Annotated in this window: 58 protein-coding genes; 3 read left to right on the forward strand and 55 right to left on the reverse strand. The window is 59.7% G+C overall.

From position 1 onward, the window contains the following. The first annotated feature begins 221 nt into the window (after positions 1-221). Positions 222-1,508 carry a serine--tRNA ligase gene (gene serS, locus GXN74_RS06025; RefSeq protein ID WP_162370023.1) on the forward strand — a complete coding sequence of 429 codons (1,287 nt, stop codon included), beginning with the start codon at positions 222-224 and terminating at the stop codon, positions 1,506-1,508. Positions 1,509-1,773: 265 nt separating this feature from the next. Here serS and GXN74_RS06030 read toward each other — a convergent pair whose 3' ends face one another. From GXN74_RS06030 to GXN74_RS06040, 3 genes are read right to left on the reverse strand one after another with little or no spacing between them, the layout of a single operon-like run. Then, positions 1,774-3,261: a glycoside hydrolase family 32 protein gene (locus GXN74_RS06030; RefSeq protein WP_162370024.1), complete on the reverse strand. Its 1,488-nt coding sequence runs from the start codon at positions 3,259-3,261 to the stop codon at positions 1,774-1,776. A gap of 37 nt (positions 3,262-3,298) precedes the next feature. Next, positions 3,299-4,138, reverse strand: a complete 840-nt coding sequence (locus GXN74_RS06035) for a carbohydrate ABC transporter permease (RefSeq protein WP_162370025.1) — start codon at positions 4,136-4,138, stop codon at positions 3,299-3,301. A gap of 4 nt (positions 4,139-4,142) precedes the next feature. Next, positions 4,143-4,484, reverse strand: coding sequence for a carbohydrate ABC transporter permease (locus tag GXN74_RS06040; RefSeq protein ID WP_343032800.1), 342 nt, complete (start codon positions 4,482-4,484; stop codon positions 4,143-4,145). Between the two features lie 11 nt (positions 4,485-4,495). Between GXN74_RS06040 and GXN74_RS06045 the strand changes: the two genes are divergently transcribed. Further along, positions 4,496-4,894 (forward strand): substrate-binding domain-containing protein, encoded by a 399-nt coding sequence (locus tag GXN74_RS06045; RefSeq protein ID WP_162370027.1) that lies wholly within the window; start codon positions 4,496-4,498, stop codon positions 4,892-4,894. 164 nt (positions 4,895-5,058) lie between these two features. On the opposite strand, the gene GXN74_RS06050 is transcribed toward GXN74_RS06045, so the two are convergent. The 52 genes from GXN74_RS06050 to GXN74_RS06305 form a co-directional block, all read right to left on the reverse strand. Then, positions 5,059-6,096: an LPXTG cell wall anchor domain-containing protein gene (locus GXN74_RS06050; RefSeq protein ID WP_162370028.1), complete on the reverse strand. Its 1,038-nt coding sequence runs from the start codon at positions 6,094-6,096 to the stop codon at positions 5,059-5,061. 442 nt (positions 6,097-6,538) lie between these two features. After that, entirely contained in the window at positions 6,539-7,765 is a 1,227-nt protein-coding gene (locus tag GXN74_RS06055; protein WP_162370029.1) for a hypothetical protein, read from the reverse strand. After that, a complete protein-coding gene (locus tag GXN74_RS06060) occupies positions 7,759-8,751 on the reverse strand; it encodes an ATP-binding protein (RefSeq protein WP_162370030.1) in 993 nt (330 codons plus the stop codon). Before GXN74_RS06060 ends, GXN74_RS06055 begins: the two co-directional genes overlap by 7 nt. After that, positions 8,748-9,470: a LytR/AlgR family response regulator transcription factor gene (locus GXN74_RS06065; RefSeq protein ID WP_162370031.1), complete on the reverse strand. Its 723-nt coding sequence runs from the start codon at positions 9,468-9,470 to the stop codon at positions 8,748-8,750. The genes GXN74_RS06060 and GXN74_RS06065 overlap by 4 nt, the downstream gene beginning before the upstream one ends. After that, the gene (locus tag GXN74_RS06070) at positions 9,467-10,156 is read right to left on the reverse strand and encodes an MBL fold metallo-hydrolase (RefSeq protein ID WP_162370032.1); all 690 of its coding nucleotides are present in this window, start codon (positions 10,154-10,156) and stop codon (positions 9,467-9,469) included. The genes GXN74_RS06065 and GXN74_RS06070 overlap by 4 nt, the downstream gene beginning before the upstream one ends. 19 nt (positions 10,157-10,175) lie before the next feature. Next, positions 10,176-11,540: a DNA repair protein RadA gene (gene radA, locus GXN74_RS06075; protein ID WP_162370033.1), complete on the reverse strand. Its 1,365-nt coding sequence runs from the start codon at positions 11,538-11,540 to the stop codon at positions 10,176-10,178. Between the two features lie 76 nt (positions 11,541-11,616). After that, positions 11,617-12,030 carry an endosialidase gene (locus GXN74_RS06080; RefSeq protein WP_162370034.1) on the reverse strand — a complete coding sequence of 138 codons (414 nt, stop codon included), beginning with the start codon at positions 12,028-12,030 and terminating at the stop codon, positions 11,617-11,619. Positions 12,031-12,109: 79 nt separating this feature from the next. Beyond that, the gene (locus GXN74_RS06085; RefSeq protein ID WP_162370035.1) at positions 12,110-14,554 is read right to left on the reverse strand and encodes an ATP-dependent Clp protease ATP-binding subunit; all 2,445 of its coding nucleotides are present in this window, start codon (positions 14,552-14,554) and stop codon (positions 12,110-12,112) included. 4 nt (positions 14,555-14,558) lie between these two features. Further along, positions 14,559-15,599 carry a protein arginine kinase gene (locus GXN74_RS06090; protein WP_162370036.1) on the reverse strand — a complete coding sequence of 347 codons (1,041 nt, stop codon included), beginning with the start codon at positions 15,597-15,599 and terminating at the stop codon, positions 14,559-14,561. Next, positions 15,596-16,105: a UvrB/UvrC motif-containing protein gene (locus tag GXN74_RS06095; RefSeq protein WP_162370037.1), complete on the reverse strand. Its 510-nt coding sequence runs from the start codon at positions 16,103-16,105 to the stop codon at positions 15,596-15,598. The genes GXN74_RS06090 and GXN74_RS06095 overlap by 4 nt, the downstream gene beginning before the upstream one ends. 15 nt (positions 16,106-16,120) lie before the next feature. Beyond that, positions 16,121-16,435: a hypothetical protein gene (locus GXN74_RS06100; RefSeq protein ID WP_162370038.1), complete on the reverse strand. Its 315-nt coding sequence runs from the start codon at positions 16,433-16,435 to the stop codon at positions 16,121-16,123. Between the two features lie 173 nt (positions 16,436-16,608). Then, on the reverse strand, positions 16,609-17,310 hold the full coding sequence (locus tag GXN74_RS06105) for a nuclease-related domain-containing protein (protein WP_162370039.1): 702 nt from the start codon (positions 17,308-17,310) through the stop codon (positions 16,609-16,611). A gap of 41 nt (positions 17,311-17,351) precedes the next feature. Continuing rightward, the gene (locus GXN74_RS06110; RefSeq protein ID WP_162370040.1) at positions 17,352-17,858 is read right to left on the reverse strand and encodes a zinc ribbon domain-containing protein; all 507 of its coding nucleotides are present in this window, start codon (positions 17,856-17,858) and stop codon (positions 17,352-17,354) included. Between the two features lie 71 nt (positions 17,859-17,929). Then, positions 17,930-19,189, reverse strand: a complete 1,260-nt coding sequence (gene purD / locus GXN74_RS06115; RefSeq protein WP_162370091.1) for a phosphoribosylamine--glycine ligase — start codon at positions 19,187-19,189, stop codon at positions 17,930-17,932. Positions 19,190-19,202: 13 nt separating this feature from the next. Then, the gene (gene purN, locus GXN74_RS06120; protein WP_162370041.1) at positions 19,203-19,796 is read right to left on the reverse strand and encodes a phosphoribosylglycinamide formyltransferase; all 594 of its coding nucleotides are present in this window, start codon (positions 19,794-19,796) and stop codon (positions 19,203-19,205) included. Further along, entirely contained in the window at positions 19,790-20,818 is a 1,029-nt protein-coding gene (gene purM / locus GXN74_RS06125; protein WP_212505724.1) for a phosphoribosylformylglycinamidine cyclo-ligase, read from the reverse strand. Before purM ends, purN begins: the two co-directional genes overlap by 7 nt. After that, a complete protein-coding gene (gene purF / locus GXN74_RS06130; RefSeq protein ID WP_162370042.1) occupies positions 20,809-22,218 on the reverse strand; it encodes an amidophosphoribosyltransferase in 1,410 nt (469 codons plus the stop codon). The genes purM and purF overlap by 10 nt, the downstream gene beginning before the upstream one ends. 9 nt (positions 22,219-22,227) lie before the next feature. Further along, positions 22,228-22,938 (reverse strand): phosphoribosylaminoimidazolesuccinocarboxamide synthase, encoded by a 711-nt coding sequence (gene purC, locus GXN74_RS06135; protein ID WP_162370043.1) that lies wholly within the window; start codon positions 22,936-22,938, stop codon positions 22,228-22,230. Positions 22,939-22,940: 2 nt separating this feature from the next. Next, on the reverse strand, positions 22,941-23,465 hold the full coding sequence (purE, locus tag GXN74_RS06140; protein WP_162370044.1) for a 5-(carboxyamino)imidazole ribonucleotide mutase: 525 nt from the start codon (positions 23,463-23,465) through the stop codon (positions 22,941-22,943). Between the two features lie 18 nt (positions 23,466-23,483). Then, positions 23,484-24,641 carry a 5-(carboxyamino)imidazole ribonucleotide synthase gene (locus GXN74_RS06145; RefSeq protein ID WP_212505725.1) on the reverse strand — a complete coding sequence of 386 codons (1,158 nt, stop codon included), beginning with the start codon at positions 24,639-24,641 and terminating at the stop codon, positions 23,484-23,486. Between the two features lie 127 nt (positions 24,642-24,768). Then, a complete protein-coding gene (locus GXN74_RS06150; RefSeq protein ID WP_162370046.1) occupies positions 24,769-25,473 on the reverse strand; it encodes an LrgB family protein in 705 nt (234 codons plus the stop codon). Beyond that, on the reverse strand, positions 25,470-25,844 hold the full coding sequence (locus GXN74_RS06155) for a CidA/LrgA family protein (RefSeq protein ID WP_162370047.1): 375 nt from the start codon (positions 25,842-25,844) through the stop codon (positions 25,470-25,472). Before GXN74_RS06155 ends, GXN74_RS06150 begins: the two co-directional genes overlap by 4 nt. Positions 25,845-25,933: 89 nt before the next feature. Continuing rightward, positions 25,934-26,641, reverse strand: coding sequence for a DeoR/GlpR family DNA-binding transcription regulator (locus GXN74_RS06160; protein WP_343032797.1), 708 nt, complete (start codon positions 26,639-26,641; stop codon positions 25,934-25,936). Between the two features lie 75 nt (positions 26,642-26,716). Continuing rightward, positions 26,717-27,628 carry a ribokinase gene (locus GXN74_RS06165; RefSeq protein WP_162370049.1) on the reverse strand — a complete coding sequence of 304 codons (912 nt, stop codon included), beginning with the start codon at positions 27,626-27,628 and terminating at the stop codon, positions 26,717-26,719. Positions 27,629-27,636: 8 nt separating this feature from the next. Next, positions 27,637-28,608, reverse strand: a complete 972-nt coding sequence (locus tag GXN74_RS06170; RefSeq protein ID WP_162370050.1) for an ABC transporter permease — start codon at positions 28,606-28,608, stop codon at positions 27,637-27,639. Position 28,609: 1 nt separating this feature from the next. Beyond that, a complete protein-coding gene (locus tag GXN74_RS06175; RefSeq protein WP_343032799.1) occupies positions 28,610-30,136 on the reverse strand; it encodes a sugar ABC transporter ATP-binding protein in 1,527 nt (508 codons plus the stop codon). A gap of 38 nt (positions 30,137-30,174) precedes the next feature. Continuing rightward, entirely contained in the window at positions 30,175-31,287 is a 1,113-nt protein-coding gene (locus tag GXN74_RS06180) for a sugar ABC transporter substrate-binding protein (RefSeq protein WP_162370051.1), read from the reverse strand. 74 nt (positions 31,288-31,361) lie between these two features. Beyond that, the gene (locus GXN74_RS06185; protein ID WP_162370052.1) at positions 31,362-32,336 is read right to left on the reverse strand and encodes a sugar phosphate isomerase/epimerase family protein; all 975 of its coding nucleotides are present in this window, start codon (positions 32,334-32,336) and stop codon (positions 31,362-31,364) included. A 341-nt stretch (positions 32,337-32,677) separates the two neighbouring features. Next, a complete protein-coding gene (locus GXN74_RS06190) occupies positions 32,678-33,370 on the reverse strand; it encodes a response regulator (RefSeq protein WP_162370053.1) in 693 nt (230 codons plus the stop codon). After that, the gene (locus GXN74_RS06195) at positions 33,351-34,394 is read right to left on the reverse strand and encodes a sensor histidine kinase (RefSeq protein WP_162370054.1); all 1,044 of its coding nucleotides are present in this window, start codon (positions 34,392-34,394) and stop codon (positions 33,351-33,353) included. Before GXN74_RS06195 ends, GXN74_RS06190 begins: the two co-directional genes overlap by 20 nt. Before the next feature lie 59 nt (positions 34,395-34,453). Continuing rightward, entirely contained in the window at positions 34,454-34,807 is a 354-nt protein-coding gene (locus GXN74_RS06200) for a DUF192 domain-containing protein (RefSeq protein WP_162370055.1), read from the reverse strand. Between the two features lie 13 nt (positions 34,808-34,820). Next, positions 34,821-35,498, reverse strand: a complete 678-nt coding sequence (locus GXN74_RS06205; protein WP_162370056.1) for a type II secretion system F family protein — start codon at positions 35,496-35,498, stop codon at positions 34,821-34,823. Positions 35,499-35,511: 13 nt separating this feature from the next. Next, complete coding sequence (locus GXN74_RS06210; RefSeq protein WP_162370057.1) at positions 35,512-36,471, reverse strand: type II secretion system F family protein; 960 nt, start codon at positions 36,469-36,471, stop codon at positions 35,512-35,514. Positions 36,472-36,492: 21 nt separating this feature from the next. Continuing rightward, positions 36,493-37,851, reverse strand: a complete 1,359-nt coding sequence (locus GXN74_RS06215) for a TadA family conjugal transfer-associated ATPase (RefSeq protein ID WP_162370058.1) — start codon at positions 37,849-37,851, stop codon at positions 36,493-36,495. A gap of 22 nt (positions 37,852-37,873) precedes the next feature. Further along, on the reverse strand, positions 37,874-39,028 hold the full coding sequence (locus GXN74_RS06220) for a CpaE/TadZ family protein (protein ID WP_162370059.1): 1,155 nt from the start codon (positions 39,026-39,028) through the stop codon (positions 37,874-37,876). Then, on the reverse strand, positions 39,015-40,031 hold the full coding sequence (gene cpaB, locus GXN74_RS06225; RefSeq protein ID WP_162370060.1) for a Flp pilus assembly protein CpaB: 1,017 nt from the start codon (positions 40,029-40,031) through the stop codon (positions 39,015-39,017). Before cpaB ends, GXN74_RS06220 begins: the two co-directional genes overlap by 14 nt. 22 nt (positions 40,032-40,053) lie before the next feature. After that, entirely contained in the window at positions 40,054-40,998 is a 945-nt protein-coding gene (locus GXN74_RS06230; RefSeq protein WP_212505726.1) for a pilus assembly protein TadG-related protein, read from the reverse strand. A 9-nt stretch (positions 40,999-41,007) separates the two neighbouring features. Then, positions 41,008-41,385: a TadE family protein gene (locus GXN74_RS06235; RefSeq protein ID WP_162370061.1), complete on the reverse strand. Its 378-nt coding sequence runs from the start codon at positions 41,383-41,385 to the stop codon at positions 41,008-41,010. A gap of 187 nt (positions 41,386-41,572) precedes the next feature. Continuing rightward, on the reverse strand, positions 41,573-41,770 hold the full coding sequence (locus tag GXN74_RS06240) for a Flp family type IVb pilin (protein WP_246208620.1): 198 nt from the start codon (positions 41,768-41,770) through the stop codon (positions 41,573-41,575). Between the two features lie 136 nt (positions 41,771-41,906). Continuing rightward, positions 41,907-44,006, reverse strand: a complete 2,100-nt coding sequence (locus tag GXN74_RS06245; protein WP_162370062.1) for an aminopeptidase — start codon at positions 44,004-44,006, stop codon at positions 41,907-41,909. A gap of 151 nt (positions 44,007-44,157) precedes the next feature. Then, positions 44,158-45,111 carry an ABC transporter permease gene (locus GXN74_RS06250; protein WP_162370063.1) on the reverse strand — a complete coding sequence of 318 codons (954 nt, stop codon included), beginning with the start codon at positions 45,109-45,111 and terminating at the stop codon, positions 44,158-44,160. Further along, entirely contained in the window at positions 45,111-46,190 is a 1,080-nt protein-coding gene (locus tag GXN74_RS06255) for an ABC transporter permease (RefSeq protein WP_162370064.1), read from the reverse strand. The genes GXN74_RS06250 and GXN74_RS06255 overlap by 1 nt, the downstream gene beginning before the upstream one ends. Next, positions 46,187-47,710: an ABC transporter ATP-binding protein gene (locus tag GXN74_RS06260; RefSeq protein ID WP_162370065.1), complete on the reverse strand. Its 1,524-nt coding sequence runs from the start codon at positions 47,708-47,710 to the stop codon at positions 46,187-46,189. Before GXN74_RS06260 ends, GXN74_RS06255 begins: the two co-directional genes overlap by 4 nt. A gap of 13 nt (positions 47,711-47,723) precedes the next feature. Next, positions 47,724-48,872 carry a BMP family ABC transporter substrate-binding protein gene (locus GXN74_RS06265; protein ID WP_162370066.1) on the reverse strand — a complete coding sequence of 383 codons (1,149 nt, stop codon included), beginning with the start codon at positions 48,870-48,872 and terminating at the stop codon, positions 47,724-47,726. Positions 48,873-48,886: 14 nt separating this feature from the next. Continuing rightward, on the reverse strand, positions 48,887-49,501 hold the full coding sequence (locus GXN74_RS06270) for a xanthine phosphoribosyltransferase (RefSeq protein ID WP_162370067.1): 615 nt from the start codon (positions 49,499-49,501) through the stop codon (positions 48,887-48,889). Positions 49,502-49,590: 89 nt separating this feature from the next. Next, positions 49,591-50,412: a hypothetical protein gene (locus GXN74_RS06275; RefSeq protein WP_162370068.1), complete on the reverse strand. Its 822-nt coding sequence runs from the start codon at positions 50,410-50,412 to the stop codon at positions 49,591-49,593. Positions 50,413-50,415: 3 nt separating this feature from the next. Beyond that, entirely contained in the window at positions 50,416-50,832 is a 417-nt protein-coding gene (locus tag GXN74_RS06280) for a zinc ribbon domain-containing protein (RefSeq protein ID WP_162370069.1), read from the reverse strand. A gap of 57 nt (positions 50,833-50,889) precedes the next feature. After that, complete coding sequence (gene recO, locus GXN74_RS06285) at positions 50,890-51,654, reverse strand: DNA repair protein RecO (protein WP_162370070.1); 765 nt, start codon at positions 51,652-51,654, stop codon at positions 50,890-50,892. An 83-nt stretch (positions 51,655-51,737) separates the two neighbouring features. Continuing rightward, positions 51,738-52,568, reverse strand: a complete 831-nt coding sequence (locus GXN74_RS06290) for a putative ABC transporter permease (RefSeq protein WP_162370071.1) — start codon at positions 52,566-52,568, stop codon at positions 51,738-51,740. 10 nt (positions 52,569-52,578) lie between these two features. Then, positions 52,579-53,442, reverse strand: a complete 864-nt coding sequence (locus GXN74_RS06295) for a prephenate dehydratase (protein ID WP_162370072.1) — start codon at positions 53,440-53,442, stop codon at positions 52,579-52,581. Between the two features lie 130 nt (positions 53,443-53,572). Next, a complete protein-coding gene (trpS, locus tag GXN74_RS06300) occupies positions 53,573-54,580 on the reverse strand; it encodes a tryptophan--tRNA ligase (RefSeq protein WP_162370073.1) in 1,008 nt (335 codons plus the stop codon). A 14-nt stretch (positions 54,581-54,594) separates the two neighbouring features. Beyond that, a complete protein-coding gene (locus GXN74_RS06305) occupies positions 54,595-55,527 on the reverse strand; it encodes a C40 family peptidase (RefSeq protein ID WP_162370074.1) in 933 nt (310 codons plus the stop codon). A gap of 317 nt (positions 55,528-55,844) precedes the next feature. On the opposite strand from GXN74_RS06305, the gene GXN74_RS06310 reads away from it, so the two are divergent. Continuing rightward, a complete protein-coding gene (locus tag GXN74_RS06310) occupies positions 55,845-56,324 on the forward strand; it encodes an S-ribosylhomocysteine lyase (protein ID WP_162370096.1) in 480 nt (159 codons plus the stop codon). The last annotated feature ends 30 nt before the right edge of the window (positions 56,325-56,354 follow it).

A 56,354-nucleotide genomic window follows, 5' to 3' on the forward strand; every position in this document is an offset into this window, starting at 1 on the left:
CTACCTTTCTGATAGCGGCCACCTCGATGTATTGTATTTTGTCGCATGAGGTTCATTGTACACCATGACCGGAAGTGGGACATAATCATTTGCGTTACAATAGGACATTATCATATGTGAATCAGAGTTCGAACAGGGGGAATCACGGCTTCCTTGACTTTTGGCGGCTTCTGCCGTATATTTATTGTTAAAAGGAAATTTGCTTGCGAAAGGATGCGCTCATGTTAGATTTGAATTTGATCAGGAACAATCCGGACCAGGTCCGGGAGGCTTTGGCAAAGAGGGACTACGCCGTGGATTTCACGGAATTCTTCGCATGGGATTCCAGGCGGAAGGAGATCATCGCCGTGGCGGAGGCCTTGAAGGCGGAGCGGAACAAGGTATCCAAGGAGATCCCCCAGTACAAGAAGGAGGGAAGGGACACCACGGAAGTGATGGCCCGGATGGCTTCCATCAAGGATGAGGTCGCAGGCTACGACGTGGAGCTGCGGGAGCTGGACGAGAGGATCCACCAGTTCGTAACCCGCCTGCCCAACCTGCCCGGCGAGGACGTGCTTCCGGGGGGCAAGGAGAACAACCAGGAGCTGCATGTTTTCGGGGAGAAGCCTTCCTTCGATTTTGCCCCCAAGGACCATGTGGCGCTGGCGGAGAGCCTGGGTCTGATCGACTATCCCCGGGGCGCCAAGCTGGGGGGCAACGGGTTCTGGATCTACAAGGACAAGGGAGCCATCCTGGAGTGGGCCCTGCTGAACTATTTCATCGAGGAGCATCTGAAGGACGGCTACACCTTCATCCTGCCCCCCCACATCCTGACCTACGAGTCCGGCTTCACCGCCGGCCAGTTCCCCAAGTTCGAGGACGACGTGTTCAAGCTGGAGCAGGAGGGCAAGGGCTACATGCAGTTCCTGCTGCCCACGGCGGAGACGGCCCTGATCAACTACCACAGGGACGAGGTCCTCACCGAGGAGGAGCTTCCCAAGAAGTATTTCGCCTACACCCCCTGCTACCGGAAGGAGGCCGGGTCCTACCGTTCCGAGGAGCGGGGCATGATCCGGGGCCACCAGTTCAACAAGGTGGAGATGTTCCAGTTCACCCTGCCCGAGGATTCCGACCAGGCGCTGGAAGAACTGGTGGGCAAGGCCGAGCGGCTGGTCCAGGGTCTGGGCCTGCATTACCGGCTGTCCAAGCTGGCGGCGGCGGACTGCTCCGCTTCCATGCGCAAGACCTACGACATCGAGGTCTGGATCGGCAGCATGGAGGTCTACAAGGAGGTCAGCTCCGCGTCCAACGCCGGGGACTACCAGGCACGGAGGGGCAACATGAAGTTCAAGCGCAAGGGCGGGAACAAGGCGGAGTTCCTGCACACCCTGAACGCTTCCGGACTTGCCACTTCCCGTGTCCTGCCTGCCATCCTGGAGCAGCACCAGAACGCGGACGGCAGCGTGACCGTGCCGGAAGTGTTGCGCAAATACACCGGCTTCGACATCTTGCGTCCAGCCGGAAACTAACCAATACAAAAAGCGGGTTCCTTCGGGACCCGCTTTTTGTATTGCAGGTATGATGCGGGGACCCGCTATGCCTGCCTTGTTCTTGCATTTCCTTCCTTTTGTCCACGGCGCCGTCACAGTGCCTGGCGCCAGCTGGATGGCACGGAAGAACCGTCCCTGCGCACCACGCCCTGCATTCCCTCGTTGAGGACTTTCCAGCAATACAAAAAAAGGGAGTGCCGGTTCGTTTGCGGCACGCCCTTTCTCCATGGGCCTAGCCCTGGGTTTACAGCCTGTGGTGCTCCAGCCTCTCGATCCTTGCCACGCCGGTGCTGTTGAACTGGATCCCCTCCCCGTCCTCCTGGGGGGCGATGAGGGAGGAGAACACCAGCCTGCCGTCGTCCACGAAGACCTCGATGCTGTAGTCGTCCACAAGCACCCGCAGCTGCAGCCGGTCCTTTTCCAGCCTGTATTCCTTGTGCCGCACCCGGCTCCATTCGTTCTCCGGGGTGTCCGCCGGCAAGCTGTCCCCGTTCCTGGAGCGGTCTAAGGTGAACCTTCCTTGTGTCTTGTCGTAGGCGAAGCTGGTGGCGCAGTCCGCACCTTTCCTAAACTCCATCTCGAACCGCTGGGCACCGCCCAGGTCCACCGAAAGCTCCAGGTCGTACCGCTTCCCTTCCACATTGTCCAGTTCCATGGGGCCGCTGAAGGCCAGGTCCCCATAGGTCACTGCCGGCAGTTTCCGCAAGGTCTCCACGGTCTCCACGGGGGTTTGGTGCAGCACATTCCCCTTGACGGACAGGATCCGGGGGATGGACATCATGCCGGCCCAGCCGTTTTCCCGGTCCAGGGCCGGGTCCGCATCCCAGGGGCTCAGCCATCCCACCATGATCCGTCTCCCCTTTTCGTCCACCGTGGTCTGGGGCGCATAGAAGCTGAAACCGCAGTCCAGCTCCTCTTCCCTCTCCCATGCGGGGCTGCAGCCTTCCACATCCACCGTTCCCGCCAGGTACCGGGTGGGGTGCAGGAAACCTTTCCGTCCCTCCCCGTCCGGCGTGCGGTTGTTGATGACGGACAACAGCAGGACCTCCCTGCCGTCCAGGGAGAACAGGTCGGGGCACTCCCAGACCTCTTCCAACCCCTGGGGGCCTTCCGCCGCGATTCCGTGGTATTCCCAAGAGAGCATGTCCCCGGAACGGTAAAGGAGCACCTTCCCGCCCTCCGCACCATCCCTTGCCGCCAGGACGCAGTAGAAGGTCCCGTCCTTCTCGAACACCTTGGGGTCCCTAAAGTCCTGGGGCAGGAATCCCGCTGGAAGGTCCTTTTCGTCCAGTACCGGATTCCCCGCATGCTTGACGAACCGGATGCCGTCCCCACTCCACGCCACGTTCTGGTTTTCCCGGAACGAATCCCGGTTGCCCTTGTCCGGCTCCAGATGCCCCGTGTACATGATCCAGAGCTTGTCCCCCCGGACGATGGCGCTTCCCGAGAAGCAACCGTCCTTCTCGTAGGCCTCTTCCGGTGCCAGGGCCACCGGACGGTGCTCCCAGCGGACCAGGTCCTTGGAGACCGCATGCCCCCAGTGCATCAGGTCCCAGCGGGTGCCGTAGGGGTTGTGCTGGTAGTAGAGATGGTATTCCCCTTTGAAGTGGCTGAATCCGTTGGGGTCGTTGATCCACCCCGCCGGTGCGGTGAAATGGAAGGCGGGGTGCCTTTTCGTCCGCTTGCTTGCCTTTTCCATATGGTCGTTCGCTTGTTGCAGCAGGTTTTCCATGTCCTTTCCTTTCTTTACTCGCTTTTGATCCAATCGGTCATTTGATGCCGCTTCTGGCAACGCCCTCCACGATCTGCTTCTGGAAAAACAGGTAGATGACGACCACCGGCAGGGTCACCAGGGTCAGCGCGGCCATCACATGGCTGGTGAAGATGTTGTAGGTGTCGCTGAAGATCGCGTTCAGGGCCACCTGCACCGGCATCAGGTTCGCGTCGGACAGGGCCATGACCGGCCACAGGAAGTCGTTCCAGGAGGCCAGGAAGGTGATGATCCCGATGGTCACGTACATGGGTTTGCAGATGGGGAACACGATCTTGTAGAAAAGCCTGAAATGCCCCAGTCCGTCGATCCTGGCCGCTTCCGAAAGCGCCTCCGGAAAGGACAGGAAATACTGCCGGAACAGGAAGATGTTCATCACGTTGGTGATGAAGGGCAGCAGGTAGCCCACCACCGTATTCACCAGCCGCAACTTGAACACCACCATGTACAGGGGCAGGATGGTTGCCTCCACGGGGACGATCATCAGGGAGATGATCAGGATCAGGATGAAGGTCTTCAGGGGAAAATTGAACTTGGCCAGGGCGTAGCCTGCCAGGGAATTTACCAGCAGCCCGACCACCACCGTCGTCGTGGCGTAGAACAGGCTGTTGAACATGTTCCTAAAGATGTTGTACATGCCCAGCAGCTCCCTGTAGGGCTTGAGCGTCAGGTCCTCCAGCCTGGGCAGGAAGGCATGCACGGTTCCGATGTCCCGGTAGATGTTCTCGTCGATCTTGAAGGAGGAGGCGATCATCCATATCATCGGGAACAGGAAAAGCAGCGAGATGCCTCCAATCAGAAGATAGAACAGCACACCGGAGATTTTTTTCTTTTTCATGAGGCTACTCCTCCTTCAGGACTTTCTTGATGAGAATGGACACGACCACCAGGAAAAAGGTGAACACCAGGGTGATGGCGCTGACATAACCCACGTTCCTGTGCCGGAACCCATACTCGTAGATGTACTGCAGGATGGTCATGGTGGAATAGTCCGGACCGCCGCCGGTCATGACCATGGGCTGCACGATCAGCTTGAAGGCCTGGATCGTCGTGGTGATGACGAGGAACATGGTGATGGGCCGCAGGGCCGGGATGGTGATGTGCAGGAACTTGCTCAAGGCATTGGCTCCATCGATGTCCGCCGCCTCGTACATGGCATGGTCGATATTCTTCAGGCCTGCCAGGAAGGGAGGCCTTGTTCAACAACGGGCTTCCCTTCGATGATCGGAATCTGGTCCCCCTGACCCACGCGCACAGCTCCCCCTTCACCATCCGTTCCAACATCCAGGAATATCTTGCGGACAATCCGGAACCGGACTTCACCGCCATCTTTTGCAACAATGACGTGATTGCCTTGGAGTTCATCCGCCTCAAATCGGAAGAAGGGAGCGGCCTGTCCAAGGACATCGCCGTGGTGGGCTTCGACGACACCTTGATTTCCAAGTCCTTCGAGATATCCAGCGTCCACCAGCCCATCCAGGAGATGACGAAGACCGCCTTCACCCTTCTGCTGGAGCGGATGAAGGACAATTCCAGGGAGCCGGTGGCCATCGAGCTCCCGCCCAGGTTGATCATACGGAAGAGTTCCCTCTAGGATTTGGCGTGAACGCAAGGGGGCCGTGAGCAGACCGCGAAACACCGTGCGAATAGAAAAAGGCAGCCACAAACCAGGATTGGATCTTGGTTTGTGGCTGCCTTTTTCTTATGTTCACATGTTCAGTCGCATGCTGTGCGTTGCAGGACAATTCTTTTGACAGTTCAATTGGATTTTTTGCTCTTGCCCAAGGCCACTCCGCCAGTCATCAGCGCAGAACCCAGTCCCAGGAAGAAGATCATGGGGATGCCGCCCGCTTGGGGGAGCACCGTATCGTCGATGGCCACTTCCTTGTCCAGCACCGGTGTTGCCGGTGCTGCTTGGGGAAGGACCGTTTCAGTGAAGTCTTCTTCGAAGGAAACCTCCTCGGACACTTCTTCCTCCGGTGTCTCCGTTGAAGGAGCCGCTTCCGGCAGGAGTTCGGAAACGATTTCGATTTCCTCTTCCTCCGCCTCATCCGCTATGGATGTGTTGCTGGCGGTGGCAGGGGTGATCTTGCTTGTCTTCCTGCCCGGTGCGGAAGCCGGAGTCTCTTCCGTTGTCTCTTCCGCTGTCTCTTCTGCTGTCTCTTCCGCTGTCCCTTCCGCTGTCTCTTCCGCTGTCTCTTCTGCTGTCTCTTCCGCTGTCTCTTCCGCTGTCTCTTCTGCTGTCTCTTCCGCTGTCTCTTCTGCTGTCTCTTCTGCTGTCTCTTCCGTTGTCTCTTCCGTTGTCTCTTCTGCTGTCTCTTCCGTTGTCTCTTCCGCTGTCTCTTCCGCTGTCTCTTCTGCCGTCTCTTCCGCTGTCTGTCCTTCTTGGACCGTCACATGGCTGAGCACCAGTTTGGAACCTTCATCCGCATTGCTTGCCGTTGCCTCCGCGCTGAGCAGGATGTCGTGTCCAGGCGTGCCCACATGGAAGTGCATGGTCGTGTTAAGGACCTTGCTTGCGTCCACGTTCCGGGTGCCTGCGTTCTCGAACACCGCCGTGATGCTGCCGGTGGCGCCGTCCTGCTTGTTCAGCTGGTTCAGGATGAAGTGCCATACGACGCCGGCATCCACGCCGCCGTTGTCGGGATCCTGCTGGAATGTGGTGCTGTCCGCACCTGCATGGGATCCGTGCAATTCCACGGTCGCCCCTTCCATGGCATATGCCGCGGGGGCGGTTCCGAACATCATTGCCGCCGCCAAAAGTCCAATCATTGTCTTCTTCGCAAGTCTCTTCATAGTGTTTAGCCCCTTTCAAAAACATACGTTAATGAAAGGCCGGTTGCACTACTTGCTCCATATGCTCCAAGTGCCCACATTTCCGGAAACATCGTTTCCTTGAGCCGGCAGGGTCCCCGCCGGCCGGGAGCATACTTCATCGCATCCTTCGGTTGTCATTGTTATTGCCGTTTCTAGTGTTGACTGAGTATTCAATTTTTTGTCAAAAGTGCAATTGTCCTTTCCCCATTATAATTGTGCTCTCCCTAACTGTCAATTGATTCTGATTCTTTTAACGCAAACTGAACGAAATTGAGGAAAAGGGCATGTCCCCCTCGGAACACGCCCTTGCCGCATCTATCTGTTCAATACTCCCTGGTCTGAGTATACCCCAAGGGAAGCTTCCTGCATAGGTCCGTGTCCCCAACGGGCCCCGTACGGTCCTGAAATCCCCGCAGGCAGGTCAACCCGGGGGTTGCCCCATGTGGACCCCCGCCACATCCACCACCATCCGGTCCCTTTCGTGCCGCACCCGAAGGCGCAGCCCTCTCCCGGCCAGGACCCTCTGGAAAGGGGCGTAGGACTCCAAGTCCGGCTCCGGCTTGTCCATGGCCAGGCCGATCCAGCGACCCTTTCCCAGCTCCTGCCCGGCCTCCAGGGAAATCCAGGAGGGCCTTTCCCCCTCCTCCCTCCGCTGGACGCCCCGGAGCACGCTATCCATCAGGCCGTCCAGCACCTCCAGGAAGTCCAGCTCCTGGTCCGGATCCAGATGCCCGGGGATGCCGAAGCGGGTATGCAGGCGGACGCCCAGCCGTTCGCACTGGAGATAATGGTGGAAGACCATGCTGTTGAGCAGCTCGCTTCCGGAAAAATGCAGATTGATCAGGTTCTCCTCCTTGAGCTGTCCGATTTTCTCCTGGAGCTCACCGGAACTCCTGGCGGTGCCCAACGCCTCGAAGGCCTTGCCGTAGGCCGCTTCCCTCCTCTCCAGGACGTCCAGCAAGGGGCCCACCGCATACCCTTCCCGCCCCAGGCGGTTCAGCATCCGGTCCTTCCTGTACTTCCTGGCCACGAACCGGAAGGAGGCGTAATAGAAGCCTCCGAAGAGCCCATAGGCCAGGTAGAAGTAGTACAGGAACGGGTCGATCCCCTCCACATGGAGCACCACGTGCCGGAATAGGAAGACCATGGCCAGCAGCCCCAGGCTGAAGGCGGAAAAGAGCCTCTCCAGGAAAGGATTGCCCTGGAGGTCCCCCAGGATCCCCATCTTTGATACGGTGATCATCTTCAGGGGCAGAAGCAGGTAGGGCAGCCATCCGTCCCCGTAGCTGTGGAACAGGACCACCCGGAGGAAGGTCTGGGGGTCTTCCCCGTGGGCCAGGTTCAGCCGGAGCATGTCCACCGGAATGTCCGCCAGGATCCAGAGGCCAAAACAGACCAGGATCCCATGCCAGCTCTTCCTGAACAGGAGCAGGAGCAGGAGTCCCATCAGGAGCCGGTAGGAAATGGAGTACCAGCCGCTATGGCCGGAGGCATGTGGCGGTGGCAGTAGCCATACCTGCAGGAAAATGGCCAGCAGGAACAGCAGGAGCCTGGCCGCATGGGCCTTCCCCCTCCTGTCCGGCTCCAAAATGTGGACGATGTAGGCCAGCAGCAGCCCGTGGGCCAGATGGGTATGGTTGATCAGCATGGGGCCGCACCCCCTTCCGTCCCGCCCAGGTCCACCAGGACCCAGGTCCGCTCCTCTCCTCCAGGCGTCCCCTCCACCTCCCAGCGGACCTTCCCCCCGTTCCTATCGGCGATCCGTTTGATGGCGTAGAACCCGTATCCATGTCTTTGTTTGTCCGCCTTGGTAGTGAACCCCGGGGCCGACATCCGGGAAAAAAGGGCCTCGTCGATGGTCCTGCCCTTGTTCCCCGCACTGATCCGCAAGCCGCTCTCCCCCACCGCCTCCAGCCGCACGGAAACCGAGGGCTGCCCGGTCCCGTTCCGCCGCTGGACCTCCCCCGCGTTCTCCACCAGGTTCGCCAGGACAACCGCCACCGCATAGGGCTGGATTCCGGGAGGGAGGGGCGGCGGTGCGGAGGGCATCTCTACAGCGAAACCCCGGCTCTCCAGTTCCCGCCGCTGGGCTTTCAGGAGGATCTCCAGCAGGGAATCACCGCCCTCCTCCTGCCAGGCCAGGGTGGAAAGGAGCTTCCCATGGTCGTGCTGCATCCGCCCCAGCTCCAGGGTCAGAGGCCCCAGGGAGGCCTCGATCCTCCTCTGGCGCTCGGCCATGTCCTGGTGGTGGATTTCCCTGTTCACCGCCACCGTCACGGCGATGCATGCCGCGGAAAGTCCCAGGGCCAGCAGGTGGAGGACCGCCTTGTCCCCGGGTCCCAGCCGGAAGAAGCTTTCCAGCACCCACAGCAGGGTGACGAAAAGCAGGAAGTTCACCCGCACCAGGACGAAGAAGAGGGCGATCTCCCTATGGGCCATCAGTTGGCCGATCTTGTCCCACAGGACCAGCCCCCCCGGGAGGAGCAGCAGCACGAAAAGCACCCCTTGTGCCCCAGGCCCCGTGGGCCTTCCCTGCAGCTCCATCCACGCGTCCAGCAGGACGACGGCCACCCATGCGGTGGCCATCAGGAAGAGGACGGAGGAGGCCAGCATGGCCCCTTCCCGCCTCCTCATGGAGTCCTCCCCGACCGGACCGGCGCCTTGTACATGCTCCCCACGGGAATCTCCTCCTTGCAGCCTTCCATGACCACCTGGGTCCCCTGGTGGGTCCTGGTGACGCTCTCCACGAAGCGGGTGTTGACGATGAACGACCGGTGGATCCGCTGGAAATGGTGCCCGTCCAGCTCCTTCCCGATCTTGGTCAGGGAGAACCGGCCTATGTTGTAGGACTGGCCCACCATATGGATCCAGGTGTTCTTGTTGTTGGTCTCCACATAGACGATGTCCTCCTGGTTGAAATAGCGTTCCATGTTCTTCCTCACGATCCTGAGCAGGGGCTTCTTCGACCGCACCACCTCCATCCCCAGCAGCGTCCGCGCCGTCTCCCTGGCTTCCTCCGGCCGGAAGGGCTTCCGGAAATACCGGGTGCACCCGTACCGGTTGAACGCCTCCAGGATCTGTTCGTCGCTTTCGCAAAGGGCGGTCATGACCACCACCCAGGTCCACCGGTAGGCATCCATCTCCCGGAGGCTCCGGATGAAATCGTAGCCGGAGCCGTCCGGCAGGTCGATGTCCACGAAAAAAAGGCTGTACCCTTCCTTCCGGATCTTCTCATACGCCTCCCCCAGGCTCCGGACCCCGTCCACCTGGGATACCGTGTCGATCTCCATCAGGACCTCCCTAAGACGGGTGTTGATGACCTCCTGATCCTCCAAAACAAGAATTTTCCTCATAAAAACCTTCTCTTCACCCTCTCGTAGAAACGGTAGAACTCCTGACGGCTGACCATGCCCCCGTGGCCCATGTGGATCCGCTGGAAGTCCAGGGAAGCGATCTTTAGGATGGTCTCCAGCTGGCTTTCCGGCTCGTCCACGAAAAGAGGCATGTGGCACTTCCGCCAGGGAAGCACGCCCATCAGGCTATCCCCCACCAGCAGGTCCCCTGACTCCAGCAAAAGGGAGATGGAGCCGGCCGTATGCCCCGGGGTCTCCAGGATCTTCCCCTCCACCCCGAAGGGTTCCAGGGAGACCTCCCCCTCGATGGCATACTCCACGCCGGCCATCTCCGACGGTTGCATGGGCTGCTTCCTGCCCAGGAGCTTCGCCGCCCGCCCTGGAATCCCGTAGGGGCGCAGGGGGCCGTTGCGGCCTTCCTGGATCTGGTCCACGTCCTTCTGGTGGGCCACCGCCTGGGCCCGGGTCCTCATCTTCAGTTCCCGCAGGCTGCCATAGTGGTCCCAGTGGCCGTGGGTCAGGACGATGGTGGCGATGCTCTCCAGACGGATGCCTGCCTCCAGCATCCCCTCCTCCAGCGCAGGGAGGCTCCCCGGATACCCGGTGTCCACCAGGATGTTCTCCCTCCCCCGGATGCAATGGCAATTGACGCCCTTGATCCGGACTGTTACGATGGTGTCTTGCATGGTCCACCTCCTTTTTTTGTTAGAGCAGCCCTTGCAGTTCCCGCACGCTTTCCACCCCGTGGCAAGCCACACCGGGGATGTCCCGGCAGGCCGCCAGGTTGGCCTTGGGGAGGATGCAGCGCTGGAACCCCAGCTTCGCCGCCTCCCGGACCCTTTGGGGACAATGGGTGACGCCCCGGACCTCTCCGGTGAGCCCCACTTCCCCCATGAACACGGTCTTCTCGTCCACCGCCTGGTTCCGGAAGCTGGACAGGACCGCTGCCACGATCCCCAGGTCCAGGGCCGGCTCCAGGACCCGGATGCCGCCGGCCACGTTCAGGTAGACGTCCTGTTCCCCCGTGTTCATCCGCAGCTTCTTCTCCAGCACCGCCAGGAGCAGGTTGGCCCGTCCCATGTCCATGCCGCTGACGGTCCGCCGGGGCATCTGGAAATTGGAACGGGACAGCAAGGCCTGGACCTCCACCAGGAGGGGCCTGGTCCCCTCCATGCAGCAGCTGACCACGGAACCCGCCTCCCCCATGGGCCTGCCGTTGAGCATGTATTCGGAGGGGTTGGGGACCTCCACCAGCCCCTGGCTGCCCATCTCGAAGACCCCGATCTCGTTGGTGGACCCGTACCGGTTCTTCACCGCCCGCAGGATCCGGTAGGAGATGGTCCGCTCCCCTTCAAAATAGAGGACCGTGTCCACCATGTGTTCCAGGACCCGGGGACCTGCGATGGCCCCTTCCTTGGTCACATGGCCTACGATGAAGATGGCGTGCCGCTTGGATTTGGCCAGGCGCATGAGCCTGGCGGTGGACTCCCGCACCTGGGAGACGCTCCCCGGTGCGGAGCCGATGTCGTCGGCGTAGAGGGTCTGGATGGAGTCGATGACCACGATGTCCGGGGACGTCTCCAGGATGCTTTCCTCTATCCGGTCCACCTCCGTCTGGGCGTAGACCTCCATCAGCCCCTGGTGTCCTCCCAGCCGGTTCGCCCGCAGCTTGATCTGGTGGAGGGACTCCTCTCCGGTGACGTAGAGGACCTTGACCCCCGCATCCGCCAGATGCAGGCACATCTGCAGCAGCAGGGTGGACTTCCCGATGCCTGGGTCCCCGCCCACCAGGACAAGGGACCCTTCCACGATGCCGCCTCCCAGGACCCGGTCCAGTTCCAGGATCCCCGTGTGCTTCCTGTGGCTCTCCTGGATGGAGATGTCCTTCAAGGCCGCGGGCCTGTGCTCCCCCCCCATGCCCGGCCGGGCGCTTTGGACCGCCTTGGGGGGGGCCTTCACCGGCTCCTCCACCAGGCTGCTGTAGGTGCCGCACTCCGGGCAGCGGCCCAGCCATTTGGGGGTGCTGTATCCGCACTCCTGGCATACATAGATGATTTTGCTCTTGGCCACGCGCTCCTCCTTCCGGCTCCACCGCCGAAAAAACCGTCGCTTTGCACGACGGTTTTCCCTTTTTCTTCCTGGTTTCCTACAGCTTCTTGATTTCTATGGTTTGCAGGCCGCTTTCAAAATCCACGCTGATGTTGACCTTGCCGGCCAGGTTGGATTTGGCGCTTCCAAGATCCACACCGTTGGCCCAGACCTCGAATTCCTGGTCCGCGTCCAGCTCCAATGTGATCTGCGCATCCTCCGCGCTGCCCTGGACCGTAAAACGAACCCCGTCTTCCGTGAGGATGAAATCCCCGACAGTGGTTCCGGGGACGGATTCGTACAGCAGGCGTCCGTTCTTCTCCAGCCGCGTCACCTGGTTGTGGGTCTTCACCTTGTACAGGTCCCCTTGGATTTCGAAGCCCTCGAGCTTCTGCTTCTCCACCGCGTCATGGTTCCCGAAGTGCAGGGCGCCCTTGTCGTCAACGCTGATGATTTCGTTCTGACCAGCCATTTCTAAACCTCCCATTTGATTTTGTTGGAAATATGTACTCTCGATTATACCCCATTTCCCCCTGGAAATCCAGGTCAAATTATCGGGTTATGGTGGTGATGAAGGTGAGCTCCTGTCCGTTGTAGTCGATGGCCACCTGGTCGTTCTCCTTGATGACCCCGTCCAGGATCTGTTCCGCCAGCCTGTCCTCCACCTTGGATTGGATGGCCCGCTTCAGGGGCCTGGCCCCGTAGACCTCCTCGTAGCCTTCGGCCACCAGATAGTCTTTGGCGGCTTCGGTGATGCTGATGTCGATCTTCAGGCTCTTCTTCATGCGCTTGGCCAGCTGGCCGAACAGGATGCCCACGATGTCGCGGATGTGCTCCTTGGTGAGGGGATGGAAGACGATGACCTCGTCGATCCGGTTCAGGAACTCCGGCTTGAAGAGCTTCTTCACCTCGCCCATGACGTTCTTCTTCATGTCGTCGTAGCTGCCTTTGGCGTCCACCTCGGAGGCGAAGCCCAGCCGCTTGGGTGCCACGATGCTCCGGGCGCCGATGTTGGAGGTCATGATGATGACCGTGTTCTTGAAGTCGATCTTCCGCCCCTGGGAGTCGGTGATGTGGCCGTCGTCCAGGACCTGGAGGAGGATGTTGAACACGTCCGGGTGGGCCTTCTCCACCTCGTCGAAGAGTACGACGGAGTAGGGCTTCCTGCGGATCTTCTCGCTGAGCTGCCCCCCCTCCTCATAGCCCACATATCCCGGGGGGGAGCCGATGAGCTTGGAGACGGTGTGCTTCTCCATGTATTCGGACATGTCCAGACGGATCAGGGCCACCTCGTCCCCGAAGAGGGCCTCGGCCAGGGCTTTGGTCAGCTCGGTCTTTCCCACCCCGGTGGGGCCCAGGAACAGGAAGGAGCCGATGGGGCGTTTGGGGTCCTTCAGGCCCACCCGGCCCCTGCGGATGGCCTTGGCCACGGCGGCCACAGGCTCTTCCTGGCCCACGACCCGCTGGTGGAGGACGTCCTCCAGCTTCTTCAGGCGTTCCCCCTCCTCCTCCGTCAGCTTCTTGATGGGGATGTTGGTCCAGCCGGCGATGATGCCGGCCACCTCGTCCTCGTCCACCACCTGGCTGGCCATGGCGTTCCTGGCCTCCCAGGCATGCTTGGCCTTGGTCAGCTCCTCCTGGACCTGGGCCTGCTCCGCCTTGATCTGGCCCGCCTTCTCGTAGGCCTCCTCCCGGATGGCCTCCTCCTTCAGGCTTTCCATTTCCGCCACTTTCTTCTCCAGCTCCTTGATGTCCGTGGGGGCCGTGTAGGTGCTCAACCGCACCTTGGAGCAGGCCTCGTCGATGACGTCGATGGCCTTGTCCGGCAGGAAACGGTCGGTGATGTAGCGGTTGGAGAGCTTGACCGCAGCCTCCACCGCCGCATCGGTGATGGAGACCTGGTGGTGGTTCTCGTACATGGAGCGCAGGCCCCGGAGGATCTCGATGGCCTCCTCCTCGCTGGGTTCGTCCACCTTCACGGGCTGGAACCTGCGTTCCAGGGCCGGGTCCTTCTCTATGTGCTTCCTGTACTCGTCCAATGTGGTTGCGCCGATGAGCTGCAGGTCCCCCCGGGCCAGGGAGGGCTTCAGGATGTTGGATGCGTCGATGGCCCCTTCCGCCGCTCCTGCGCCCACGATGGTGTGGATCTCGTCGATGAACAGCAGGATGTTGCCGGCTTCGGTGATTTCCCCCAGGGCCTTCTTGATCCGTTCCTCGAATTCCCCCCGGTACTTGGAACCGGCCACCATGGAGGCCAGGTCCAGGGCCACCACCCGCTTGTCCTTCAGGGTCTCGGGGATGTTCCCTTCCACGATCCTCTGGGCCAGGCCCTCGGTGATGGCCGTCTTGCCGACCCCGGCTTCCCCGATGAGGCAGGGGTTGTTCTTCGTCCTTCTGGACAGGATCTGGATGATCCGCTGGATCTCATTGTCCCTGCCGATGATGGGGTCGAACTTCCCGTCCCTGGCAAGCTTCGTCAGGTCCCGGCTGAACTGGTCCAGGGTGGGGGTGGCCGAAGCCGCCTCCTCCTTCTCGTTGGGCTTCAGTTTGGGGCTCCTTCCCTCCTGGCCCATGACCCGGAGGATCTCGTTGTAGATCCGCTGGCGGGAGGCCCCCACCACGTCCAGAAGCCGGGCGGCCATGGAGTCGGACTCCCGGAGCAGGGCGATGAGGATGTGTTCCGTCCCCACCAGGTTGGTGTTCATCCGCAGGGCCTCCCGGAGGCTCATCTCCAGGATCTTCTTCACCCTGGGGGTGAATCCTTCGGGCTCCTGGACCTGGACCGGTTCGGTGTCCATGGTCTCCCGGACCTTCTCCTCGATGAGGCCGTAGCTGATGCCCAGACTGTAGAGGACTTCCGAGGCGATGCCCTCCTCCTCCCGGAGCAGGCCCAGGAGCAGGTGTTCCGTGCCGATGTAGTTGTGTCCGAACCCCTCGGCGATCCCCTTGGCGTAATTGATCGCATTCTGGGCTTTTTCCGTGAATCGTCCCATCATATGTTTATCCTCCTATGATTTCCGGTAGATTTTTCCTGATGTATTCCGCTCTGGCCATGTCCCTCTCCTGGACGGACATGGACCTGCTTTCCATCTTCTGCAGGCTGGCGGGCTGTATGGACATCATAAGCGTGTAGATGTTCATGGTCATGGCTTGTTTCGTTTTGAGCACGCCCAGCTCGATCCCCAATTTCAGGTCGGAGAGCAGGGTCATCGCCTCTTTGGCGGTGAGGACCCGGGCGTACCGCATCAGACCGTAGGAGCGGAAGACCGCATCCTCCAGTTCCGAATATTTTTCCTTCAGCAGCTGTTCCCGGACCACCAGCTCCTGCTTCACGATCTGCCGGGTGACGGCGGATAGGTTGTCCAGGATCTCCTGTTCTGAAATCCCCAGGGTGACCTGGTTGGAGATCTGGAACATGCTTCCCAGGGCGTCGGAACTCTCCCCATAGATGCCCCGGACCGTCAGGCCGAACTTGCCGATGGCCTCCAGGATGTACTGGAACTGGCCGGTGCTCTCCAGGGCGGGGACATGGACCATGTAGGAGGCCCGCATCCCCGTGCCCACGTTGGTGGGACAGGAGGTGAGGTAGCCCAGCTGGGAATTGAAGGCGTACATCAGGTGCTCCTCCAGGATGCTGTCCAGGGCGTCGGCCTTCTCCAGGGCCTTCTGGAGATGGTCCCCGGCCATCATGGACTGGATCCGCAGGTGGTCCTCCTCGTTCACCATGATGCTCAGGTCCTCGTCTTCGGTCACGTAGAGGGCCCCCGGCAGGTGGGAGTTGATGAACAGGGGGCTGATGAGGTGCTTCTCCATCATGACCACCTTGTCCAGCTGCCGGACCTCCTCCATCCGGAGCAGTTTCCCCGTCAGGTCCTGGGATTCCTCCACCACCTTGGCGATCTCCTGGATCACCCCTCGGGCGTCCCCTTCGCTGCAATGGCTGGGAAAATTGTACCTGGCCAGATTCCTGGCCAGGCGCACACGGCTGGACACGACCACCCCTTGGCCGTCTGTGTTCTTGATTTCCTCATACCATTTCATTCCAGGTCCGCTCCCTTCTTCAGTTCCTTGATCTGGTCCCGGAGCTTGGCGGCCTCCTCGTAGGCCTCCTGCATCAGGGCGATCTTGAGCTCGCTTTCCAGCTCCCCGATCCTGTTCAGCAGCCGGAGCTCCGCGTCCAGCTTCTCCGGACGCTTGCCTCCATGGACCACGTTCCCGTGGAGCCGCTTCAGGATGGGACTGAACTCCTCGGAGAAGACCTCATAGCATTTGGCGCAGCCGACTTTGCTGGTCTTCTTGAATTCCTCCAGGGTCATGCCGCATTGGGGGCAGGACATCTCCTCCGTATGCAGGTGGGTCGTGCTCTGGGCTGCCGCCGTGTCCAGCAGGCCGCTGAGGAATTTCTGGAAGGACGGGTTGTTGTTGAAAAGCGCCCCTTGCTGCTCCTTGGCGCACTTCTCGCACAGGTGCAATTCGATCTTCTGGCCGTTGACGATTTGTGTCAAAAAGACCGTCGCAGGCTCTTTATGGCAAATTTCACACATCATGGTTTCCACACTCCTTTACAGAAGGACGCCGCACCTCTTGCAGCGCTGCGCGCCCACAGGGTTGCCCAGATTGCAGTGCTTGCAGAAACGGTACAGGGGGATCCCCTCCTCGGTGGTCTCCTGCACAAGCGCCTCCTCCGGTTCCGTCACCGGCTCCAGGATGATGTCCGCATATTTCAGGCGTTCCAGCTTCAGGATCCGCTTTGCGATCTGACGGCACCTTTTATCCAAAACCTTCCGGTCCTCTTCTCCCAGCTGGGTCTGCTCGTAGAATTCCTTCCCCAGCTGTCTGTACAGCTTGTTGATTTCCATATGCAAATCCTTGATCATAAACTCCCTCTTCATGTCGACACCTCGCTGAACATGGATTGTGGTTCTTCGTCCAACTCCATTATACCATACCGTCAACAAAGGTCAAAGCCCGCTTGGGCCAACCTGTCCCCAAGGATGCAAAAAGCCGTCCCCCGCCCGCCTCTATGGGCGGGTGGGGGACGGCTCCATTCCTAAAGCCTCTCCAATGCCTCCACCACATGCTCCTGGATGCTGGAGGAGAGATGCACATCCTCCCTCCGGTACCGTTTGATGTAGTCGATGACCTGGACCGGCTCCGTGATGACCTTGACCCTCTTGGACTTCACGTGCATGATGCAGTCGCTGGAAAAGAACAGCATGGGGACGGCCTCCTGGTGGATTCCGGAGCGCTCCAGGAACAGGTCCATGCCCTTCTTGTGCCCCTGGATCTGCTTCAGCGGGTTGAAGATCCGCTTGGTGTAGCGTTCCCCGTTCTTTCCGATCTTCACCTTCTGGAGGTAGTTGTCTTCTTCCCTGCCGGTGATTGTCCCCTTGATGTGTTTCGTTTCCATGATGAACAGCCCGTTGAAGCCCACGATGACAAAATCGATCTGGCTGGACTTGCTGCCGTCCACGATGTGGATGTCACTGAACACCTTGTAGTTCCTGGGCAGCTTCTCCAGGAGGGAAAGCACTTCGTTCTCCCCCTTCAGGCCGAACTGCAGGATCTCCAGGTCGTTGATCAGCCTTACCATATGCAGTAGGGCGGCGATGCCGATGTAGATGGAAAACCCCTGGCTGACCTCCAGGAGCAGGAGGGAAATGGCCGTGGCTAAAACGCCCGCGGCCAGCTCCTTCTTGGTCCGGTTGATGTCTTGACGCAAATGATTGGATCGCTTGATGATTTCAGCCATGCATCCCTACCCTCTCCCTGCCGGTTTTCGGCTCCAGCCGGTCAATAATAGGCGCCGCCCATGTTCCTGTAGAAGAACTCTCCAAAGAAGATGAAGAAGAGGATGGACAGCACCAGGGAGATCAGGAAGAGGATCAGGGCCGCGATGGCGAAGTTCTTCTTGTTCCTGTTCACGTTGTTGCCGAAGGCCCACTTGAAGATCAGGACGATGTTCAGGATGGGCACCGCCATCAGCAGATAGACGGCCAGCCAGGACCCCACCCCCATGGGGGCGTTCAGGTCCGGTCCCCCGTACTGTCCGGGGCCGGGACCCCCTGACGGACCCTGGAACTCCTGCCGGGGTTGGGGCGGCGCCACCGGGGGCGGTGCCGTCTGCTGCCAGGGCTGGGGTGGCGGGACCGGAGGCGGAACCTGCTGGCTGGCGGCCTGGGGCTTGGGTGCCTCCACCGGCTCCTGGCCGCCTCCTTCCGCTTTCACGAATTTGGTTCCGCAGTTGGCGCAAAACAGGGCTTCGTCCGGATTGGGTGCTCCACATTCTTCACAATACATACGCATGCTCCTTCCCTCTTGTCAAATCTTATGTATCCTAAGGATAATACAAAAAGGGGGAAAAGTAAACGCTATTTGATGCCGATGTCCCTGCGGAAATGCTTGTCCGTGAAATCCACCTTCTCCACCATGGCGTAGGCCCTGCTCCTGGCCTCCTCCATGTCCTTGCCGAAGGCGGTGATCCCCAGGACCCGTCCGCCGCTGGTGGCCACCCGGCCATCCACGAGCTCCGTGCCCGCATGGAACACCAGGATGTCCGGGGTCCCTGCGGCCTCCTCCAGCCCTTGGATGGGATAGCCCTTCCTGTAGGCCACCGGGTAGCCTCCGGAAGCCAGGACCACGCAGACCGTGGAGCGCTCGTCCCATTCCAGGGTGATTTCGGAAAGCCGTCCCTCGATGGCGGCCTCCACCACGTCCACCAGGTCGTTCTTCAAACGGGGCAGTACCACCTGGGCTTCCGGGTCCCCGAAACGGGCGTTGTATTCCAGCACCCGGGGACCGTTGGGGGTCAGCATCAGGCCGAAGAAGATGATCCCCGTGAAGGGCCTTCCCTCGGCGGCCATGGCCGCAAGGGTGGGCTCGAACATGGTCTTTACGCACTCCCGGTGGATTTCCTCGGTGTAGTATTTGCTGGGGGAGAAGGTTCCCATGCCCCCCGTGTTCAGTCCCTGGTCGTTGTCCAAGGCCCGCTTGTGGTCCTGGGCGCTGACCATGGGGAGGCAGGTCTTCCCGTCGCAGAAGGAGAGGACGGACACCTCCGGCCCGGTCATGAACTCCTCCACCACCATCCGGCGGCCGGCGCTGCCGTACTTCAGGTCCACCATGATCTCGTCCACCCCTTCCAGGGCTTCCTCCCGGGTGTTGCAGATCAGCACGCCCTTGCCCAGGGCCAGTCCGTCCGCCTTCAGGACCACCGGATAGGTGCAGCCTTCCAGATAGGCCCGGGCCGCCCCGGGCTCGTCGAAGACCTCGTAGGCCGCCGTGGGGATGTCGTACTTCTTCATCAGCTCCTTGGCGAAGACCTTGCTTCCCTCCAGGACCGCCGCATCCTGCCGGGGTCCGAAGACCTTCAGCCCCGCTTCCTGGAACAGGTCCACAATCCCCAGCATGAGGGGGTCGTCCATGCCGATGATGGTCAGGTCGATGCCCTCCGCAAGGGCGAAGTCCCGTACCTTTTCGATCTCCGTGGCCTTCACCGGCACACACTGGGCCAGGGCCGCGATGCCCGCGTTGCCCGGGGCGCAGTAGATCTTCTCCACCCGGGGGCTCTGGGCCAGCTTCCATACGATGGCGTGCTCCCTGCCGCCGCTGCCCACCACCAATACCTTCAATTTATCCATGCTCCTACCCTTTCCTGTTTGCAATCATTTGGATGGCCTGGGGCAGAATCACCCATTCCGCTTCTTCCATGACCCTGCGCTGCAGGGTTTCCGGGGTGTCCTGGGGAAGGACCTCCACCGCCTTCTGCAGCAGGATGGGGCCCGTATCCGTGCCTTCGTCCACGAGATGGACGGTGGCGCCGGTGACCTTCACCCCCCGGGCCAGGGCGGCCTCATGGACCTTCAGCCCGTAGTAGCCCTCTCCGCAAAAAGAGGGGATCAGCGAGGGGTGGATGTTGATGATCCTGCCCTCGAAGGCCCGGACGAACGCCGGTCCCAGCACCACCAGGTAGCCGGCCATGACCACCAGGTCCACGCCCTTGTCCTGGAAATGCCGGGCCAGCGCCTGGTTGAACGCTTCCGCCGATTCGAACTGCCGGGGGCTGATCCAGGCGGCGTCGATGCCTTCCTTCTCCGCCCGGGCCAGGGCATGGGCGTTCTTCCGGTTGCTGACCACCGTGGCGATCTCCACCCCGGTCAGCTTCCCTTCCTTGATCCGGTCGATGATGGCCTGGAGGTTGGTTCCCCCGCCGGACACCAGCACGCCGATCTTCAGCATAGCTCCACTCCCTCTGCGCCTTCCCTCACCTGGCCGATGACATAGGCCTTCTCGCCTCTGGCTTCCAGGACCCGGATGGCCTTTTCGGCCTCTTCCGCAGTCATGGCGGCCACCATGCCGATGCCCATGTTGAAGGTGTTGTACATGTCCCTCTGGGGGATGTCCCCCAGCCCCTGCATCACCTGGAAAACAGGCAGCACGGGCCAGCTTCCCAGCTGGATGGAGGCCATGGCCCCTTCCGGGAGCATCCGGGGGATGTTCTCGATGAAGCCGCCGCCGGTGACATGGCTGAGGGCCTTGATGTCAACGTCGGCTTCCTTCAGGGCCTGGATGGTCTTCACGTAGATCCGGGTGGGCTCCAGGAGGGCGTCCCCCAGGGTGGCGCCCAGGGCCTCGTTGTAGGCCGAAAGGTTCTCCGCGTTGATGTCGAAGAGCTTGCGCACCAGGGAGTAGCCGTTGCTGTGGATGCCCGAGGAGGGCAGGCCCAGCAGCACGTCGCCGGCCTGCACCCTGGAGCCGTCGATGACGTCCTTCTTGTCCACGATGCCCACGGAGAATCCCGCCAGGTCGTACTCGTCCTCCGGATAAAAGCCCGGCATCTCGGCGGTCTCCCCGCCGATGAGGGCGGCCCCGGACTGGCGGCAGCCTTCCGCAATCCCCCCCACGATGGTGGCGATCTTCTCGGGCACGTTCTTGCCGCAGGCGATGTAGTCCAGGAAGAAGAGGGGTTCGGCTCCCGCGCAGATGATGTCGTTGACGCACATGGCCACGGCGTCGATGCCGATGGTGTCGTGCCTGTCCAAGACAAAGGCCACCTTCAGCTTGGTCCCCACCCCGTCGGTGCCGGAAACTAGGATGGGCTCCTCCATCTTGTGCTTGGCCAGGGAGAACAGGCCTCCGAAGCCTCCGATGTCTGTGGCCACCTCTTCACGGAAGGTGGAACGCACATGGTCCTTCATCAGTTCTACCGCTTTGTATCCGGCTTCCACGTCCACGCCGGCTTCCTTGTAGCTTATTGACATCCCCTTGCCTCCTCGTCTTCGATCTTGACTGGATAGTCCCCGCTGAAGCACGCCGTGCAGAACTGCAGTTTGGCTTCCTTGCAGGTTTCCAGCAGGCTTTCCCTGCTGATGTAGCCCAAGCTGTCGGCGCAGATCATCTCACGGATCTCGTCGATGGAGTGGTTGCTGGCCACCAGGTTCTTGCGCTCCGGCGTGTCGATGCCGAAGTAGCAGGAATATTTCACCGGCGGGGAGCTGATCCGCACATGGACCTCCGTAGCCCCCGCTTCCCGCAGCAGGTTCACGATGTGCCTGCTGGTGGTTCCCCGGACGATGGAGTCGTCGATCATGACCACCCGTTTCCCCTCCACGATGGAGCGGATGGGGTTCAGCTTCAGGTGGACCCCCAGCTCCCGCTGGACCTGGTTGGGCTGGATGAAGGTCCTGCCCACGTAACGGTTCTTCATGAAGCCTCCGGCCTGGGGGATGCCCGAGGCCACGGAATAGCCGTGGGCCGCCGCCAGTCCCGAGTCGGGAACGCCGATGACCACGTCCGCCTCCACCGGATGCTCCTTGGCCAGGGCCTCTCCCGCACGGTAGCGGGCCTTGTAGACCTCCAGCCCCTCGATCACGCTGTCCGGACGGGCGAAATAGATGTATTCGAAGACACACAGGGCGGACCGCTTGGATGCGCCCTCCACGTGCATGCTGCGCATGCCGTTCTCGTCGATGATGATGATCTCGCCAGGCTCCACGTCCCGGACCAGCTTCACACCCAGGGTGTCGAAGGCGCAGGACTCGGAGGAGAAGACGTAGTTGCCGTCCTTGATGCCCATGACCAGGGGACGCATGCCCAGGGGGTCCCGGGCCGCGATCAGCTTCTTGGGGGTCATGACCAGGAGGGCGTAGGCCCCCCGGATCACGCCCATGACCTCCTCCAGGGACTCCTCGATGTTCCTGTGCCGGATCCGGGCACGGGACAGGAGGGCCGCGATGACCTCGGAGTCGGTGGTGGTCTGGAAGATGGTCCCCTGGGCCTCCAACTCCGCCCGCAGGCGCTTGGCGTTGGTCAGGTTCCCGTTGTGGGCCAGGGCCATGTGGCCCTTGGTGTACTTGATGACCAGGGGCTGGGCGTTCTCCGCCAGGCTGTCCCCGGAAGTGGAGTAACGTACATGGCCGATGGCCGAATGGCCCTTCAGGTAGTCCAGGATCACGTCGTCGAAGATTTCGTTCACCATCCCCATTTCCTTCCGGTAAAGGATGGTGCCGCTGTTGTTCACCGCAATCCCCGCGCTCTCCTGTCCCCTGTGCTGAAGGGAGAAAAGCCCGTAGTAGGCCATCCGGGCGGTGTCCACCTGGGATTCCCTGTTGGTGTAGATTCCGAAAACGCCGCATTCTTCCTGCAATTTGTCGTCAAACATCTTTTCCTCCTATACGCCCAGAAGCCGTTTCATGACTTCCTGGTATGCGCCTTCCACGTTCCCCAGGTCCCTGCGGAACCGGTCCTTGTCCAGTTTCTCCTGTGTCACCGTATCCCAGAACCTGCAGGTGTCGGGTGAGATCTCGTCCGCCAGGATGATTTCCCCATCGGAGGTCCTGCCGAATTCGATCTTGAAGTCGATCAGGGCGATGTTCACCGTCTTGAGGTACTCCGAAAGCACCTCGTTCACCTTGAAGGACATTGCCGCGATCTTGTCCAGCTCTTCCCGGGTGGCCAGCTCCAGGGCGAAGATGTGGTAGTCGTTGATCATGGGGTCTCCCAGGGCGTCGTCCTTGTAGCAGTACTCCAGTACGGTGTGCTTCATGGGGGTCCCTTCGGGAAGGCCCAGCCGCTTGCTCAGGCTGCCTGCCGCTATGTTGCGCACGATGACTTCCAGGGGGATGATGCTTACCTTGCGGACCACGGTCTCCCGGTCGTTGAGCTCCTCCACCAGGTGGGTCTTGATCCCCTCCTTGGTCAGGAGGCCCATGAGGTGGTTGGAAACACGGTTGTTGACGCTTCCCTTGGCTTCGATGGTACCCTTCTTCACCCCGTTGAAGGCGGTGGCGTCATCCTTGTAGGAAACGACCAGCAGTTCCGGATCCTCCGTGGTGTACACCTTTTTTGCCTTGCCTTCGTACAACAGCGCTTTCTTCTCCATGTCTATTCCTCCAGATATTTTTTCACATAGTCGGCATGTCCCAGGGCTTCCAGTTCTTCCGCCTTCCCCTCCACCATGGTCCTGAGGGATTCCTTGTAGGCCAGGACCCTTTCATGGACGTCCTCCTGGAAGGCCCCCAGCATCTGTGCGGCCAGCAGGCCGGCATTCTTGGCTCCGTTGATGGCCACCGTGGCCACCGGGATCCCCGGGGGCATCTGGACGATGGAATAGAGGGAGTCCACGCCGGAAAGGCTTTTGGTCTTCACGGGCACCCCGATGACGGGCAGTCCCGTGAGGGAGGCCACCATTCCGGGGAGGTGGGCGGCTCCCCCCGCGCCGGCGACGATCACCTTGATGCCCCGCCCCTTCGCCTCCTTGGCGTAGGTGTACATCCGGTCCGGGGTCCGGTGGGCCGATACGACGGTCAGTTCATAGCCGATCCCCAGCTCCTCCAGGATCTTGGCCGCTTCTTGCATGACAGGCAGGTCAGAGTCGCTGCCCATGATGATGCCGACTGTTGCTTGCATGTGTTTCCTCCTATGCGCTTATGCTTCGCCCACGATCTTTATGCAGGCTTTGGCTGTTTCCGCTTCCTTTTCCGCCTCTTCCAGGGTCTTGCCCACCACGGTCAGATGCCCCATTTTCCTGTAGGGCTTCACGTCCTCTTTTCCGTAGAGGTGGACCTTCACCCGGGGGTTCCGGTAGGCGTCTTCCAGCCCCAGGACCCGGGTCCTTCCCGACGCCCCGGGCTCTCCCAGGAGGTTCCGCATGACCACCGGCGTCCGCAGGGACACGTCCCCCAGGGGCAGTCCGGTGATGGCCCGGATGTGCTGCTCGAACTGGGAGGTGAGGCAGGCCTCGATGGTGTAGTGGCCGGAGTTGTGTGGCCTGGGGGCCACCTCGTTCACCAGCACGTTGTTCTGGTCGTCCACGAACATCTCCACGCAGAACATGCCCACGCCGTGGAAGACCTCCATCACGTCATGGGCCAGTTTGGTGGCCTTTTCGGTGCATCCGTCGGAGATGTCCGCCGGCACCCGGGTGGTGTCCAGGATGCTGTCCACGTGCACGTTCTCCCCTACGGGGTAGACCACGATCTCCCCGTCGATGCCCCTGCAGGCCAGCACGGAAATCTCCTTCACGAAGGGCACGAAGGCCTCCACCATCAGGGGGGTGCTTCCCGCGCCCAGGGCGTCGAAGGCGTCCATCATGTCGTCCTCGGTGCGGATCAGGGCGTTCCCCTTGCCGTCATAGCCCCCCAGGCAGGTCTTGAGCATCATGGGGTAGCCGTAGAGGCTGCTGGCGTCCAGGATGTCCGTCCGCTTCGCGATCTGCATGAACGCAGGCACCGGGATCCCCGCTTGTGCAAGGACCGTCTTCTGCCGGAACTTGTCCTGGATGACCTCCAGGCTCTCCACCGCCGGATAGACGGTGTATCCCCTGGACTCCAGCTCCTTCAGGGCCTGCACGCTGATATGCTCGAACTCGTAGGTGACCACATCCGTCTTCTCGGCCAGTTCCAGCATGGCGTCCCCGTCCGTGAAGGAAGCCACGATCTGTTTGTCTGCGATGCTGTGTGCAGGGCAGGCCGGAGTGGGGTCCAGGACCACCACATGGAACCCCAGCCTTTTGGCGTCCAGGATCATCATTTTTCCCAGCTGGCCGCCGCCGATGATGCCGATCCGCTTCTTCAGTACATCCATTTTCATTACCTCATTCGCATTTTTGTCCCATAGGACATGTCATAGGGTTATTTTACCGTTAAAAATAAGTTGCGTCAATATTTTTTCCGAACATTATGTATTGTTTTTATTTTATTATTCGGATATCTCAGCCCAGCCAGGCCGCCAGCCCCAGCAGGAGCGGAAGGAGCAGCACCGTCAGGATTCCCGTGAGGACCATGGAAAGGCTGCTCATGACCCCGGTGGTCTCCGACATCTCCAGGGCCTTGGAGGTCCCCAGGGCATGGGAGGCGCCGCCGATGGCCACCCCCCGGGCGATTTCCGATTCCACCCCCAGCAGCCTAAGCACCGCCGGCGCCGCCACGGCCCCCAGGATCCCCGTGAGGATGATGCAGAGCACCGTGATGCTCACCACGCCCCCCAGCTGCTCCGAAAGGGGCACCCCGAAGGCGGTGGTGATGGACTTGGGGAGGATGGAGAGGAACATGCCCGTATCCAGCCCCAGCAGCCGGGACAGTCCCCAGATGGAGAAGAAGGATGTCAGCACCGCCACCAGCCCCCCCAGCAGGATGGGCCCCAGATGCTTGCGGACCAGCCGCCGGTTGTGGTGGAGGGGGATGGCCAGGGAGACGGTGGCCAGGTTCACCATCATGGCCACCATCTGCCCGCCCCCGTCCATGTACTCCTGGTAGGTGACCCCCAGGACCCGCAGGACCAGCATGCAAAGAAGGGCCGCCACCATCATGGGGTTTGCAAGCTCCCCCCACCGGCGCCGGGCCCGGATCCCCACCTGGTAGGCCGCCAGGGAGAGGAACCATCCGAAATAAAGGTTTTGCGTCAGCGCCTCCCTCATCCCTTCGCCCCCTTCCCCGCCTGGTGCCGGACCAAGAACTGGACGGCCAGGGCGGTGGTGCCCATCACCAGCAGGGTGCTCGCCCCCACCATCACCAGCAGCTGCCACCAGTACCTACCCAGCAGCTCCCCCTGGGTCATGATCCCCGCCGCCAGGGGGACGAAGAAGAAGGCCATGTTCCCCACGAGGAAATTCCCCACCCCTTCCACCTGGGCGGGCTCCACCTTCTTCGTCAGAAACAGCAGGAACAGCAATCCCATCCCCAGCATGGCCCCCGGCACCGGAAAAAGGGGCCGCAGCAGGGTGGCCCCCATCTGCCCCACCAGGAACACGCCTAGGATCCAGGCCGCTTCTTTGAATGTTTTCGTCATCACATACCCTCCTTCCCATCCCTTAAGTATAGCACATGGGCATAGCAAAAGGAACAGGTCTGGCATGAACTGCCCCTGTTCCTCATCGTCTAGTCTTCCTCTGTGATCAGAATGCCTTCGCTGAGTTCGAACACCTTGGAAAACGCATATTTGTTCTTCTTGGAAGTATCCATCAGGACATACGTCGTCTTGGAATAATCCTTGACGATTTCCTTCTTTCTTGCTTCCCTGAAATCATATGTATAGATGGCGCCGTCTTCGATGTATCCGTTCGCACCGATGAAGGCTTTGTCGAAATGCATGCTCATGATCATCTTTTCCGTCAACGTGCCGTAGACCGATTCCAGGTCGTCCCGCACTTCCCCGCCCAGCAGAATGCACGTGGCTCCTTTGATGGGCATGTTTTCCATCAGCTGCGTGCTGCTGCTTACGATGGTGATATTCCTCCCCGGCAGATACTTCAGCATGGCGACAGTCGTCGTACCGGAATCCACATAGATGCAATCCCCATCCTCCACAAGAGCGGCCGCTTTTTTTGCAATGATCTCTTTGGCTTCGCTGTTGATCAGCCGCTTCCTTGCCACCGGTTCGTCGTAATCGCCATTTTTTATCCTGACAGCGCCGCCGCGCATGACGACGATCTCGCCATCCTCCTCCAGGGCCCGTAAATCACGCCGGATCGTTGAGAGCGAAATCCCAAGCTCCTCTGACAGGTCCTTGATGTAAGCGACATCGCTTTGCGTGATTTGCTTCAATAATTCTTGTTTTCGCAAATCCGGAACCATATTCCACCTCATTTTTACTTTCTTACGAACATTATAATGATTTTTGGAAACAAGTTCAAGTCGAAAACTAAATTATGGCAAAACCGCTCAAAACAGTTCAACTTCTTCCAATAAAGGCATGGCACCCTGAGCGCCAACCTTGGTCACCGTCACCGCAGCCACCTTCGCCGCAAATCGACAGGCTTCCTCATCCGTTTTTCCCATGTACTTCCCATAGGCAAAAGCACCGATGTACGAATCCCCCGCTCCGGTTGTTTCAACCACATCCTCCACCTTTGCCACCGGAACCACAACATGGTCCTGACCTTTGCAAAGCAGGCTCCCGTTCTCCCCCAGGGTTACGATCACCGTTCCCCCGGTAAGGGCTGTCAGCTTCTCAAAATGGGATATGGCCGTTTTCTCGTCATTGATGGTTTCCCCCGCATAGAAAGACGCTTCGGATTCATTCACCACAAGGCAGTCCACCTTCTCGAGAGCTTCCCTGCCGATAGCTTTCGCCGGCGCCGCATTTAGGATGCTGTAGACGCCATGTCTGCTGGCCATGCAGATTACCTGTTCGACGACAGGAACCGGGATTTCCAACTGTAGGACGACAATCCGACTTGCCGAAACCACCGCTTCCATCTTTTTCAGATCTTCCGGCCCAAAGTCACCGTTGGCCCCTGTGATGATCGACGCATAGACCGATCCGTCCCCGAGGACATGTACGACACCCAAGCCTGTGTCCTTGTCGCTTCTTCCCACGTGCTCCGTATGGACGCCGAACCCCTCCAGCTTCTCCAAGAGGATGTCGCCAAAATTGTCGTTCCCGACCTTGCCTACCATATAGGTCGGCACGCCCAGTTTTGCGCATTGCACGGCCTGGTTCGCACCTTTCCCACCACCTTCGTAGAACACAGTGTCGGCGACATAGGTTTCCCCTTTCAACGGGAGCCGTTCCTGCTTCATCAGGACATCATAATTCAAACTTCCTATTACCGCTACATATCCGTCCGGCATTCCTGCACCTACCTCGCAAATTTTCTTTCGAACTTCCAACTTTTGATCTTCTCTTGTACAATATCAAGATACACCGCTACGATGATGATGACCCCTGTCGCAATGTATTGCCAGAACGTATCGACGCCCAGTACGACAAGACCGACTTTCAACGCCTGCAAGAGAATCGCTCCGAAAAACGTGCCAAGCATGCTGCCTTTTCCACCAGCCAGGCTTGTGCCGCCCACCGCCGCAGCCGCAATCGCATTCAATTCGTATCCTTGTCCCGCAGTAGGTTCCCCTGTCCCCAGTTTCGCCAACAGAACCATGCCCGCCAGCGCGGTCGAGACACCGCAGAGAGCGTAGGCGATGATTTTGTTGAAATCAACGTTGACGCCGGACAAGCGGGTCGCTTCTTCATTGTTGCCCATGGCATACAGATAGGTTCCGAATTTCGTGTGCTTCAAAATGACGTATCCGACAGAGGTCGCCAGAAGCAAAATAACAACCGAACTCGGGAAAACACCTGCAACATCACCATCCATGGCTGTCCTGAAATTCTGTGGAATGGACAGTACCGGCCATCCACCGGTGACCAGGTACGCGATTCCCCTGTAGACACTCATCATTCCCAATGTTGCGATGAAGGGTTGCAGATGCATTTTCGCAATCAGAAATCCGTTCAACCCACCCAATACGAATCCCAGCAGGACTCCCAGCAGGATGGCGGCAACAGGATTCAGACCTCCGACCAGAAGGTTGCCGATGCAAACAATCACAACCGCCATCGTCGAACCGACCGTAAGGTCGATTCCACCGGTGATGATGACCATTGTTATACCCACAGCCAGCAGCCCGTTTATGACAGACTGGTCTACGATGTCCATCAGGTTTGTAGGGGTCAGGTACAACGGTTCCAAAATCCCAAACACAGCGATCAAAATCACCAAGGCGACGATGATGCCCAATTCCCTAGAGAATTTCTTCCATATGCTTTTCATGTTATCCCTCCATTGCAAAATGCATAATGCTTTCTTCACTCAGTTCATCCCTGCCCAGCTCACCGACCATGCGCCCTTCGCACATCACGATGACACGGTCGCTCATGCCGATCACCTCCGGCAGTTCTGACGAGACCATAATGATGGCCTTTCCGTTGGCGACCATGTCTTCCATCAGACGATAAATTTCCGCCTTCGCCCCTACATCTATGCCCTTCGTCGGCTCGTCAAAGATGATGATGTCCTGGTTCGTGGTCAGCCACTTTGCAATGATGACCTTCTGCGCGTTCCCTCCGCTCAGGCTGTTCGTCTGGTAGTCCGGGTCGTCCGGGTGCAGGTCCATCTGCTTGATGTAGTAGTCGCAGTTCTCCTTGATCTTACCTTCATGAACGAATATGCCTTTTGCAAACCGGTCCATTGAAGCCAAGGCCATATTCTGCGCATTGGTGAAATTCTTTACAAATCCCTGTGTTTTCCTGTTCTCCGGAATCAGGGCGAGGCCATGGGCCAAAGCCTGCTTCGGTGTTCGGATTGCCACATCCTTCCCGTGGATCTTGACCTGTCCGCCACTCATCGGGTCCGCACCGAATATGGCCCGCATGACATCCGTCCGTTTGGCCCCGACTAGGCCAGCAAAAGATAGGATTTCTCCCCGATGGACCTTAAAGCTGATGTTCTTGAAAACACCCTGGGACTCTAAGCCGACCGCCTCAAGGGCAACTTCCTTGGTGGCGCACAGGGGTTTGTGCCTGACCGCGAACGCGGCCACATCCCTGCCGACCATGTTGTTGATCAGCACTTCCTTGGTGATGCCCTGTACGTCCAGAGTGCATATGTATTTCCCATCCCTAAGGATGCTGGCCCGGTCCGCAATCTTGAACACTTCATCCAAGCGGTGGGTGATATAGAGTACCGTTATGCCGTTGGATTTTAGTTCGGTGATGATTTCAAGCAGGCGGTTGACCTCTTTGTCGGTCAGCGCCGAGGTGGGTTCGTCGAAAGAGATCACTTTGGCGTTGTGGAAGAGCGCCTTTGCGATTTGGATCATCTGCATCTCACCCGTGCTGAGTGTGCCGATCCTGTCGCTGCTTTTGAACCTGCACCCCAATCGCTTCAAAATCGCATCCGTTTTCTGATACATCCCTCTATAATCAACAAGCAAACCTTTTTTTGGTTCATATCCCAATGCAATGTTTTGACCGACTGTGAGCTCCGTCACCAAATTCACTTCCTGGTGGACCTTGGCGATGCCGAATTCGATTGCCTCATTTGCATTTTTGAAATTGATCTTGGAGTTTTCAATAGTAACTTCACCTTCGTACTGGCTGTAAATTCCGTGTAGAATGTTCAACAAGGTTGACTTTCCGGCACCATTTTCCCCCAACAAGGCATGCACTTCACCTTTTCGGATTTCAAAATCAACGCCGTCCAAAGCCATGTTTCCTGGGAATCGCTTTGTTATACTCGAAAAACGAATCATTGTTTCCATCATCCATGCCCCTTTACATATAACATTAGCCGAAAACATCGTCGTTTTCGGCTAATGTTTCCTATTATGCTGCCGTTTTAATTTTCGAAAACCGGTTCTTCCCAGCCGATGATTTCTTCAGCCGGTTTTTCCACATTGGTCGCATCGATGAGAGCCTGGGGTGTCCAGATGACCCTGGGGATTTCCTGGCCTCCCATCAGACGAAGGGTAACCTCGCCGGCAATCTGTGATTTGTACAGCGGGAAGGAGTCGATGGTGGCATCCAGCTCGCCTCTCCGGATGGAATCGTACGCTTCCCCGATTCCGTCCACGCCCACAACCAGGATATCCTTGCCGGAGGATTTGACCGCTTCCACAACCCCAAGCGCCATGGTGTCGTTGTTGCAGAAAATCGCCTTCAGGTCGGGATACTGCTTGATCCAGGTATCCGCCAAGTCTTTCGCCTTGGAACGGTCCCAGTCGGCATTCTGTTTTGCGACAATCTCAATGCCGGTTGCATTTGCCGCCATGTACTGCTCAAATCCTGCGGTTCTTTGTCTGGCCGCAAACGCTTTCGGCATGCCGATCACAATCGCAACCTGACCAGTTCCGCCCAGCTTCTCCGAAATCCATTCCGCTGCCAACTCGCCGTTCTGGATGGCTTTCGGGCCAACGAACACATCCGAATTCGCAATCAGGCCGTCGTTCACGTTTACAACCGGGATGCCGGCTTTCTTCGCATCGTCGACTCCAGGAACCAGGTTCCCGTCTGAAATCGGGGAAAGCAGAAGACCGTTGTACTTCTTGTTGATCATGTCCTTGACAATGGACAATTGCCCCTGTTCATCGCCTTCTCCCTGGGCGGAAGAAACGTCAATGGTCACATCGTATCCGTTTGCCTGCAGTTTGTCTTGGAACACGCCATAACCTTCCTTCAATGTCCGCCAGTACTCGTTTTCGAACGCCTTGGCCACCGCCCCCAGCTTCACGCTTCCTTCCAGTTTCGGAACAGCACCCAACGCGCTCCTCAACTCTCCGATTTCAATGCCGTCCTCTTCGTCCGGATTGAATGCTGCTGTCTCTGTCTCTTGCACAGCGCCGGCCCCCCCTGCACTTTCACTACTTGTACTCCCTTGCTTTGGTGTGCATCCCGAAAAAACCGACGCCGCCATCACCACTGTAAGTACCACCGCTAGAACACTTCTTTTCATCGTATCCTCCTCCTAGGCTTGGTTGATTCGTGCAATCCCGTTGCACCTTCTATTAAAAACCTGGATCCAGGTCTTTAAACACAGATCTTTTCAGCCGCCAGTGCATTTCCTGGGCTTACCGCCATTTGATTCAACATCGCCACAAACATGTTGCTTACCGATACCGCGTCGTTCTTTTCAACAATCCGGCCTATTTTCTCCAGCCCGTAGGTATCTATCATGTTCTCGATCCTGCGGCACATCGCTATGTTGGCTTCGCATTCCGAATCGGCCGCTTCCCGTTTCGGGAACGTGTCGAAATAGACGGCACCTTTGAAATCGTATTTTTTCAAGTAATAGAAGACTTCCAGTGTTTTCCACAGGTTGACGGTTCCGACCATCAATCCGTCATCCGTAGAACCTTCCCCATCGTTCAGATGCATGTTGAAAAGCTTGTTTCTTTCCAGCAGCCAGGCTGTGGCAAAGGCCGGGTTCTCCTTCTTCATCAGCATGTGGCAGAAGTCAAGGGTCACACCCAGATTGTCCCTCTTGACCTCTTCGACCATCATCATTGTGGTGCCGAAACTGTCGATCAGGCAATGTACACGCTCTTCATACGGTTTGTATTCGATGCTTACCGGCAGCTGTGTGTAATCGCACACTTGGCGGAAAGCGCGGACAACTTGTTCCCACACCTTCACATAGTCGATCTGGAAGGAATAGTCGAATCCGTCGAATCCCAGCCAGATGATGATTTGGTCCCCCTCCATCGCCTTGCAGACATCCGCCGCCTCTTTGCACAGCTCGATCGCTTTTTCCGAAACTTCGATTTGGGTATTGCCGAATTCCCCGTTCAGGAACTCGTCACGGAACCTTAGATTGATGGCATTGCAGCTTAAACCGTTCACTTCTAGAAATCCCTTAACTTCTTCAACGGAGTAGGTCTGGAAGTGCTCGGGATAGTTCAAGTCAATGCATTCTATCCCATCTATTTTTCCAATGTCACCTATTGCTTTTTTCAAATCCTTGTTGATGCGAAGAAAAGAATTTACTCGGGTTGCATATTTCATTTGCCAACCTCCTCTCTGATTCACATCATACCACTGTTTTCATTTTGTGTCATTAATTTTCATTTATTTTCTTTTATGCTCACTAATATTCATTCGCTTCTTGGGCAAAAGTCATGGTTCGCACAATCACATAGTCATTATAAACAACTTTATCTGCTGTACGCTTATGTGTTTGCCTACATCTTACTTTTGTCGTGCTATTTTACCATCTCATTTAATTCCATTATTTTTCATATTTCATCATGTTAATCCACATTGCTCCGATGCCTGGGGCAATCCAGCTTCCATAAAAATCTGAACATAGCAAAAGGAACAGGTCTGGCATGAACTGCCCCTGTTCCTCATCGCGTTCCTTCTTCCCTGGCGCACTCCCGCGCCCGGTAGTATTCGTGGATCCCGTTGCCGATGGCCAGCAGGGTCGCCTTCACCCTGTCCGTCACCTCCAGCTTCCGGAAGATCTTGGTCGTGTAGTTCTTCACCGTCTTCTCGGAAATGAACAGCTGCTCCCCGATCTCCTTGTTGCTCCGGCCGTCCGCCAGGAAGCGGAGGATGTCCAGCTCCCGCTCCGTCAGACGGTCCAGGACGCAACCCTCTTCCTTCTTCTCCTTGCGGATGTCCTGGAAAAGGATGGAGAGCACCGCGTTGTCCATGAACTGTTCCCCTTCCATCACCGCCCGGATGCCCCGGACCACTTCCCGTCCCACGGATTCCTTCAGCACGTAGCCGTCGGCCCCCAGCCGGATGGCGTCGTTGATCTTCACCGAGTCGTCCTCCACCGTCAGGACGATGGTCCTGGTCCCGTGCTCCATCTCCTTCATGGCTTCCAGCACCTGGATGCCGCTCAGGAGCGGCATGTTCATGTCCAAGAGCAGGATGTCCGGCTTGGTGTCCTTAAGCAGGGCCAGGGCCTCCCGTCCGTCCACCGCTTCCCCGCAAAGCTCCATGTCCGGCTCGTAGTCCAGGATCCTCCGGACCCCCTGGCGGATCAGGTCGAAATCGTCCGCCACCAGGACCCTAATGGTTCTTGAACTCATCTTGGATCACCTCCAGGCTGACCGGGAGCAGGATGGAGTACGTGGTCCCCTGCCCCGGGGCGGAGTCGATGTTGATGTGGCCGTGGAGCTGGTTCACCCGTTCGTAGATGCCCACCAGGCCGTAGGAGACCCCCTGTTCCTTCACCCGCAAGAGGGTCTTCTCCACTTCGAAGCCCACCCCGTCGTCCTGCACCACCAGCTTCAGGTACTTCATGCCGAAGCGGAGCTGGATCTGGACATTGTCGGCCTTGGAGTGCTTCTTCACGTTGTTGATGATCTCCTGGAGGATCCGAAAGACCGCCACCTGGATGATCATCTCGATCTCGTCCTCCACATGCTGCTGCCGGAGGGTGATGTTGAATCGGGCCTCCTCCTTGACCCTGTTCACGAACTCCTCCATGGTCTTGTTCAGGCCCAGGTCGTCCAGGGACATGGGCCGCAGGTTGTAGATGATCCCCCGGATCTCCTTCAGGGCCTGGCGGACGGTGGTCTTCAGCTCCCCCAGCTCCTCCAGGCCCTGGCCCACGTCCCGCTTCATGATCTGCTCGCACAGGTCCGCCTTCATCAGGATGTTGGCGATGTACTGGGCCGGACCGTCGTGGATGTCCCTGGAGATCCGCTTCCGCTCGTTCTCCTGGGCCTCCAGGATCTTCACCCCGTAAGGCAGCTCCGCACCGAATTCCAGCTGGAGCTTGGCCACGGACAGGTCCTTCTGGAGATAGTCCAGCACCCCCGCAAGCTTCTGGGTCACCTGCTGGGCCTTCTCCACGTTCTGGGAGGAGTTCCGCACCAGGGCGTCCAGCTTCTCCAGCCGCTGGAGCTGTTCCTGCCGGTTGCCTCCGCCGTAGAGGGAGCGTCGCAGCTGGTCCGACTCCTGGAGGATGGCCTCGTGCTCCTTGCCGGTGTTGTCCATGACCTTCAGGATCTCTTCCTTGAAATTTCCAATCTCCTGAACCATGTTGTCCACCACATGGCTCTGGTTCTTGTCCGTTTGTCTTTTTTCAATCGTCTCTAGGGGTTTCATCGCATCACCTTCGCATAGAATACCTTCATTATACATGACCCCGGGGCTTTTGCCTAGAATTAGTTGGCGTCCGGCTCCACCAGGACCGTATCCCCCACCTCCACAGGCGGCAGCTTTCCGGCCGGAAGCTCCAGGACCTGCCAGGCCCCCTCCACGGGAAAGACCATCTTCCGCCGCCCAAGCCCCAAGACCTTGCGAAGGACCCGCCCCTTCTTGTCCAGAAAGAGCAGGTCCAGGTCGAAATGCATGAAGAAGCTGTGGATGCTGTTGCAGTTGGTGAAGAGGATACCCGGGCAATGGGGGGCCTTCCGGCCCATGTAGCCGAAGAAACGGGCGGCGAAGCTCTCCGCCGGGCGGATGCGCAAGAGGAGCTGGCCGCCGGGGAAGCGGATCCGGACATTTTGTTTCTGCATGGGACGGTACCTCCTATTGGTTCATCAAGGTGTTCATGATGTTGATAACAGCCGGGCCCAGGATGACCACGAAGATGGAGGGGAAGATGAAGAGGATCAGGGGGAAGAGCATCTTGATGGGGGCCTGCATGGCCTTCTCCCGGGCCGCCTGCTTTCGCCGCTCCCGGATCTGGGCCGACTCGATCCGGAGCACGTTCCCCAGGCTCACCCCCAGGGTGTCCGCCTGGATCAGGGAGGTCACGAAGGTGGACAGGTCCTTCACCTCGCAGCGGGCGGCCATGTTCTTCAGGGCCGTCTTCCGGTCGATGCCCATCTTGATCTCCTTCAGGGTCTTCCCGAACTCCTCCCCCAGTTCCCCGGGGATGCTTTCCACCACCTTGGCCATGGCCCCCTCGAAGGAGAGCCCCGCCTCCACGCTGGCGGTGATCAGGTCCAGGGTGAAGGGGATTTCCTTGGCCAGCCGGTACCGCCGCTTCCTCTCCTGGCTCCTGGCCAGCAGGCCGTTTTGCTTCTTCTCCACCTGTTCCTTTTTGCCCTTCTCCTTCTGCCCGCCCTGGAGCTGTCCCCCATAGGAGACGGCTTCTTCCAGGCGCTCCTGGAGGCGGAGCCTGTCCCGGAAGAGGAAGAGGAACAGGCCGTAAAGGCCCACCGCCGCAGCGAGGAAGACCATCAACAGATTCGTTCCGGACATGCGCGTTCCCTCCTTAGAAGTCGACCTTGACGATTTTGCTGATCAGATAGATGCCGATGAATTGGTTGAAAAGGGCTATTCCCAATAATATCCGTCCGACATCATTGATGAATAGTGTCAAAATGTACTCCTTATTGATTACATAGAAAATAAGCCCCAAGAAAACAGGCAATAAAGATACAATAATCCCGGACATCTTCCCCTGGGCCGTAAGGGCCCGGAGTTCGTTGTTGATGTTCTGCCGTTCCCGGATGGTCTCGTTGATCTTCTCCAGGATTTCCGACAGGTTCCCGCCGATGTCCTTCTGGATCAGGATGGCGTTGAGGATCAGCTGCAGGTCCTGGGAGGGCACCCTAAGCTGGAGGTTCTCCATGGACTCCTCCATGGACTTCCCGAAGGACATGTCCCGGAGCAGCTTCTTGAATTCCTTGGCCATGGGGTCCCTGGATTCATCGGACACCAAAGCCAGGGCCTGCATGAAGGAATAGCCCGCCTTCAAGGCGTTGGCGATGACGGTGATCCCATCGTTGATCTGCTCGTCGAAGTCCTTGATCCGCTTGGCCTTCTTCTGCTTCAGGAAGGCCATGCCCAGCATCCAGAACACCACACCGAAGACGATGCCAAGGACCGGGGTGTCGAAGAGGATCTGGGCCAGCAGCCCCCCCAGCAGGGAGAACACGAAGCGCAGGACGGTGAATTCCGCCGGCTTGATCCCCAGGTCCGCCTGGACCAGGAGCAGCCCCAGGTCCTGGCCCCTCCTGGACTCCAGGACTCTGGCCGGGACCAGCCGGGCCATCCGTTCCATGACCCCCAGGTCCTGCCGCTCATGCAGACGCTCCAGGGGGATGGACAGGTCCTGCCCGTAGTGCTGGAGGCTGTCCATGGGCTTGGACTGGAGGAGCACCCGCTGGAGCAGGACCAGGAAAATGGTGAAGAACGCCAGAAAGCTGGCGGCTAGCACAAGGAACAGCATGGTACCCCTCCTTACCGATTGTCACATGGTGCTGAACATGTCCTCCTGGACATGGATGCCCCGTTCCTTCAGCTTGTCCATGAATTTGGGCACGATGCCCGTGAAGGCGAAGTCCCCCTGGAGCTTCCCCTTGCCGTCCAGACCCTTGGCCTCGAAACGGAAGATGTCCTGGAGGATGATGACCTCCCCTTCCATCCCCTGGACCTCGGTGATGTGGGTGATCTTCCGGCTTCCGTCCACCAGACGGCTCTGCTGCACGATCAGGTCCACCGCCGAGGAGATCTGCTCCCGGATGGCCTTCACCGGAAGGTTCATGCCGGACATGAGGACCATGGTCTCCAGCCTTGCGAGCATGTCCCGGGGGGTGTTGGCGTGGCCGGTGGTGAGGGAGCCGTCATGGCCGGTGTTCATGGCCTGGAGCATGTCCAGGCTCTCCCCGGAGCGGACCTCCCCCACGATGATCCTGTCCGGACGCATCCGGAGGCTGTTCCTGACCAGGTCCCGGATGCTCACCTCCCCCTTCCCCTCGATGTTGACGGGCCGGGTCTCCAATCGGACCACATGGGTCTGGGAGAGCTGCAGCTCCGCCGCATCCTCGATGGTGACGATCCGCTCGTCCTCGGGGATGAAGGAGGACAGCACGTTCAGGGTGGTGGTCTTTCCGCTGCCGGTGCCGCCGGAGACCACGATGTTCAGCCTTCCTTCCACGCAGAGCCGGAGGATGTCCGCCATCCGGGAGTTCAGGGTCCCGAAGCCCACCAGGTCGTTCACCTGCAGGGGATCCTCCGCGAACTTCCGGATGGTGATGGAAGGGCCGTCCAGGGCCAGGGGAGGGATGACGGCGTTCACACGGGACCCGTTGGGCAGCCGGGCGTCCACCATGGGGGAGCTCTCGTCGATCCGCCTTCCGATGGGGGAGACGATCTTCTTGATCACATGGAGCACATGGTTGTTGTCCTTGAACTTGGCGTCGGTCAGGACCAGCTTCCCCTTCCTCTCCACATACACGTGGTCGGGACCGTTCACCATGATTTCCGTGATGCTGCTGTCCGCCAGCAGGCCGGTGATGGGGCCGAAGCCGATGATTTCGTCCATGAGCTCCTCCCGGGCCTTGTTCTTCTGGCTCATGGTCATGTTCAGGGCTTCGGTCTCGATGTGCTTGGCCAGGATTTCGCTGATCTGGCGCTTCAGCTCCTGGTTCTGGTCGGAAATCTCGTCGAAGTCTATGTCCAGGTCCTCGATGGCGCTGTTCTGGATCCGCATCTTCATGGCGATGTAGGGGTCCTGCTCCTTCTCCGGCTGCTTGCCCTTGAGGGCCGGCTGGGAGGGTCTGGACCTTTCATCCGTCTGGGCTTCATTCAATCTTTTGATCAGCGACATGGCTCTTCACTCCTTGCTGGAATCACGCATCCAGCTTGCAACACATCTCTTGGATTTTCTTCATGAACCTGCCGGGAATGGCGGCCTTCCGCGCGCAGAGGGGACTTCCCAGGTTGACGCTCTGGGAGACGGCTTTGGGGTCGCTGGGCAGGATGTCCAGCATGTGCTCCCCGAAGACTTCGGCGATCTCCTTCTCCTTCAGTCCCGCCCCTTCCCCCGACCGGTTCAGGACCACCTTCACCTTCTCCCGGCTGTACTGGAGGGTGCCCATCACGTTGATGGCCAGCTTGGTGTTCTTCACCGAGGGCAGGTCCAGGGTGCTCACCAGCACCACCTTGTCGGCCACGTCCAGGGCGTAGAGGGTGGTTTCGTCGTAGTTCACCCCGGTGTCCACCAGGATGTAGTCGTAGTGCTTCTTCACCGTGCCGAAGACTTTCTCCAGCACCCCCCTGGAGATGTACTCCCCCCCTTCCGGGGACTTGGGGGCCAGCAGGACATCCACCTGGTCGTTGAAGGGAACCAGGTATTCGGACATGCTTTCGAAGCTTTCCAGCTGGTTCCCGTCCACCATGTCCAGGATGTTCTTCCTGTCGTTCATTCCCATGAGGATGCCTAAGTCCCCGTACTTCAGGTCCAGGTCCACCAGCAGGGTCCGGGTCTTCTCCCTGCCCTTGCAGCGGCTCATGGAAAGGGCGGCGTTTACGGCCACCACCGACTTGCCCACCCCGCCCTTGGCGCTGTAGAAGGCGAAGATCTTGGTCTCCTTGTCCGGGGCCCCTTCGGCCTTCCTGGGCCTGGGCCTGTACTTGGCGTAGGTCTCCACCAGGGTCCCCACCAGGCTGTCGTATTCCACCGGCTTGATCAGGTATTCCTTGGCTCCGGAGAACATGGCCTTCCGGAGGTATTCGTTCTCCCCCTGGACGGACATCATCACCACGATGACCTCCGGATGCTTGCTGGTGATGGCTTCGGTTGCCAGCAGGCCGTTCATCTTGGGCATGTTGATGTCCATCAGGACAACGTCCGGTTTCAGCCGGGGAACCAGTTCCAGGACCTCCAGGCCGTCGGCCGCATGGCCCACCACCTGGAACTTCCCCTTCTCCAGCTCCAGGATCTTGGCGATGAGGCTCCGGGTTTCCTCCACATCGTCCGCAATCAGCACTTTAATCTTGTCCAATCCCATCACTTCCTTCGCTCATTCCGGGCAGCACGGGAATGCGGATTCCTGTGCCCGTGACGATCATGCTGTCGTCCGTTACGCCGTTGACCTGCTGCAGCAGGAGCTGCCGGGATTCATCCCCATAGAACCGGAGGCTGATGCTCTTCAAGGTGTCCCCGCTCTTGATGACATAATGGATGTAGCGGTCGTAAGGGGGCTTGACCGGTGCCGGTGCCGGAGGCGGTACGGCTCCCGCCTCCCCCTCCACAGTCGGGACAGGGGTCTGGACCACCGGAAGCGGCACCGGGAGAACCGCTTCCGCCTTGGCCCCTTCCGTGTCGTAGAGGAAGTCTTGGGTGAAGGGCCGCAGGACCATGGTCAAGTCGCCTAAGCTCCTGGCCATGACCAGTTCCTCCACCTCCGGCAACGGGACCGCCAGGGTCACCAGATACTCTTCCGGTGTTTCCGCCCGGGCGGTGTTCCGGTCCATGTTCTTGTCGATGGCCAGGACCTGGAGGTTCTGGTGGATGAGCTTGGCCATGGCCGGCCGTGCCGAAGCGATGGGCTCGACCACCGCCCCGGCAAACAGGACCAGGTCCACGAAGTCTCCCGGACGGACCAGGTCCGAGACCCCCGCCACCTTGGTGACCGGGATGGACATGGCCCTGTGGTTCCCGGTGAACTTCATGGACAGCAGGGCATCCGCCGTCTGGACCATCTTGGCGGTGGTGAACCGCTCCCCGGCAAGGATCTCCTCCTGGGTGTACTTGCCCACCAGCTGGCTCCGGTCGTTGATGTAACCCTCCTGGGGGCCCTCCAGCATCCTCGGGACGCTTTCCAGCATGGACTCCTCCACCAGGGCCATGGCCGGTATGTCCACGGAAGCCACCAGCACGGAGACCTCCTGGGGCTCCTGGGCCTTCTTCTCCTCCAGGGATTTCAGATATCCGTATACGGCCAGGGTGGCCAGCAACGCGAACAGCACCGCATACAGCAGCAGGCGCTTTCCCAGTTTGTCCATGGGGTTCCTCCTTGTGTCTTGCTTATTTTGTCATCTTGTAGCCGTAGGCGCCGGTGTCCCAGGCCTCACCGCTTGTATCGATCTCCCCCGGGGCTATGAACCGCAGGAAGGTGCCCGTCAGGACATTCCTGCTGGTGGACGCGTAGTCTTCAATGAAGAACTGGGCGAACCCCACAATCTGCACGGATTTGCTTCCGGAAACCTCCAGGGTGGATACGATGGGGATGGTCCACAGCCTGGGGGATCCAGGAAGCACCGTGCTCCTGGTCGCCGCAGGGTCTTTGGCGATGGTGTCCTCCACCGCCTTCTTGGTCTGTGGCTTCACCCCGGTGTCCGTTTCCTTCCAATCCCCGATCTTGACAGGTCCTGTGTATCCGTTCCTGATCAGTTCGTAAAAGGTGTTGGCGTTCACGTTCTCGTCGGCGGACTTGGGCTTGATGTAGATCGCATTGTAGTTGCCGCTGTAGCCGTCCCCGGGACCTTCCAGCAGCTGGACCTGGTCCCCATAGGAATAGGGGAAATATTCCATGGCAAAGGGACGGAGCCCCATGTTTGCGCTTGCCAGGGGGCCCACGACGATTTCGTTTTCGGCCGCTACGGTCCCCTGGCCGATTCCCAGCACTGGGGCGAAGAAAAGGTTCAGCTCCCTGGCGGCCTGGAGGGAAATGCTGCTTCCCCCTTCTCCGATGGAGATCGCCACTTCCGCCGGGTCGATGCCGTTCTTGGCAAGGTACCCTTCCGCTTCGGACCGGGCCAGGGCGGATTTGTCCGGAAGGTAAGCCGCTCCCGCCAAGGCCGCCGCATCGATGCCGTTGGACAGCTTCACCCGCTCCGCATAGAGATAGCCCACATCCAGCACCAGGGCCGCAAAACCCAAAAAGGCCACCATCCCTGCGGCGACCAAGATTGTGACGCTTCCCCTATTATACCAGCTTTCTTGCATTTTTCCACGGATTTTTTTCTGCATTTTTCCACCTCACTCCACGCGCATGGCCACTTGGGCCCTCAAGGGGACCCCCTCGCCGATGATGTTTCCGATCAGGGGGATCAATGTCTGATGGTTGTAGGTCATCGCTACCACCGCATCCTGCCCCCGGACCCGGGTGGCCGGGGTGACCGTCACCGTAAGCCGAGCCAGGTCCAGGGTGGGAAGGTTGGACTGCACCTCCAACGTTATCTGGGCGTCGGTCCCCCCCAGGGAGGCCAGCCGGGCCCCCTCCCGGGCGGCGTGGTTGATGCCCAGATAGGCATGGAGGATCAGGCCGAACTCCAGCATGCCCGTCAGGATCAGGATCAGGATGGGCAGGACCAGGGCGAACTCCACCATGGCCTGTCCCTTGTTGTTGCCAACCATGGAACCACCTCCTTTCAAGTGAAAGGGACGTCCCTTCTCCAGCCCGGCGGACACCGGGCGGTTGTCCGTAACAGGCTGGAGACGAAACGTCCCTTTGGTTATAGCTGTCTATCCATGCTGTCAATACAATGTCTACTGGATTTTATCATCTAGCATTTCCATGCTGGATTTCTTGGCAATTCTATCACTAACTAGACTGTGCTGTATTAAGAGCTCCTAATACTGAATTGAAAATGGCTTGCAACGGTTCCCCGAACAATACTAAGATTGCTACGACTACCACCGAAATCAATCCAATAATCAACGCGTACTCCACCATGCCCTGTCCTTCTTCATTCTGCAAGCTCGCCTTCATCAAAGCCAACATGTTCATCAGATACAACATAATGTCTTCCTCCTTTTATCCTTATCGCTTGGGGTTCTTCTTTAGTTCCGTTCCCTTGCATTTCTTGTCTTGTCCTTATTATAGGACAAAGGAGGCTTGCTGCATAGATTCGCATGGTCCCAACCCATATGGGACTTTAGTCCCTATTCCTGCCTTGCGCCTCTTCCAGGGCGTCCAGGGGGATGTTCAGCTCCTCGGTCCCTGGGAGGACGAACCGGCCGTTTCTAAGCAGCGGGATCTCCTCCCCCTGTTCCGTGACGCCCACGATGTCCCCCAGCTCGTCGTAGGGGATGGTGATGTCCGTGTGCTTGTAGGTGTAGGCCCCCGCCACATCCGTCTTCCGGCAGATGGAGCGCTCGTTGTCCTTGGCCATGACCTCCTTCCCGTCCTGGTTGTGGACGGGCAGGTCCTCGCTCCAGGAGTAGCAGGTGTCCCCGATGGCGAAGTGGGGGCCGGTCTTCTCCTCGATCAGGATGGGCAGCAGCTTCCCGATCCGATACCGCCGGGCCATGGCGTAGGCCGTGGTGTTGGTCCCGATGGCGAACTCCCCCAGGGGCAGGCTCTGGTGGGGGTGGAGCAGGTTCTCCTGGACATACCTCCGGTTCTCCTCCGGGTCCTCGTAGTTGGCGCAAGCATAGTCCACGGTCACCCCGTCTTGGAAGGTGAACTCCAGGTCCCGATACTGGAGGTCGAAGAGGTAGACCTCCTTCACGTGCAGCAGGCCGTTGGTACCTTTAAGCTGCGGGGAGGTGAACACCTCCCCCACCGGCACGTTCACGTCCGCCGTGCAGTTGTTGAAGTTGGTCTGCCGCTCCAGATCCTTCAGGGGGGGCAGGGCCACCACCAGGTCCGTCCGGTTCCCGTTCCGCCCGGTGACCCGCACATGGGAGGCCCGGTCCAGGGCGTCGATCATGGTCTTCTGGATCCGCTCGTACAGGTCCACGTCCAGGGTGTTCACCCGGATGGTCTCCTGGAAAACGGCCTCGTAGTCCGGTCCGATCTCCGGCAGGGGATAGGTGATGATGGTGAAGCTCCAGGCGCTCCGGGGCAGGTGCTTGTTGTAGACCGCATTCATCCGGCTGGTGTGGACGGTCTTTTGCTCCGTCTGCTCCGGGGTGTACTTCACCGCCCAGGGGTTCTGTGCGGGCACGAAGGGCTTCTCCCCGAAGCTCTCCATCACCGCCGGACCCGCCATGCCGGTCACCAGGTCATGGTGCTTCTCAAGCAGCCGGTCGTAGAGGTCCGCCGCCACCCGGGTCCGCCCTTCGGTGAGCAGGATCCCGTCGTCGAAACGGTGGTCGTACTCCAGCTGCCTGCTGGACTTGGTGTGGATCAGCCGGGGCCGGGGGCTCCCCTCCAGGTCGAAATGGACCAGGGGGAGAAGCCCCCGCTCCCGGAACAGGGCCGCCGCCCGGCGCAGGACGGGCTCGAAGCCCGCCTGGTAGGAGAGGTTCACGGTCTTCTTTCCCGTCAGGTCCTTTTCGTCCCGGGCGTAGCCCCGGAAGAAGGCGTCCACATAGGTCCGAGCCATGGCCTCCAGCATCCCTTCCGGGAGGGCGGCCAGGTGCCTGGCGGTCTCCAGCTCGTTCTCCCCCAGGAAGATTCCGTAGCGGAAGAGATACCGGGGGTCTCCAAGGTTCTCCTCCTCCAGGATGGAGGCATAGGTCCTAAAGGCCGGGTCCATCCTGCGCACCAGGTTCTGCTCCATCACCGTCTCCATCTGGGACAGCTCCTGGGCGCGGAGCACCTCCACCAGGCTGTCATGAAGGCCTTCCGCGGCTCCTGTCTCCAGGGCGTCGAACACCTCCAGGAGCCGCTCCCCCTCCAGGGCCATCATGGAGGTCCTGTGCTCGAAGGCGTAGCCCCTCCAGGTCCGCAGGGAGGCGTACAGGTTGGCCAGCAGCACCGCCACCCGGGAATCCCCGCCCAGGGCTTCCACACAATGGGCCGGGTTGGCCCAGCTCATTGGATATTCCTCCTCCAGGAAGCCCCTGTGGAGCTTCCTGTTCCAGGCCAGGAGCTGTGCAAGGTCCTTCCCCTCCCAGTCGAAGGAGGGAAGCTCCCGCTCCAGCTCCACCATCTCCAGGCACAGGCCCGCAGCGTCCCGGACGAACGTCCCCAGGGCCTCCCCCAAGGAATCCCCTTTCCCGTCCCGCCATTCCTCCAGCCGTCCCGCCACAGCCTTGTATCGATCTTCAAAAACCTCGTTCCAAGCCGCAAATACATTCTGATCCATATCCAAACCTCCTTACAGCTTTTCTCTTGTATGGCAACCCCCTTGCAGCCGCTTGCAGAAAGGAACGCAGAACCAGGCCGTTCGATTTAGGGGCTTGCCCCGCAAGAACGGTCCGCTCTGCGTTCCTTCTGTTATGGCTGTTGCAAGTGTGTCACCGTTCTTCCCGGTAATACGCAACCCCCAGCGCCTTGGGGGCCCCTTTTTCCTTGGATTTACGCACGGAGCTGGCCGTCAGCACCAGGATGGTGACCGCGTAGGGGAGCATGTCGATCAGGTTCTGGGAGATGTTCCAGGCGCTGAAGTAGTTCCCGAAGTAGAACCCGATGATGCTCAGGCCCCCGAAGAGGTAGGCTCCCAGGATGGCCTTGAACGGGTTCCATCCCGCGAAGATCACCAGGGCGATGGCAATCCAGCCCCGGCCGGCGGTGATCCCGTCCTGCCACTGGGGCACGGCCACCACCGAAAGGTAGGCGCCCCCCAGGCCGCACAGGGCGCCCCCCAGGAAGATGTGCACGTACTTGTAGAGGTCCACGTTGATGCCCGAGGCGTCCGCCGCCCCGGGGTTCTCCCCCACCGCCCGGAGGTTCAGGCCGATCCGGGTACGGTAGAGGTAGGTCCCCAGCAGGGCCACCGTCACGTAGCCCAGGTAGACCATGGGGTCCTGCCGGAAGAACACCCTTCCCACATAGGGGATGGAGGACAGCAGGGGGATGGCCACCGGGGAGAAGAAGGCGCTGATCTCGGCGGACATCTTCTGTCCGATGAAATTCACGCCCAGATAGCTGGAGATGCCGGTGCCGAACATGGTCAGGGCAAGGCCCGAAACCACCTGGTTTGCCCGCAGGGTCACGGTTAGGAAGCCGTAGATCATGGCCCCCAGGCCGCCGGCCAGGAAGGCCCCTCCCATGGCCAGGAGGGGGCTGCCGGTGAAATGGCCCGCGGCGAATCCCGCAACGGCCCCGATCAGCATCATGCCCTCCACGCCCAGGTTCAGATGGCCCGCCTTTTCCGTCAGCAGCTCCCCCAGGGTGGCGAAGAGCAGCGGCGTGCCGCCGATCACCAGGACCACGGAGAAAGCCTGAAAGATGTTCCAAAATCCTTCCATCATTGTCCTCCTTCTTGGGGGTTCGGGCTTTTTTTCCTTTGGAACACAAGCTTGTATTGCACGAAGAATTCACTTCCGATCACGAAGAAGAGGATCATGCTCTGGAGCACCTGGGCCGCCGCCTGGGGGATCTGGTAGACGGTCTGGATGTAGCCGCCCCCCTTGGTCATGGCCGCGAACAGGATGGATACGGGCAGGACCACCAGGGGTTTCAGGCCCGAGAGCCAGGTGGTGATGATGGCGGTGAACCCGTAGCCCGCGGAGATGGAGGCGTTCAGGGTGTGGTTCACCCCGGAGGCCTCCAGCATCCCAACGATGCCGCTGATCCCGCCGCTGATGACCAGGGCGGTGAGCACGATCTTCTTCACGTTCATGCCCGCGTACCGGGCGGTGTCCACGCTCTCCCCCACAACGGCCACCTCATAGCCCCCCTTGGAGTGGTGCATGAAGTAGTGGGCCAGGACCACGAAGAGGATGGCCACCAGGAAGCCCGCCTGGATTCCGAAGAGCTTGGGCACGATGGCCCCCGAGGCGAAGTTGGGCATCTTGGGGAAGCCCATGGAAGCCGGGTCCCTCCAGGGTCCGTACTGCAGGAAGGTGATCCACTTGATGGCGATATAGTTGAGCATCAGGGTGATGATGGTCTCGTTGGTGTTCCACTTCATCTTCAGCCAGGCCGGCAGCAGGGCCCAGAGTCCCCCGCCCACGAAGCCCGCCAGGAACATGAGGGGCAGGACCACCCACCGGGACAGGTTGCCCAGGTTGTAGGCGACCATGCTGGCGGCGAAGGCTCCCATGAGGATCTGCCCTTCGGCGCCGATGTTCCAGAACTTCATCTTGAAGGCCACCAGGATGCCGATGGAAGTCAGGGTCAGGGGGATGGCCACCGTAAGGGTGTCCCGGATCCGCATGGGGGAGCCGAAGGCCCCCACCAGCATGGACCCGTAGACCGCCAGGGGGTTGTGCCCCAATATCCTGATGAAAAGCGAGGAGGCCAGGAAGGCCAGCAGGATGGCCGTCACCCGGATGGCCGCGGCCTTCCTTCCCGTCATGTTCCCTTGTTTCGCCATTCTGATCATTGGGCCACCTCCATTCCCAGGTCTTCTCCGGCCATCAGCAGGCCCAGTTCCTCTTTTGTCGCCTTGTCCCCCCGGACGATGCCCGTCACCGCACCCTCGGAAAGGACCATGATCCGGTCACAGAGCTCCAGCAGGACGTCCAGGTCCTCCCCGATGAAGAGGATGGCCACGCCCTTCTCCTTCTGCTCGTTGATCAGGTCATAGATGGTGTGGGAGGCCCCGATGTCCAGCCCCCGGACCGCGTAGGCCGTGATGAGCACATGGGGGTTGGTCTCGATCTCCCTGCCGATGAGGACCTTCTGGATGTTGCCTCCCGACAGCTGCTTCACCGGATGATGCACCCCGGGGGTCTTGATCTCCAGCCGCCGGATGATTTCCGCGCATTTTTCCGCGATGGGCTTGCGCTTCAGCCAGAGCCCCTTCTGGTTGTGGTGCTCCTTCAGCAGGAAGTTGTCCACCATGTCCATGGAGGCCACCAGGCCCATCCCCAGCCGGTCCTCGGGGATGAAGCTCATGCTGATCCCCTTTTTGATGATGTCCCGGGGGGAATTCCCCACCAGGCTCTCCCCCTCGTAGAGGATCTGACCGGAGGCCACCGGATAGAGGCCCGCGATGGATTCGCAGAGCTCCTTCTGGCCACTGCCGGCCACCCCGGCCACCCCCAGGACCTCCCCCGCGTGGAGCTTGAAGCTGATGTCCCTTAGGACCTCCACCTTGTCCATGTCGTAGGCGCACAGGTCCTTCACCTCCAGCAGGACCCTGCCCCGTTCCACCGGGGGACGGCTGATGGCCAGGTCCACGGTCTTGCCCACCATCAAGTCCGTCAGGGCCTTGGGGTTGGTGTCTTTGGTGGCCAGGGTCCCCACCGTGGTGCCCTTCCTAAGCACGGTCACCCGGTCGGAGATCTCCATGACCTCGTGGAGCTTGTGGGTGATGATGATGACCGCGCATCCCTGGGCGGCCATGTTCCGGAGGATGGCAAACAGCTTCCGGGTCTCCTGGGGGGTCAGGACCGCCGTGGGCTCGTCCATGATCAGGATGTCGGCCCCCTGGTAGAGGACCTTCAGGATCTCCACGGCCTGCTTCTCCCCGATGGACATGTCATAAACCTTCTTCTCCGGATCCACGGGCAAGCCGAATTTCTCCCCGATCTCCCGGATGTCCTTGGATACGTGGGCACCTTTCATAAAAAAAGGGCCTTTACGCCCCAAAAGGATGTTCTCCTTGGCCGTCTGCACCTCCACAAGCCTGTAGTGCTGGTGGATCATGCCGATGCCCATTTCGATGGAATCCTTCGGGGTGTTGAAGACCACCTCTTTTCCATGAATTTGGATGGACCCGCTGTCGGGCTTGTAGATCCCCGACAGCATGTTCATCAAAGTGCTTTTGCCAGCGCCGTTTTCGCCCAGGAGTGCATGGATTTCCCCTTGATGCACGTCGAAATTGATCCTGTCATTGGCTTTCACGTTTCCAAAAGTCTTGCAAATGTTTTCCATTTTTACAAAAACTTGTGCTTGCATGGCAAACTCCCGTCTATTCGATTTTTCCTTCCACGCCCTCGACGAACCAGTCGAAGCTGAGCATTTCCTGGTCGGTCATCTGGACGCCTGCGGCTACCCGCTCTGCGCCCGTCTGGTCCTTGAGGGGGCCTTCGAACACGAAGAGGGATCCGTCCAGGATCTTCGCCTTGGCTTCCTCCACCTTGGCTGCGGCTCCCTCAGGGGCGTTGGCCGTCAGAGGCGCCAGGTCCACGATGCCTTCGGAGAACCCTTCCCAATAGGAGTGGCTAGCGAAGGTTCCGTCCATGACCGCTTGGGTCTGCTCCACATAGTAGGGGCCCCAGTTCCATACGGAGGAGGTCATGTTGGCCGCCGGTGCGGCTTCGCTCATGTCGGAGTTGTAGCCGATGGCGAAGGCTCCCCGCTCCTGGGCCGCCTGCTGGGGTCCCGCGGTGTCCTGGTGCTGGGCGATGACGTCCGCGCCCTGGTCCAGCAGGGAGATGGCCGCGTCCTTTTCCTTGGCGGGGTCATACCAGGTGGAGGTGAACACCACCTTCACCTTCACGTCGGGATTCACGGACTGGGCTCCCAGGGTGAAGGCGTTGATGCCGCGGACAACTTCCGGGATGGGGAACGCGCCCACATAGCCGATGATGTCGGATTCGGTCTTCATGCCCGCCACGATGCCGGAGAGGTACCTGGACTCGTAGATCCGTCCGAAGTAGTTGGCCATGTTGGCCGTGGTCTTGTAGCCGGAGCAGTGGAAGAACTTCACGTCCGGGAACTCGTTGGAGACCTTCTCCACATAGTCCATGTAGCCGAAGCTGGTGGCGAAGATGGCCTTGGCCCCCTGGTCCACCATGCTGCGCAGGACCTGTTCCACTTCCTGGTTCTCGGGAACGGATTCCTTGTAGATGGTCTTCACGCCCAGCTGCTCCTCCAGGAACAGGCGTCCCTGGTCATGGGCCCAGGTGTAGCCCCCGTCGCCGATGGGTCCCACATAGATGAAGCCTACGACCATGTCCTCCTTGGAGATGGTTCCCGCTTCCCCCTGCTGTCCTTCCTGCTGCCCTTCGGGCTGCTGCTGGGGTTCCGTATCCGATGTCACTTTGGGCGCGCATCCTGCAAAAAGCGTGGCGGAGGCCACGAGCAGGGCAAGAAACAATGCTGAAAGTCTTTTCATGATGTTCTCCTCTTCTACTCTTGTGTTGTGTTTTGGCTGCCGTCCGTCTGCCGGACGGCGTCAAGGAAACGGATCTTTCCGTCCTTGAAGCGGTCCACGACCGCCAGGGATTCCAGCTGCACGTTCTGCCGCCGGATCTTTTCGCCTCCGTCCTGGAAGCCCTTCTCGATGACGATGCCGACCCCTTCCACCGTGGCCCCCGCCTGGCGGACGATGTCCATCAGGCCCAGGACCGCCTGGCCGTTGGCCAGGAAGTCGTCCAGGATGAGCACATGGTCCTCCGGCCCCAGATAGGCCTTGGAAACCTGGATCTCGTAGGTGGTCTGCTTCGTGAAGGAATAGACGCTGCTCTTGTAGGTTTCCTTGTCCAGGTTCCTGGACTGGGTTTTCTTGGCGAACAGCACCGGCACCTGGAAGTACAGGGCGGCGATGGCCGCGATGCCGATCCCGGACGCCTCGATCGTCAGGATCTTCGTCACTTGCTTTCCGGAGAATCTCCTGTGGAATTCCCGGCCGATCTCCTGGAACAGGCCGATGTCCATCTGGTGGTTCAAAAAGGAATCCACCCGCAGGATCTCCTCGCCGGATACCTTGCCTTCTTCTAGAATTCTTTTCTTCAACAACTCCATGCCGGTCTCCTCTGGGTATGCGTATTTCCGGGAAAAACGACCCGCGCAAAGGCAGGAGCTTTCCTGCCCTTGTTCGGATCGTCTTGGACTCAGCGCCCGTCCTTCCATCTGTCCACTTTGGCCTTGGCCGATGCCAGCCGCTCCCCCGCCATCTGGTCCAGTCCGCCCGGGTAGGCGGACATGCTGCGGACGGTCCCTTCGTGCCGGATGGCTTCCTCCAGAATCACCAGCACCTGGCCGTACATGTGGATGAACTGGGCGTTCAGCCTGCGGTCGGCCTGGCCCTCCAGGGGGAGCTCCCCGAACCGGTCCATGAGCTTCTCCAGGGCCCTGTGGTTCTCCTGGAAGGCTTCGGGATCGTAGTCGCCGGCCGCCACCCCTTCCAGGACGGCCATGCCCTCCAGGGTCCGGTTCTCCTCCAGGAGCCGGTCCAGGGCGTCCATGTAGCGGGGGCTGGGCTCCTCCCCGCCGTACAGGCTGCTGTTCAGTTCCCGGTAGGCTTCGGCGAATCCCACCATGCCCCGGCTCAGGTCCCGCATGGCTTCCAGCGACTGGCGGACAGCCGTGGCCGTGTCCCGGTATTCCACGGCCGCTTCCCCCAGAAGGGCGTCCCAGGGGCCCAGGCTTTTTTCCACAGCCTCCAGGCCCTCCTGGATCCGGGCCTCCAGGGCCGGCAGGCTTCCCGTTTCCAGTTCCCCTGCGGCGGCTTCCAGCGTCTTCCTGTCCTGGGCCTCCTGCATGGCTTTTCCCACGTTGTTGGCTTCTTGGACGTACAGCAGGAGCTGCTGGTGGACGTTGTCGAACCGGCCCGCCAGCTCCTCCCTCCTGTCCCCGGACATGCGGGAGTCCCGGCAACCGGCGGCAAACACCGCCAGCACCAGGACCATCCACAAGACCATTTTTTTCTTCAAAACCTATTCGTCCTGCTTCTTGCCGCACTTGGGGCAGAATTTGGTGCCGGGGGCCAGGACTTCGCCGCACTCGCAGACGATGCCGCCCTGGGCTTCCTGGGCGGGGGCGGCTCCGGTGGCCTTCAAGGCTTCCTCTTCCTTCTTCAGGACCTCCTGCTTCTCCAGCTCCTTCTCCGCCAGCTTCGCTTCCACTTCAAAGACGGAAAGCACCATGGGCTCCACTTCCTCCACGGAGATGGCCCCTGCCCGCTTCATTTCCACCATCCGCTCGCCGATGGCTTCCAGCGTGTCCTTCTTCTGCTTCTCCAGGTTGGAGATTTCCGCCTTCACCTTGTTCAGTTCCAACATGGTTTGGGCCTTGATGCTTACAGTGGCGGTGCCTTTGTTCAAACTTTCCTTCATCTTGTCGAAAAATGCCATAGCCGTTCCTCCTAGTCGCTGCAGTGTTGTGTTGTTTCGTTCCCTTGCGTTTCTTCCCTAGAGCCTCTTGAGCATCTCCAGGGAGCGGGGGCGGCGGGAAAGGTGCCGCTGGAGCCAGCTGTCCACGATCCGCTCCAGGCCGTCCAGGACCGCCTCCTCCGCCTGGAAGGAGAACAGCTCCCGGACCCCTGCGGAGAGGACATGCTGGAGCAGATGCCGGACCGGCTCCTCCATGGGGAGGGCCTCCCTTCCCTTGGAGGGAGCGCAGGCCCTGCAGAGGGCCCCCCCTTCCCCCGTGTGGAACCAGGCCAGGTCGGACGTGCGGCCGCATAGGACGCACTGGGTGATGAGGGGGGCGATACCCGTGTACTCCATGGACTTCACCTCGTAGACCAGCTTCAGCTGCCGCAGGGGTGTCTTGGAGAGTTCCACGTGCTTCAGGGTCTTCAGGAGCAGGTACAGCAGTTCCTGGTTCTCCTGCCCTTCCTCCAGCAGGTAGCCGGTATGTTCCAGAAGGTGCAGGCCGTAAGCCAGCCGGTCCAGGTCCTTCCGCAGTCCGTAGAAGGGCTCCAGCAGTACGGCCCCCGCCAGGGTGTGGCTCTGCCTCCCCTCCACCAGCTCCAGGTCGCTGTAGGCGAAGACCTGGGTGGAGGAGAGCAGGGGGCTTTTGGCCTTCTGGGCGCCTTTGGCGAAGGCCACCGTCTTCCCCGTGTCCTTGGTGAAGAGGACCAGCCTCTTGTCGTTCTCGCCCACCGGCATGGTATGGAGCACGATCCCCCTTGTCTTGATGGGGGTCCTGCCCCTGGTGTCGCTCGTCCCCATGTTCCCATCCCTTTCCGAAGCCTGCTTCTTCATGGCTTATTATACCATAACCGGGAGAAGGCAACAATTCCCGAATTTCCTGTTCATCTCCTTGTGATGTTCTCCTTGATCTCCTGGATCCATTCGTTCAGGACCTTGGTGTGCAGGTTCGGATAGGAAAGGAAGAACTTGCTCCGCAGCCTGAGCAGCTTGTCCTGCAGCAGGGAGGCCCTGCGCAGGAGGGTATGGGAGGTGGACTGGACCTTCTCCTTGGAATGCTGGATCCGTTTGTAAAGGGACCCGCTGTCCGTGAAAAAGGCCGCCAGCTCCCCCTGCCGGCTCCGGAGCCTGCCGAACTGGCTCTGCATCTCGTTGACCAGCCCCTGCATCTCCTGGATGACGTGATGGAAATCCATGAGGGAGCGCAGGGTCAGGAGCATGTCCAGGAACAGGATCCCGTAGGAGACCGCCAGCACCGGGGCCAGGACCCTAAAGGGCAGCCTCCCCAGGAGCTCCTGGACCAGGGGATGGACCACGAACCAGAGGAGCAGGGCCACGATCCCCCAGCCCAGGCTGTAGACCAGGCAGACCCTCCCGTGGAGGTTGAACGGTTTATGCGTATAATCCCACCAGCGGGCGTCGAAGAACTTCTCCAGCACCAGGGAAACCAGGTATTCCAGGCCTGTGCAGACCAGGCTTCCCAGCAGGTAGACCTTTAGGGCCAGGAGGGGAAGCTCCATCTCCCTGCCCCCCAGCATGCCTTGGACCGTCCAGAGGATCAGGGTCGCCCCGAAGGCGTAGATGGGGAGGAAGGGACCGCTCAGGAAGCCGCGGTTCACCCAGCGCCTTTGCTGCAGGGAAACATAGAAGGATTCCCAGATCCACCCCAGGACCCCGTACACCAGAAAAACGGCAGCCGCGTATTCCACACTCATGTCTCCACCCCTATTCCACCGTACTGTAGGATCCCAGCACCAGCGCCTTCACGCTCTTGTTGACCTGGGCCACCGCTTCCCGGATACGCTCTTCCCGGTGGTAGTCGCCTTCGATGTCCATGAAGAAGTAGTACTGCCCCAAGCGCTTCTTCGTGGGCCTGGAGATGATGGACGTCAGGTTCAGCCGGTGCCTGGAGAACTCCAGGAGCACCGCAGCCAAAAGCCCCGGTTCGTCGTTCTCGTCCACCACCATCAGGGACGTCTTGTAGGCCCCCCCCAGCACCCGGGGCAGGTCTTCCTTCCCCTCCCGGGCCAGGACGACGAAACGGGTCTCGTTGTTGGAAACGTCCTCGATGTAGGGAACCATGGTCGGAAAGGCGATGGGGTCCCCCAGCATGTGCATGGGGACCACCGCCCCTTCCCCGGGCCGTCCCTGGAGGATGTTGTCGTAGGAGATGCCGTTGCTTTCCGTCACCACGAAATGCTTCCCCTCGAAACGCTCCAGGAAGTTCACGCACTGGTTCTTGCTCTTGAACTGCACGTGGATGGTATGGACCTGGTCCAGGTCCGGGGCGTTGGCCACAAAGGCGAAGTGGATGGGCAAACGCACCTCGTTGATGATCCGGACGGGATACTCCGGGAGCAGGTCCAGCACCACCTGGACATACCCGTCGATCGCATTCTCTATGGGAAGGATGCCGTAGTCGCAGGTCTCCCCCACGGCCTGGATGACCTTCTTCATGGTCCCGTAGTATTTCTTCTCCAGCTGCAGGCCCGCTTTCCTCCGGTAGAAGTCCGCCGCCACGTCGCTGAAGGTGTTCTCCGGTCCCAGGATGGCCATGCATCCCTTCCCTTCCTCTCGCTGCTCAACCATTCTTATGCTCCTTTACTGCAAAATCATATAACAAACAATACCATAGACCCCGGAACGATACAAGTTAAAAAAACATCCAGGCCGCCCCCCATGGGACAAAGACCCGGATGTTTCCATGTTCGCATCCCCGTCAGAAGACCACGAAACCGACTTTCTTCTTCACTTTCTTCAAGGTGCGCTCCCCAAGGGCCGAAGCGCGCTCCGCATTGTCCTGCATGATCCTGTCCAGATAGGCCTTGTCCTTGCTGATTTCCCTGAAGCGTGCCTGGATGGGCTCCAGTTCGGCCACCAGGGCTTCCCCTGCGAGCTTCTTCAGGTTGCCGTATCCCTGGCCTTCAAAGCGCCCCATGGCCTGTTCCACGGTCTCCCCGGTGGCGCAGCAGTAGATATCCACCAGGTTCTTCACCCCGGGCTTCTCCTCGGAATAGGAGACCGAACTGTCCGAATCGGTGACCGCCCGCTTGATCTTATTCATGACCACCTTGGGGTCGTCCAGGAGGCTTATGGACGCATTGGGATTCTCGTCGGACTTGGACATCTTCTTCAGGGGATCCTGGAGGCTTTTGATCCGGGCCCCCACGCTGCCGAAATAGGCTTCCGGCACGGTGAAGGTGTCCCCGTAGATGCCGTTGAAGCGCTGGGCCACATCCCTTGTCAGTTCCAGATGCTGCTTCTGGTCGCTGCCGATGGGCACCAGGTCCGCCTGGAAAAGGAGGATGTCCGCGGCCATCAGCACCGGATAGGTGAAGAGGCCCGCGTTGATGTTCTCCTCGTGCTTGGAGGACTTCTCCTTGAACTGGGTCATCCTGCCCAGCTCCCCCATGTAGGTGTAGCAGCTCAGGATCCAGGCCAGCTCTGCGTGCTGCCGGACCATGGACTGGGGATAGATCAGGTTCTTCTCCGGGTCCAGGCCCACGGCGATGTATAGGGCCAACAAATCCCGGGTGTTCTTTCGAAGCTCCCCGGGCACTTGGCGGACGGTGATGGAGTGCATGTCCACCACACAAAAAAGGCTTTCATATTCTTCGTTGATCTTCACCCAGTTCTTAAGCGCCCCGAAGTAGTTCCCGATGGTGATGTTGCCTGTGGGCTGGATGCCGCTGAAGATCCGTTTTCTCTGTTCTGTCCCGTTGCTCATGTCTGTTGCTCCTGTCAATTCAGTACGCTTCTGCAAGCGATGATGCGTTTGCCGCCCACGGAACCCGCCGGGCTGATGGTGACGCCTGTCCGGGGCGTGCTGGCGTGGACGATCTGCCCGTTGCCGATGTACATGGCCACATGGGAGATCACGCTGGAGGATCCGTAGAAGATCAGGTCTCCCGGCTTGATGCTGGAATAGCTCACGGCCGTGCCGTTCTTGCTCTGGTCCCTGGAGCTCCTGTTGATGGCGATGCCGAATTGGCGCAGGACCTGCTGGGTGAATCCGGAGCAGTCCACACCGGCGGTGAGGCTGGTGCCGCCGTAACGGTAGGGGGTTCCCACCTGGGCAAGGGCGAAGGCGATGACCTTGCTCCGCATGTCCGTGGCGTCCGCAGCCGGGGCGGTTGTAGCTGTGGTGTGCTGCTTGTAGATGTATCCTGTGGCGCCTGCTGCGGTCTTCACCTGGTACCAGTCCCCTGCATCCGCAAGCACGGTGACGGTCTGTCCCATGTTCAGCTTGCCGACGATGCCCGCGTACAGGGAGGGGGCTTGGCGCATGTTCAGGACCATGGTGTTGATGGCCACGTGCTGCACGGCCGGGGCTGCGGGCGCTTCCACCACAGGTGCGGCCGCTGCCGCGGGGGCCGCCTGCGCCGCAGGGGCTGCGGCTGCCGGCGCTTCCGGATTCTCCCGGACATATTGGGCGAACATGTAGGCTTCGCCGCCTGCCAGCTGGATTTTGTACCAGTCCCCTTCCCTGGAAAGGATCTGGACCTGTTCTCCGGCCACCTTGAGGTCCACCACCGCGGAGGTGGTTGTTGCCTGGCTTCTAACATTCACACGGCTTCCTGTGACCGTTCCGGTGGTGCTGGCCCACGCGGTGTTTCCCATCATGATGAATGCACAGGTAAATGCGCCGATTCTTTTCAAAAACTTGCTCTTCATAGGTTCTCCTCTTTCGGTTCCATTGATCGTCGTCGTTGTACGTCCTTCTCGAGTCTCTCTACGATTGCCGTTTGCTGTTTCCTGTTTGCCGCAACAATTTCCTTCGGATGGAGCTGAAGTATCACATTGTTTTTTAAGAAATTGTTACAAAACTATTATAAAAAAAGAACATGTTATTGTCAAGCCCTTAACCAACTTGTTTTTATTGCAAAATCATTTCGATTTTGTTATGTTAATTGAAAGACCCGGCAAGCCGCCGGGTCCGGAAGGTCTACGCAAGCACATGGAAAGGAAGAACAATGGACGATACGGATAAAATGGAAAAGATCCCCAGTTTCACCATAGACCACCTGAAGCTCCAACCCGGGGTCTACGTGTCCCGGAAGGACGTCTTCGGCCCGGTGGTCCTGACCACCTACGATTTGCGCATGAAAAAGCCCAATGGGGAGCCGGTGATGCAAACCGCCGAGATGCACGCCATTGAGCATTTGGGTGCCACGTTCCTGCGCAACCACCCCCAGTGGAAGGACCGGGTGGTCTACTTCGGCCCCATGGGCTGCAGGACGGGCTTCTATCTGATCCTAGCCGCGGATGCGGACGCGGGGGCCGTGGCGCCCCTGGTGGTGGAAATGTTCGAGTTCATCGCCCGGTACGAGGGGGAGGTCCCGGGGGCCACCGCAAAGGACTGCGGAAACCACCTGGACATGAACCTCCCCATGGCCCGGTTCGAGGCGGAAAGCTACCTCCGCAGGACCTTGGACCACCTGGACGACTCCACCCTCAACTACCCTGCCTGACCCCTATGGACTATTGATGGACTATTGATG

Origin of the sequence: Anaerotalea alkaliphila, assembly GCF_010179735.1 — a bacterium.
Taxonomy (GTDB): Bacteria; Bacillota; Clostridia; order Lachnospirales; family Vallitaleaceae; genus Anaerotalea; species Anaerotalea alkaliphila.

Coding starts and splice junctions, on each gene's coding strand:
- serS (WP_162370023.1), top strand. CDS start 222: ATGTTAGATTTGAATTTGATCAGGAACAATCCGGACCAGGTCCGGGAG.
- GXN74_RS06030 (WP_162370024.1), bottom strand. CDS start 3,261: ATGGAAAACCTGCTGCAACAAGCGAACGACCATATGGAAAAGGCAAGC.
- GXN74_RS06035 (WP_162370025.1), bottom strand. CDS start 4,138: ATGAAAAAGAAAAAAATCTCCGGTGTGCTGTTCTATCTTCTGATTGGA.
- GXN74_RS06050 (WP_162370028.1), bottom strand. CDS start 6,096: ATGAAGAGACTTGCGAAGAAGACAATGATTGGACTTTTGGCGGCGGCA.
- GXN74_RS06055 (WP_162370029.1), bottom strand. CDS start 7,765: ATGCTGATCAACCATACCCATCTGGCCCACGGGCTGCTGCTGGCCTAC.
- GXN74_RS06060 (WP_162370030.1), bottom strand. CDS start 8,751: ATGAGGAGGCGGGAAGGGGCCATGCTGGCCTCCTCCGTCCTCTTCCTG.
- GXN74_RS06065 (WP_162370031.1), bottom strand. CDS start 9,470: ATGAGGAAAATTCTTGTTTTGGAGGATCAGGAGGTCATCAACACCCGT.
- GXN74_RS06070 (WP_162370032.1), bottom strand. CDS start 10,156: ATGCAAGACACCATCGTAACAGTCCGGATCAAGGGCGTCAATTGCCAT.
- GXN74_RS06080 (WP_162370034.1), bottom strand. CDS start 12,030: ATGGCTGGTCAGAACGAAATCATCAGCGTTGACGACAAGGGCGCCCTG.
- GXN74_RS06085 (WP_162370035.1), bottom strand. CDS start 14,554: ATGATGGGACGATTCACGGAAAAAGCCCAGAATGCGATCAATTACGCC.
- GXN74_RS06090 (WP_162370036.1), bottom strand. CDS start 15,599: ATGAAATGGTATGAGGAAATCAAGAACACAGACGGCCAAGGGGTGGTC.
- GXN74_RS06095 (WP_162370037.1), bottom strand. CDS start 16,105: ATGATGTGTGAAATTTGCCATAAAGAGCCTGCGACGGTCTTTTTGACA.
- GXN74_RS06100 (WP_162370038.1), bottom strand. CDS start 16,435: ATGATCAAGGATTTGCATATGGAAATCAACAAGCTGTACAGACAGCTG.
- GXN74_RS06105 (WP_162370039.1), bottom strand. CDS start 17,310: ATGGCTGAAATCATCAAGCGATCCAATCATTTGCGTCAAGACATCAAC.
- GXN74_RS06110 (WP_162370040.1), bottom strand. CDS start 17,858: ATGTATTGTGAAGAATGTGGAGCACCCAATCCGGACGAAGCCCTGTTT.
- purN (WP_162370041.1), bottom strand. CDS start 19,796: ATGCTGAAGATCGGCGTGCTGGTGTCCGGCGGGGGAACCAACCTCCAG.
- purM (WP_212505724.1), bottom strand. CDS start 20,818: ATGTCAATAAGCTACAAGGAAGCCGGCGTGGACGTGGAAGCCGGATAC.
- purF (WP_162370042.1), bottom strand. CDS start 22,218: ATGTTTGACGACAAATTGCAGGAAGAATGCGGCGTTTTCGGAATCTAC.
- purC (WP_162370043.1), bottom strand. CDS start 22,938: ATGGAGAAGAAAGCGCTGTTGTACGAAGGCAAGGCAAAAAAGGTGTAC.
- purE (WP_162370044.1), bottom strand. CDS start 23,465: ATGCAAGCAACAGTCGGCATCATCATGGGCAGCGACTCTGACCTGCCT.
- GXN74_RS06145 (WP_212505725.1), bottom strand. CDS start 24,641: ATGGATGTACTGAAGAAGCGGATCGGCATCATCGGCGGCGGCCAGCTG.
- GXN74_RS06150 (WP_162370046.1), bottom strand. CDS start 25,473: ATGAGGGAGGCGCTGACGCAAAACCTTTATTTCGGATGGTTCCTCTCC.
- GXN74_RS06155 (WP_162370047.1), bottom strand. CDS start 25,844: ATGACGAAAACATTCAAAGAAGCGGCCTGGATCCTAGGCGTGTTCCTG.
- GXN74_RS06160 (WP_343032797.1), bottom strand. CDS start 26,641: ATGAGGTGGAATATGGTTCCGGATTTGCGAAAACAAGAATTATTGAAG.
- GXN74_RS06165 (WP_162370049.1), bottom strand. CDS start 27,628: ATGCCGGACGGATATGTAGCGGTAATAGGAAGTTTGAATTATGATGTC.
- GXN74_RS06170 (WP_162370050.1), bottom strand. CDS start 28,608: ATGAAAAGCATATGGAAGAAATTCTCTAGGGAATTGGGCATCATCGTC.
- GXN74_RS06175 (WP_343032799.1), bottom strand. CDS start 30,136: ATGTTTTCGGCTAATGTTATATGTAAAGGGGCATGGATGATGGAAACA.
- GXN74_RS06180 (WP_162370051.1), bottom strand. CDS start 31,287: ATGAAAAGAAGTGTTCTAGCGGTGGTACTTACAGTGGTGATGGCGGCG.
- GXN74_RS06185 (WP_162370052.1), bottom strand. CDS start 32,336: ATGAAATATGCAACCCGAGTAAATTCTTTTCTTCGCATCAACAAGGAT.
- GXN74_RS06190 (WP_162370053.1), bottom strand. CDS start 33,370: ATGAGTTCAAGAACCATTAGGGTCCTGGTGGCGGACGATTTCGACCTG.
- GXN74_RS06195 (WP_162370054.1), bottom strand. CDS start 34,394: ATGAAACCCCTAGAGACGATTGAAAAAAGACAAACGGACAAGAACCAG.
- GXN74_RS06200 (WP_162370055.1), bottom strand. CDS start 34,807: ATGCAGAAACAAAATGTCCGGATCCGCTTCCCCGGCGGCCAGCTCCTC.
- GXN74_RS06205 (WP_162370056.1), bottom strand. CDS start 35,498: ATGTCCGGAACGAATCTGTTGATGGTCTTCCTCGCTGCGGCGGTGGGC.
- GXN74_RS06210 (WP_162370057.1), bottom strand. CDS start 36,471: ATGCTGTTCCTTGTGCTAGCCGCCAGCTTTCTGGCGTTCTTCACCATT.
- GXN74_RS06215 (WP_162370058.1), bottom strand. CDS start 37,851: ATGTCGCTGATCAAAAGATTGAATGAAGCCCAGACGGATGAAAGGTCC.
- cpaB (WP_162370060.1), bottom strand. CDS start 40,031: ATGGACAAACTGGGAAAGCGCCTGCTGCTGTATGCGGTGCTGTTCGCG.
- GXN74_RS06230 (WP_212505726.1), bottom strand. CDS start 40,998: ATGCAGAAAAAAATCCGTGGAAAAATGCAAGAAAGCTGGTATAATAGG.
- GXN74_RS06235 (WP_162370061.1), bottom strand. CDS start 41,385: ATGGTTGGCAACAACAAGGGACAGGCCATGGTGGAGTTCGCCCTGGTC.
- GXN74_RS06240 (WP_246208620.1), bottom strand. CDS start 41,770: ATGTTGTATCTGATGAACATGTTGGCTTTGATGAAGGCGAGCTTGCAG.
- GXN74_RS06245 (WP_162370062.1), bottom strand. CDS start 44,006: ATGGATCAGAATGTATTTGCGGCTTGGAACGAGGTTTTTGAAGATCGA.
- GXN74_RS06250 (WP_162370063.1), bottom strand. CDS start 45,111: ATGGAAGGATTTTGGAACATCTTTCAGGCTTTCTCCGTGGTCCTGGTG.
- GXN74_RS06255 (WP_162370064.1), bottom strand. CDS start 46,190: ATGATCAGAATGGCGAAACAAGGGAACATGACGGGAAGGAAGGCCGCG.
- GXN74_RS06260 (WP_162370065.1), bottom strand. CDS start 47,710: ATGCAAGCACAAGTTTTTGTAAAAATGGAAAACATTTGCAAGACTTTT.
- GXN74_RS06265 (WP_162370066.1), bottom strand. CDS start 48,872: ATGAAAAGACTTTCAGCATTGTTTCTTGCCCTGCTCGTGGCCTCCGCC.
- GXN74_RS06270 (WP_162370067.1), bottom strand. CDS start 49,501: ATGGAGTTGTTGAAGAAAAGAATTCTAGAAGAAGGCAAGGTATCCGGC.
- GXN74_RS06280 (WP_162370069.1), bottom strand. CDS start 50,832: ATGGCATTTTTCGACAAGATGAAGGAAAGTTTGAACAAAGGCACCGCC.
- recO (WP_162370070.1), bottom strand. CDS start 51,654: ATGGGGACGAGCGACACCAGGGGCAGGACCCCCATCAAGACAAGGGGG.
- GXN74_RS06290 (WP_162370071.1), bottom strand. CDS start 52,568: ATGAGTGTGGAATACGCGGCTGCCGTTTTTCTGGTGTACGGGGTCCTG.
- GXN74_RS06295 (WP_162370072.1), bottom strand. CDS start 53,442: ATGGTTGAGCAGCGAGAGGAAGGGAAGGGATGCATGGCCATCCTGGGA.
- trpS (WP_162370073.1), bottom strand. CDS start 54,580: ATGAGCAACGGGACAGAACAGAGAAAACGGATCTTCAGCGGCATCCAG.
- GXN74_RS06305 (WP_162370074.1), bottom strand. CDS start 55,527: ATGAAGAGCAAGTTTTTGAAAAGAATCGGCGCATTTACCTGTGCATTC.
- GXN74_RS06310 (WP_162370096.1), top strand. CDS start 55,845: ATGGAAAAGATCCCCAGTTTCACCATAGACCACCTGAAGCTCCAACCC.